Origin of the sequence: Kushneria aurantia DSM 21353, from assembly GCF_000382245.1 — a bacterium.
Classification (GTDB): domain Bacteria; phylum Pseudomonadota; class Gammaproteobacteria; order Pseudomonadales; family Halomonadaceae; genus Kushneria; species Kushneria aurantia.
In genome coordinates this window covers 1-53721 of record NZ_KB907886.1, presented here as the reverse complement: position 1 = coordinate 53721, position 53721 = coordinate 1, and the positions used below count along the sequence as shown (strand labels likewise).

Sequence of the window (53721 nt, the reverse complement as noted above, 5' to 3'; positions counted from 1 at the left end):
TGCGCAGTATTATCGAGCCGCTCTTCGAGCCTGACTTTCACCCCTCAAGTTACGGGTACCGTCCGGGACGCAGTGGTCACCACGCCATCGGTAAGGCGACGTTGTTCATTCGCCGTTACCGGCGAGAATGGGTCGTGGATATGGACTTGTCGAAATGCTTCGACACGTTAAACCACGACCTGATTATCCGCCAGTTCCGTCAACGGATCACGGACGGCAGCGTCTTGTCGCTGTTGCGCCAGTGCCTGGAGAGCGGCGTGATGGTGGGGTACCACCTCGAAGAGACGGCACGGGGCAGCCCTCAGGGCGGCGTGATCAGTCCGCTGATCGCCAACGTCTACCTGGACGCCTTCGACCAGTTCATGAAAGCGCGGGGTCATCGAATCGTCCGCTACGCGGACGACATCCTGATCCTGTGTGGCTCACAGGCTGGAGCGGAGAATGCGTTGAGGGTAGCCCAGGGCTATCTGGAGGGTGAACTGAAGCTGACAGTGAACGCCACCAAAACCCACATCGCGCACAGCGATGAGGGGGTCAAGTTCCTGGGCGTGGTGATCCACACCAGGTACACCCGAGTCCAGGAAAAGAAGGTGGTGAAGCTCAAGCAGACAGTGAAAGCGTTGACGAAGCGCAATCGAAGTGCGGGACTGACGGAGACCGTCCGCGAGCTGAATCCTGTACTGAGAGGCTTCGCCAATTACTTCCGGGTAGCGAACTGCGCACGGGTGCTAAAACAGATGATGAGTTGGATCAGGCGACGACTTCGTTGTCTCCAGCTCAAACAGTGGAAGAAGCCGAGTCGGCTGCATCGAAGGCTTAAACAGCTGGGCTACCGCCCGCCGTTCAAGTTTATCAAGATGCAAAGCTGGCGTAACGCGGCGTCGCCGCTGGCTCATCTGGCGATACCCAACGCCTACCTGCATGACGATCTGAGGTTGCTGGACTTAACCCAGGTCAAAACGGGCATCACTGTCCCCGAGTTCGGGGTAAGTTAATGGCATGAGCCGTATACGTGGCCCGTATGTACGGTTCTGTGAGAGGGATGAGGCGGTAACGCCTCACCCTACTCGATGTTGGCTGTCCGTCTCAGCCCAGGCGATATACGAACTTCTCCATCGAGCGGCGTACCTTTTTGAATCCCGCCCCCTGGTCGCGCTCGGCGTCGCGGTAACCCAGCGCCAGCAGGGCCACGCTACGCAGCCCCTTGTCGTGCAGGCCGAGCACCTCATCCAGCGCATCGGGTTTGAAACCCTCCATCGGTGAGGCGTCCACCTGCTCCGAGGCCGCAGCGGCGATCGCCACGCCCAGCCCGATGTAGGCCTGGCGCGCTGCCCAGGCCAGGTGGGCCTGATGGTCGCCCTTGCCATCCAGCGTGCCCTTGATCATGTCGCGAAAGCCGGCCAGGTCGCTCTCCGTCATGCCGCGGGTCTCCGCCGTGTGGCGAATATGGTGATCGAGCTGCTGGTAGAAATCGCTGTCGTGAACGGCGAATACCAGCAGATCGGAGCCCTCGATCACCTGTGGCTGAGGCGCCGCGGCGTCATGGATGCGCTGGCGAAGCTCGGGGCTGCGCACATGGACCAGTGACCAGGGTTGCAGGCCGAAAGAGGAAGGTGCCAGCCGCGCCGCCTCCAGAATGCGCTCCAGCTTCTCTTCCGGAACGGCCTCGCCGTTGAGGCGTTTGGCGGCGTAGCGCCACTGCAGGGCATCGACAAGTGACATCTTGGGGATCTCTTGAATGGGAACGGGACGCGATACTTGCATCAACCAGCGTATCGAAAAGCATCGGCGGCAGCGCAGCAGCAGAGTGTGGCGCTGACGATGCCCTGACATAGTATCAAAGCTGTCACGGCAGCGCCCTGGCAGCGGGCCGAGAAGAGTGCCCGGCTCTTGTCGATGCTAAAGCCGGTGCGTCATGGCGTCTGACGAAAGCGTTCGATGCGGTCGCGCAGGGCCTGTTCGGGGCCAATCAGTTCGGTCAGTTCCCCTTCGGTCAGGTTGCTTTCGGGGTGGCGCTCGGCGATAGAAGCGTAGCTGTCGCCGTCGCGCAGCGCCTGCTCGACCAGCTGTGACAGCTCCTTGCGATCATCGAGGCCGACGTGATCGAAACTCTGCTGGCTGCGCTGGTGCTGAACCCGATACTCGCGCCGGCAGCGCGCCAGCAGTTCGGGGGTAATGAGACCGACGTCCATGATGGGCTCCTGATAGCAGGGACACCTTTATGCTGAGCGGCGCCTGCGTTTCCCGCCATCACGCTTTGGGCGTATCGACCAAAGTCGCGGGCGTCGTGACGGCATCAGGGTACTGCAACGCCCTGCGGGTGGCCTGACCGGCCCTGAACTGCGCGATCGAGCGGTTCAGATGTTCGGCATTGGCCGGTGACCGCAGCAGATGCACCGTTTCCATCAGGCTATTGTAGTAATCCAGCGACATGACAACGGTGTCCTGTGCATCACGGCGCGTGATCACGGTGGCGTCAGCGTCATCGACCACCGCATCCAGCAGGGCCTTTGCCGCTATTTTTCGCTTGTAGCCCACATCGCCTGCTGATCTGATACTGATATGTGGCAATAGAATTTTCGATGCTCGACAGGGACAGATTCCCCTCTCGATAGAAGGAGACCCCCATGACGACACGGTCCGCGATGGTATCGACAGATGACATGCGCACCCGCTTTTCGCAGGCGATGTCGGCGATGTATCAGCAGGAGGTGCCGCTCTACGGCGAGCTGCTGTCGCTGGTCGCCGAGGTCAATCGCGAGGTACTGGCGGCCAATCCGCAGCTGGCGGCCGAGCTGGCCGACGCCGGCGAACTGGAGCGGCTGTCATTGGAGCGCCACGGTGCGATCCGGGTCGGCACGCCGCGGGAGCTGGCGACGCTGGCGCGGGTGTTCGCGGTGATGGGCATGGCGCCGGTGGGGTACTACGACCTTTCTCAGGCCGGGGTGCCGGTGCACTCTACCGCCTTCCGGCCGGTCGATGAGGCGGCGCTGGCGCGCAACCCCTTTCGCGTCTTTACCTCGCTTTTACGCCTCGAGCTGATCGAGGATGACGGCCTGCGCGAGCGTGCCGCGCAGATTCTGGCGGAGCGCGAGATTTTCACCCCGCGCGCGCTCGAACTGCTTGAACAGCACGAGGCGCAGGGCGGTTTCGATGACGGGGAAGCCGACGATTTCATCGGCGAGATCGTTACGACCTTTCGCTGGCACGCCGATGCCACCGTGCCCCATGCCACCTACCGGGCGCTACACGCCGAGCATCGCCTGATCGCCGATGTGGTCTGCTTTCGCGGCCCGCATATCAATCACCTGACGCCGCGCACCCTGGATATCGACGAAGTGCAAAGGCGCATGCCGCAGCGCGGCATCACCCCCAAGGCGATCATCGAGGGGCCGCCGGCGCGCAACTGCCCGCTGCTGCTGCGCCAGACCAGCTTTCGCGCGCTGGAGGAGAACATCCGCTTCGCCGACGACGCGGCGGGCACCCACACTGCTCGCTTCGGTGAGATCGAACAGCGCGGCGTGGCACTCACCGCCGAAGGGCGGGCGCGCTACGATGACTGTCTGCGCGCCGCCAGACAGCACGACAGCGGCGACAACGACGCCTGGCAGGCGATGCTGGCGCGCGCCTTTGATGCCTTCCCCGACGACGAGACGCGCCTGCGCCGCGAAGGGCTGGCGCGCTTTCGCTATCTGTTTGCGCCGCATGCCACCCCGGAGCAGCGCCGCGCCACCACGCCCGAGACCCTGGAGGCGATGATCGAGACCGGCGTGGTGCGGCCGATGCCGATCACCTATGAGGACTTCCTGCCGGTCAGCGCCGCCGGCATCTTCCGCTCCAACCTGAGCGAGAGCCGCGAGCAGCTGCACCAGGGCGATCCGCAGCGCGATGCCTTCGAAGCGGCGCTGGGCATGCAGGTGCACGATGAGCTGGCGCTCTACGGCGAACTGGAGCAGGCCTCTCTCGAGCGCCTTTTCGCCGCCTCCTGACCCCGGCAGGGGCCGTCGGTGTACTGCCCCGTCGCGATGTGATCCACAGTGCCCTTGCGGTTGGCCTGCTGGCATTTGTCGGTCGCTTTGTTATACATTTGAATAACAAGGCGACAATTTTTGCCATCAGGGACACCGACCATGACTTCCGACAACGTCATCCGCGGCGTTTATCTCAGCGATACGCTCGATCTCGCGGCCCTCTATGACGCCCCGCTGGGCGCTATCGCCGAGGATGTGCGTGTGCTGCGCCCCGAGGAGGTCGACGACCCCCGGGAGATTCGCTTTGCCGTCTGCTGGCAGCCCGGTGAGGAGGCCTTTGCGCCCTATCCCGAACTGGCGCTGGCGATGTCGATCGGCGCGGGCGTGGACGCACTGCTGGCGCATCCCGGTCTGGACGACGGCGTCGAGATCGCACGGGTGCGTGATCCCCATCAGGCCGATCTGATGGCGGGCTTTGCCGCCCATGAAATTCTTCATCACGAACGCGCCTTCGAGACGCTGGCGCGCAGCGCCGGCAATGCACACTGGGCGCCGCTGCCGATGCGCGCCCCGGCCGGGGTGACGGTAGCCATTCTGGGCGCCGGCACCATGGGGCGGGCGATCGCCAGGGGGATGGTAGCGCTGGGTTTCGGGGTGCGGGTGGCCGCCACGCGCTGCCCGCAGCCGCCGCTGGATGGCGTGAGCTACTGCTGGGGAGAGGACGCCCTGCAGCGTGCCGCCGAGGGGGCAGATTATCTTGTCAACGTGCTGCCGCTGACCGCCGCGACCGACAATGTGCTGAATAGCGCGCTGTTTGCGCGGCTCAATCGCGGTGCCTGGTTGGTGCAGATCGGGCGCGGCGAGCATCTGGTCGAGCCTGATCTGCTGGCGGCGCTCGATGAGGGCACGCTGTCCGGTGCCACGCTCGATGTCTTTCGCCAGGAGCCACTGCCCGCCGATCACCCCTTCTGGCGCGATTCGCGGCTGCGCATTACGCCGCATATTGCCAGCGATTCGCTGCCCGAAGTCGTCGCCCGGCAGGTCGTCGAGGCGGCCAGAGCAGTCCGCGACGGCGGCTCCCATCGCCTGGGCATCAGTCGCCAGCGCGGCTATTGAACTTCTCTCTCTATCCGACAGGAGATGCCTGATGACATCGCAGCCTAACGTCCCCGGTAACATGAGCGACGCCGAGCGCCAGGCGCGTATCGAACTGGCCGCCTGCTATCGACTGGCGGCCCACTATCGCATGACCGATCTGATCTATACCCATATCACGGCCCGGGTGCCGGATCAGGCGGGGCACTTTCTGATCAACCCCTACGGCTGGCGCTGGGAGGAGATCACGGCGTCGTCGCTGGTCAAGATCGATGTCGACGGCAACCGGGTCGATGACACCGAACAGCGGGTCAATCCGGCCGGTTTTACCATTCACTCGGCGATCCACCGCGCTCGCCATGACGCCGCCTGGGTCATGCACACCCATACCCGCGCCGGCGTGGCGGTGTCCGCTTTGGAGGAGGGGCTGCTGCCGCTCAACCAGATCGCGCTGCAGTTTTACGATCGCGTCGCCTACCACGACTATGAGGGCATCGCGCTGGATCTCGACGAGCGTGAACGTATCGTGGCGAGCCTCGGCGATAAACCGGTACTGGTACTGCGCAACCATGGCCTGCTCGCCACCGGCGCCAGTGCCGCCGAGATGTTCAACAACATCTTCTATCTCGAGCGCGCCTGCGAGATCCAGGTGGCGACGCTGTCGATGGGGCGGCCGCCGCGCACGCTGGCGGATCCCGTGGCCCATCGGGTGACCGCTCAATATGCACAGACGAGCCACGACGACGGCGACCTGCAGCTGGAGTGGCAGGCACATCTGCGTACTCTGGAGGCGCTCGACCCCGGCTATCGGCAGTAGTCGGGGTCGCCCGCATCGCGACGTGAGACGACCGTCGGCCGGGCACGGTCGCATCGACGCCTCGCCGGCCACCGCCGGCGAGGCGTTATCGTGTCAGCGTTTGTCTCGCGCCCCCGACGGCCCTCACAGCGCCGGACCGGGGCGGATGACACTGCCGTCGTGAAAGCGTGAAAAGCGAAAGCGTGACAGGTCATGACCGGGCGGCTCTCCGGCCACCAGCGCGGCCAGTACGCGTCCCACGCCGGGTCCGAAGCCGAAACCGTGCGCCGACATGCCGGTGCCGATCGTCAGCCCGGGCAGCGCCGCGCAGCGGTCGATGATCGGCACGATATCCGGCATGGCATCGATCATGCCGCCCCAGGCGGCGCGCACGCGCACCGGCCCCAGGCTCGGAAAGCGCTCCGCGAAGGCGCGCGGCAGACGTTTGACCACCCGCGCGTTGGGCGACGGGTCGAGCATGCGAATGACCTCGAAGGGAGAGACGTCATCCGCGGACCAGCGTCTGGGGGTACGCCAGCCGTCGGGAAAGCCGGCCGGTGCCGCCGGTTTGAAGCGCGTGCCCAGCGGGTCGGCGCGCAGCGCGGGCAGATAGTGGCGTAGATGACGCAGCGAGTCCGGGCCGATAAAGAGTTCATGCCAACCGGCGGCGGCCAGGGTGTAGCCGCCGTCCTGGCGGCGCCGGAAGGCAACCCGGTCGTCGGTGGCGGCGCCGTCATGGATCGCCGCCAGCGGCTCGGTGGCGACCACTGTGCCGCGTACCGCCAACTGGGGAATATCGATGTCGTGATGGCGCAGCAGCAGCGAGCTCCAGGCGCCGCCGGCGACCACCACCTCCGGCGCTTCGATCCGTCCTTTTTCGGTGACGACGCCGGTCACCCGGCCGGCGCTGATATCGAGCGCGCGCACGGCGAGCTGCTCGACGATCTGCACGCCCTCCCGCGCGGCCAGTCGCGCCAGCGCTGGCACGGCCTGCCAGGGTTCGGCGCGCATATCCGAAGGGGTCTGCATGGCGCCATAACAGGATCGCGCCATATCGGGAAGCAGCCCGGCGACGGCGTCACGATCGAGCAGCCGGGTATCGAGCCCGTGATCACGGGCGTGGGGCATCCACGCCTCGAATTCCGCCATCTGTCGTTTATTGCGAGCGAGATAGGTCACCCCGCCCGGCGCCAGACCGATATCCTCACCGCTTTCCCGGGCCAGTTGCCGCCACAGGGCCAGCGCCTCGGAGGCGATCGGCAGCTCCTCCGGGTCGCGCCCCTGGCAGCGCAGCCAGCCCCAGTTGCGCGAAGACTGCTCGCCGGCGATTCGCCCCTTCTCCAGCAGTACCACCGACAGGCCGCGGCGGGCCAGAAACAGGGCGGTAGTCACGCCCACGATGCCGCCGCCGATCACCACCGCATCGGCGGCGGCCGGCGGCGGGCCGGGCCAGGCGACAGGTTGATCGGGACTGAATGGAAACACCATCGGCTTGTACTCCCTTGAAAGTCGTCATCCGGAGCCTGAATCAGCGCGAAATACGAGTGACTTCAGTCTTTGCATCTCGCCATCGTTGTTGTACTGTCGTATAACAAGCTACTTTCGTATAACCGCTGAGTGATTGCAACACCCCGGCCGACCGGTTCCCGGCGTGTCGTTTGCCCCGCTGCAAACGGCTAAAAATGAACGCTACCGGCGCGCCGGTAGCGGTTCCAACAACAAACAAGGAATTCACCATGTTCAAGACGCTGTCTCTGCTGCTGCTCGCCATGATCCCTCTGCTGGCAGGCCAGGCACTGGCTGAAGAAAATGCCGAAACCACTTACAGGGTCGGCATCTCGGCCGAGCCCTATCCCCCCTTCTACAGCCGTGACGCCTCGGGTGAGTGGCACGGCTGGGAGATCGACTTTACCCATGAGCTGTGCGCGCGCCTCGACGCCCAGTGCGAGATCGTGCCGCTGGCCTGGGAGGGAATTATCCCGGCGCTCAATATCGGCAAGATCGATATGATCATCGGCTCGATGTCGGCGACCCCGGCGCGGGCCAAACAGATCGCCTTTTCCGACAAGTATTACGACACCCCGACCGGACTGGTGGCGCTCGATTCCACCGACATCGAACCGACGCCGGAGGGCGTCTCGGGCGCCATCATCGGCGTCCAGTCCGGTTCCATCCAGCAGGATTACGCCTACGTCCACTTCGGCGGCACGGCAGGCGCCATCAGGGTGTATCAGACGCTGGACGAGGAATTGCAGGATCTCGTCGCCGGTCGCCTCGACGGCGTGCTGGGCGATACCCTGGCGATGCAGCCGTTCATCCATTCCGACGAGGGCCAGCGCTGCTGTGAGTACCGCGGTAACGTGGCGGCCGATCCTGCCATTCTCGGTGCGGGTGTGGCCGTCGGCCTGCGCCAATCGGATACCGACCTGCTTGCCCGGGTCAACGAGGCGATTGCCGCTATCCGCAGCGATGGCACCTACCAGAAGATTTCAGAGCGCTACTTCGATATCGACATCTACGGCGAGTGAGCTGTCACCTCGAGCCGCCCGTTACGGGCGGCTGTTCATCACTGCCGCCACGGGATGAGCCGTTATCATGACGACCGTTTTCGACTTCTCGCTTCTCGCCTATAACCCGCCCGGCTGGGGCCGGGTACTGCTGGTCGGCTTCATGCGCTCACTGCAGCTGGCGGCGGGGGGCTACTGCCTGGGCATCGTGATCGGTGTGCTCGGCGCCATCGGCAAGCTCTACGGCGGTCGCCTGGTGCGTGATCTGATGGAGATCTACACCCTGGTGATTCGCGCCGTACCCGAGCTGGTGCTGATGCTGCTGTTCTATTACGTCGGCACCGATCTGGCCCGGCAGGGGGCACAGGCGCTGGGCTATCAGGGGTTCGATATCGACGGCCTGGCCGCCGGTATTCTGGTGATCGGGCTGGTGCAGGGCGGTTATGCCACCGAAGTGCTGCGCGGCGCGATCCAGGCGATTCCGCGTGGTCAGATCGAAGCCGCGCAGGCGTTCGGCATGTCGCCCCGCCAGGTGCATCGGCGGGTGACGCTGCCGGCCATGGTGCCGCATGCGCTGCCCGGCATGGCCAATCTGTGGATGATTGCCACCAAGGATACCGCCCTGCTGGCGGTGATCGGTTTTAGTGAGCTGACCCAGGTGACGCGCCAGGCGGCCGGCGCGACCCAGGCCTATCTGCTGTTTTTCCTCAGTGCCGGGGCGCTCTATCTGAGCCTGACGCTGGTGTCCAATTTCATTTTGCGACGCGTGGAGCGGCGTGCCCGGCGCGGCCTCGTGGCGGCGCGATAAAGGAGAGCCCGTGGCTGACATGCAGACGCGCGCGACGCTGGTTGCGCCCTTTTACCGGCACACGACACGTCTGCTGGCGGCGCTCTGCCAGCCCCACCGGCTGGTGTTGGCGGCACTGTTCGTCGCCGGCGTCATCGCCGCCGTGGTGGGGATGAACTGGCGCTGGCTGCCGCGCTATCTGCCGCTGCTCATCCAGGGCCTCGAGATGACGCTGATCATGCTGGTGGCCAGCGTGGTCGTCGGGTTTCTGTTTGCCCTGCCGCTGGCGCTTGCCCAGGCAGGCGGCGCGGCGCTGCTGCGCTGGCCGGCCCATGCATTCTGCACGCTGGTGCGCGGGACGCCACTGCTTTTGCAGATGTGGCTGCTCTACTACGGTCTCGGTGCCGTTTTCGCGCAGTATCCCGAGATCCGCCAGTCGTGGCTGTGGGACTATCTGCGCCAGGCCTGGCCCTACGGCTTCGTCGCTCTGACCATCTCCTTCGCCGCCTACCAGGGCGAGATCATGCGCGGCGCGCTGGCCGGGGTGCCGCGCGGTGAACTGGAGGCCGCGGCTTCCTTTGGCATGTCCTCGCGGCAGATCTTTCGTCGTGTCTGGTTCCCGCGGGCACTGCATCGCGCACTGCCGGCGTTGTCCGGCGAAATCATTTTGCAGCTGAAATCCACCCCGCTGGTGGCCACGATTTCGGTGATGGATCTTTACGCCGTGATCACCCGGGTACGTCAGGCGACCTTTTTGACCTATGAGCCGCTGCTGTTGATGGTGGCGGTCTATCTCTGCCTGAGTGGGATTCTCATCGTTGCGCTGCGCTGGTTGGAGCGTCGCGTGCCGACGGGAAGCTGAAGGCTCACGACAGCCGTCCCAGAAACTGTTGCAGGTGAGGCGACTGCGGGGTTTCGAAAAGTTGCTGCGGTGGCCCCTGCTCTTCGATGACGCCGTCGCGCAGAAAGACGACATGGGTGGCCACATCGCGCGCAAAGGCCATTTCATGGGTGACCAGCAGCATGGTGCGCTGCTCGCCGGCCAGGTCGCGAATCACCGCCAGCACCTCGCCGACCAGCTCGGGGTCGAGCGCCGAGGTGGGCTCATCGAACAGCATCGCCATCGGCTCCACTGCCAGCACGCGGGCGATCGCCGCACGCTGCTGCTGACCGCCGGAAAGAAAGCCGGGCCAGCTGTCCTTTTTATCCGCCAGTCCGACGCGCTCCAGAAGGGTCGTGGCGCGCTCGATGGCGTCACCTCTTTTGACACCATGCACGATCATCGGTGCCTCGATCACGTTCTCCAGCACCGTGCGGTGGGGCCATAGATTGAAGTTCTGAAACACCATGCCGACCCGTGAACGAATGCGCGCCACCTGGCGGGCATCGGCCGGTTTCATGATACCGCTGTGCCCGTGCTTCATGCGGTAGGGTTCGCCCTCGATAGCGATCTCGCCGGCGGAGGGGACCTCCAGCAGATTGATACAGCGCAGCAGGGTCGATTTACCCGATCCCGAGCCGCCGATAATGGCAATGACATCGCCGCGTCGGGCAGTCAGGTTGATGCCCCTGAGCACGTCGTGATCGTCGAAACGTTTGTGCAGGTCGATGATCTCGACCACGGTTTCTCGTCCCAATGTGTCTCTCCCGTTCACTTGTATTGATTGTGTCATCACTCGGGCCTTCCCAATGACCATTGCTTGTATTTATTATACGACGGTATAACAGTGAGAGAATAGTCGCGTGGAACGCAAGAATTTTCAGCGCTGGTCACAGGATGAGCGTCGCCAGAGTCTGCTCGAGGCAACGCTTGCCTGCGTTGCCGAACAGGGGCTCGAAGGCGCCACCGCACGCCAGATCGCGCAGCGGGCCGATGTCACCGCGGGCCTGATTCGCCACTATTTCGGCAGCAAGGAGAAGATGGTGCAGGCCGCCTATGAGCTGCTCATCGGTGAACTGACCCATGCGGCGAAATGCGCTGCCGAGGCCGACGGCGGTGAGCCACAGGCGCAGCTGGCACGCTTCGTGGTGGCCAACGTGACGCCCCCCAACCTGTCGGCCGGCAAGGTATCGCTGTGGGCCACTTTTATCGGTCGGGTGCGTACCGACCCCGGCTATGCCGCTGTTCATCGCGACAGCTATCGCGAGTTTCTGGTCGCCCTGGAGGCACTGATCCATCCCGTGCTGGTGGCCCATGACCGCAAGGCGACGCCCGCCTGTTGCAGCCGTTATGCCATTGCTCTCAACGCCCTGATCGACGGGCTGTGGCTCGAAGGCTCACTCGATCACGGCCTCTACGATGTCGGCACGCTGCCGACGATCGCGCTGGCCGCCGCCGAAGGGATACTCGGGCTCCCTGCCGATTCGCTCGCAGGCGCGATCAGTACCACCGACAACAGGAGTTGAACCATGCGCTATGCGTCGATCACCGAACGTCTTGGCCACCTTGGCGGAGATAAATGGCAACTGCACAATCGCGCCCGCGAGCGCGTCGCCGCCGGCGACGAGATCATCGAGCTGACCATTGGCGAACCCGATATCGCCACCAGCCCCGAGCTGGTTGAGCACTGCGTTACCGCGCTGCGCAAGGGCCGCACGCGCTACTCCAACGGGCGCGGCGAAACGAACCTGGTGAGTGCGCTGGTGGACGCCTATGCGCCACGCCTGCCCGGCATCGGCGCCGACAATGTGCTCTGCTTTCCCGGCACCCAGACCGCGCTGTTTGCCACCATGCTGGCGCTGGTCGAAGAGGGGGACGGCGTACTCACCGGTGACCCCTGTTACGCCACCTATGAGGGCGTGGCGAGTGCGGCCGGCGCGCACCTGCAGCTGGTGCCGCTGCATATGGCGCATGACTTCATCATGCAGCCGGACGATCTGCGCGCGGCGCTGACATCGCGCAGCCGCGTGCTGCTGCTCAATACCCCGCACAATCCCACCGGGGCGGTGCTGGATCGTGCCACCCTCGAAGCGCTGGGGCAGATCTGCATCGAACATGATCTGTGGATCGTCTGCGACGAAGTCTACGAGGCGCTGATTTTCGAGGGAGAGTTCGTCTCGCCGCTGGAGATCGACGCCCTGCGCGAGCGTACCGTGGTGGTCTCCTCGATCTCCAAGAGCCACGCTGCCACCGGCTTTCGCAGCGGCTGGTCGATCGGCCCGGCGGCGTTTTCACGCCGCCTGCTGCCGATCTCCGAGACCATGCTGTTCGGCAACCAGCCGTTTATCGCCGATATGACCGAAGCAGCACTGCGTGAGCCGTTCGATACCGCCGAACGGCTGCGTGAGTCGCTGGGACGCCGGGCGCAACTGGTGTATGACGCCGTGGGCGAGATCGCCGAGCTCTCTGCCAGCCTGCCCCGCGGCGGCATGTTTCTGATGGTGGATGTGTCGAAAACCGGCATGGACGGTGACACCTTCGCCCGTCGTCTGCTGGAAGAATACGATGTCGCGGTCATGCCCGGGGCGGCTTTCGGGCCGAGCGCTTCACAGCTGGTGCGGATGGCGCTGAGCGTCCCCGACGACGTGCTGCTGGAGGCGGTCGCGAGAATGGCGGCGCTGAGCCGCGCGCCCGCCGTAGAGGCCACTCGCGGCTGAGCGACGTCGTGCCCTGAAAGGTTCTGGAGCGTATCCGTGTCTCGAATATCCGAACGTTTTCATTCCGTCGACAGGCTGCTCGGGCGTCGTCCGTTCATGCTGCTCGACGGGGCCCTGGCGACCGAGCTGGAACGGCTGGGCTGCGACCTGAACGATGCGCTGTGGTCGGCACGCATGCTGCGAGACGCACCGGAAAAGATCCATAGGGTGCATCGCAGCTACTTCGAGGCCGGCGCGGACTGTACGATTACAGCCAGCTATCAGGCGACACGTCAGGGCTTTATGCGGCTGGGCCTGTCGGCCGAGCGGGCCGATGAGCTGATCCGCCGCTCGGTGCAGCTGGCCTGCGAGGCGCGCGATGCGTTCGTGGCCGAGCACGGCTGCGAGATCGCGCCGCTGGTCGCGGCCTCGGTGGGGCCCTATGGCGCCTTTCTGGCTGACGGCAGCGAATACCGCGGCGACTACGACATCGGCCGCGCTGCGCTGGCCGATTTTCACCGTCCGCGACTCCGGCTGCTGCTGGAAGCCGAGCCTGACCTTCTGGCGGTGGAAACCCTGCCGTCGCTGGAGGAAGCCCTGGCCATCGCCGGCCTGCTGGAAGAGATGCCCGCCGCCAGCGCCTGGATCACCTTTTCGGCGCGCGACGCGCACTGCATCAGCGATGGCACGCCGATCGCCGAATGTGCCGCTGCGCTGGAGGGCCGGCCGGGCATTGCCGCGATCGGTATCAACTGCACTGCGCCTGAATACGTCGAGGGGTTGGTGACCACCCTGAGGGCTCATACCGACCTGCCCATCGTGGCCTATCCCAATGCGGGTGGGCACTATGATGCCGCGTCCCGCAGCTGGTGCTGCGACATGGCCGGGCCGCAGGCCTTTGTCGCCGATGCCGAGCGCTGGCTGGCGGCCGGCGCCAGCGTGATCGGAGGCTGTTGCCGTACCGGCCCCGAGCATGTTCGCGCGCTCGCCGAGCTTCGCCGTCGCGCCGGCTAGCCCGCCCCACGGCAGAGGCCGGCGCCGGCGTTGGGCTCGATATCGGCCTCCAGCATGAAGGGGTCGATGCCGTCCAGACAGCCGATATTGAAGCTGTAGTGCTCCGGATCGCAGGCGGTGTGGTGGTGGGTATGGATGCCGCAGTGGGCGCAGAAGTAGTGCTCCTCCGCACCGTTGTTGAAGCGATAGCGCTTGAGCGCGTCGTCGTCGCGAATGACCCTGAGCCCGACCAGCGGCACACTGCCTGTCAGCGTCCCCTTGCGACGGCAGATCGAGCAGTTGCAGTGGCCGGGGCGCACGATCCCGCGCGGCAGATCCAGCTCGAGCCAGACCCGCCCGCAGTGGCAGCTGGCGCGGTGGGTGGTCTGAATGGCAACACCGCCGATCTCCCTGATCATGACAATCCCTCTTCACTTCTGTGCCGGTGGCAGTACGGTCAGCGGGGTGGCTTACGCCATGGTGACCTTCAACACCAGTATGCAGCAGATGGCTGTCGATGAGATTACGACCTTGGCGTGATGTCGGCCTGCCGGGTTTTTTTATTTTTCCCTATTTAATCAGTTAGTTAAAGTTTTCGATAATCATGTTGTTATCGAGGCCGACGCATCTCGTATCACTTGCGGTCCGGGCTTATAGCCGGCGCAGCCCCCACATGAACCAGGCGCCGCCCAGCAGCGAGGCGACCAGCCCGGCGGGAATCTCGTCGGGGAACAGCAGCTGCCGGCCGAGCCAGTCGGCGACGATCATCAGCAGCGCGCCGAGCAGGGCAGCGCCCAACAGGTGCCAGCGGGCGCGGGAGAAGCCCAGCAGGCGCGCCATGTGTGGCGCCAGCAGGCCCACGAAGGAGAGCGGACCGACCACCAGGGTGGCGCAGGCGGTGAACAGCGCCACCAGCCCCAGCAGGACAAGCCGCGCGTAGCGGGTGTTGACGCCCAGCGCCCGGGCCGTGGGCGTGCCCAGTGGCAGCAGGTCGAGCCAGCGCGACAGCGGCAGGGTAGCGAGGCCGAACAGCAGGGCCAGGGCGATGATGATGAGCGCGGTGGGCAGGTCGACGTAGTAGGTCGACCCCGACATCCAGGCGATGATCTGCTGCCCGCGAGGGTCGCCGCCGGCAAGGATGAAATGGCGCACCGCATCGAACAGCGCGGTGATGGCGACGCCGCTGAGCAGCAGCCGCTCGGGCAGGAAACCGCTGCGGCCGTTGAGCGCGATCAGCACCCCCAGTGTGGTCAGCGCTCCGAGGGTGCCGATGCCGATCAGGGTCCACTGACCGGCGCCGGGAATCAGCAGGATGGCCAGGATCAGGGCGATCGCCGTGCCGCCGCTGACGCCCAACACCTCGGGGCTGGCCATGGGGTTGCCGGTGACGCGCTGGATCAGCGTGCCGGCGAGCGCCAGCAGCACGCCGGCGGCGGCGGCGGCCAGCAGGCGCGGCGCTCGCCACTGAATCATCGCTGCATCGCCTGCCCCCGGCAGCCACTGCCAGCCTTCGGCGTTCTGGCCGGAGAGCAGGGCGAGGGCGGTTGCGGCCAGCAGGGCTGCACTCAGTATCGCCGGCAGAGCGGGCGTGGCGCGGCGCACAGGGAGCGCGGCGGCAGTGGCCGGTCGGCCAGCGCCGAGGCCGAGACGCGGGATCAGCCACAGCAGCAGCGGGGCGCCCAGCGCGGCGGTGGTGGCGCCGGTCGGAATCAGGGTCGGCAGGGCGCCGGCAAAGCGCTGTAGCAGCAGATCGGTCACGGCCAGCAAGAGCGCGCCGAGCAGGCTCGACCACACCAGTCGCGGCCCCAGCCGTCGCGCCCCGGCCAGTCGTACGATGGCCGGCGCCGCCAGGCCGATGAAGCCGATGATGCCCACCACGCTGACCACGCAGGCGGTTACAAAAACCGCCAGCGCGAGGCTCACCAGCCGCAGGTATTTGAGCGATACGCCCAGGGCGCGGGCGTTGCTGTCCTCCAGTGCCAGAACGCTCAGCGGCTTTAATATGAGAGCAGCCAACAGCGCGCCAATGAGCAGCCGCGGCCACAGAAAGATCACGCCGTCCCAGCCGCTCTGCGCCAGCGAGCCGGCGCTCCAGATCAAAAGGCCGCTCAGCGCCTCCTGATGGAACAGCAGCAGCACCATCGCCAGCGCCCCGCAGTACAGGTTGACCACCAGCCCTGCCAGCACCACCACCATCGGCGCCAGCCCGCGCTGCCAGGCGAGCAGAAACACGACTCCCATGGCCAGTCCCCCGCTGGCCAGCGCCACCCATTCACGCCCCATCACCAGTAGCCCGGGCGCCAGCAGGGTGGCTGCCATCAGCCCCAGATTGGCGCCGCTGGCGACGCCCAGGGTGGTGGGCGCCGCCAGCGGGTTGCGCAGCACCTGCTGCATCAGTACGCCGGCCAGTGCCAACCCGGCGCCCGCCAGCAGCGCAATGAAAAGGCGCGGCCACCAGCTGTAGTGCGTCACCACAACGCCGCTGCCGGCCTCGGCGCTCACCGGCAGCAGTGCCTGCAGGCCGTCCTGCAACGAGACCTGCTGCGTCAGGCCCTGCCCTGCCAACATCAGCATGAGCAGTGACAGCAGCAGGCAGAGCCTGGCCGGCGTCACGGCGCGCGCCATGTCAGGCATCCGGCGTGCTCCCGGGCGCCGGTAGCGACGCCCCGGTGTCCGCCGTCAGGGCATTCGTCAACAGCTCGGCGAAGCGCCTGGCCGAGGCCAGCGCACCGAAACTCCACGCTGGCGGCAGATACAGTACCGGCGTTTGGCGGGTGTCGCGCAGGTGGCGCCACAGGCCGCTGCTGTCCAGCGTCTCGGCGACGCCGGTGGGCAGCGGTTCGATCACCAGGATGCGCGCATCGTCGAAGTCGAGTAGCCGCTCCAGGCCCACCAGCGAGAACCCCCAGGCATTGGTCGGCTCGTGCCAGGCGTTGTCGAGCCCCAGCCGATCGAGCACCGCCTGGTAGAGTCCGCCCTCGCCAAAAACGCGCACGTGGCGGGCGTCCATGAACTGCACCAGCAGCAGCGGCGGTGTGTGCTCGGGCAGGCGTCGGCGTTTCTCCCTCAGCGCCGCCTCGGTGGCGTTGATCAACTGCTCCCCGGCCTGTTCGCGCCCGGCGATGGCCGCCACCCTGCGAGTGGCCTCGCGCAGGTTGTGCCAGGTATCGCCCGGCGCTGCGTAGAGGCTGACGGTGGTTACCGGTGCGATGCGCGACAGCCGCGGCTCGAGCGCGGCAAACAGGGGCGAGATCAGGATGCGATCCGGCTCGAGGCTGGCCAGCAGCTCCAGGTTGGGCTGGGCGCGCAGGCCGAGATCGGCCACCTCGGCGGGAATGGCCGGTTCGCCCACCCACTCGCGGTAGGCGTCGATCTGTGCCACCCCGGCTGGATTGACGCCCAGCGCCAGCAGCGTCTCCGCCAGCGGCCAGTCGAGGGTGGCGATCGCGGGAGTCGCCGCGGCGCGGTTCGACGCTGCCGCCGGGGCGATCATCACCACGGCGAGCAGTAGCGCCAGGACCCCGGTGGACAGGGGGGCGCGCAACGGCATCAGGATCAGGCGCTGTCTGAAAAGTGCCTGCGCACGTCCATACGGCGTTAAAAATTGACTCAGGAGGCCCATTGGCACCCCGTAAACTCCGCGCTTTCGCCCATTTTTGCCTTGTCTGATCTTCGCTTGTCGATTTTCAAACAGAGCCCGAGGCGTTGGCGGCGCGAACGCGGTCTCCGGTTGTGGGGGAATCAATTCACAACGGCGATGGCGTGCTCGCCGCCCGGATGGGGCATCACCTGCATGGGAATACCGTAGATCGCTTCCAGGGTGGTGGCGCACATCATCTCGTCCGGCGAGCCACCGGCCAGCAGTTGGCCCTGGCGCAGTGCCAGCAGCCGGTCGCAGTAGCGCGCCGCCATGTTGACGTCGTGCAGTACCACCACAACGCACAGATTCAGCTCCCGGCAGAGCCGGCGCACCAGCGCCAGCACCTCGACCTGGTGGGCGATATCCAGCGCCGCCAGGGGTTCATCGAGCAGTAGACAGCGGCTGCCCTGGGCGATCAGCATGGCCAGCCAGACACGCTGGCGCTCGCCGCCGGAGAGGGTATCGACCGGCCGCTCGGCGAAGGCCTCGGTGTGCGTCAGCGCCAGGGCGCGGTCGATGTGGCGGCGGTCCTCGCGGCGGGTGCGCCCCAGCAGGCCGTGCCAGGGGTAGCGACCGAAGGCCACCAGCTCGCGGCCGGTGAGGCCGTCGGCGGCGGGCAGATGCTGTGGCAGATAGGCCACCTGGCGGGCAAATTCGCGGCTGCCCCAGGTGTGCAGCGCGCGCCCGTCGAGGCGGATCTCGCCGCGGCTTGCCGGCTGCTGGCGCGCCAGCAGCTTGAGCAGGGTCGATTTACCGGAACCGTTATGGCCGATGAGGCCGTAGACCTGCCCTTCGCCGCAGCTCAGGCTGGTCGGCGCGAGCAGGCACTTGCCCGCCACTTCGAAACTGGCGGCATCAACGTCGAACATGGGGTGGCTTCCCCGCGTAAAGAAAGCGTTAAATCGCGATCCTGATTCAAACCGCAATGGTTATCAAGAGCATCGAAGCCACCGTCGGATACGGGGACCCGTTCAAAAGCGTCTGTTCAGAAACGATAGTCCAGTGTCGCGGTGACGCTGCGCTCGTCGCCGAAGTAGCAGTAAGTGGGGCTGAAACAGGCGCTGACATACGCCTCGTCGAACAGGTTGGCGGCGTTGAGGCGCAGGCTGGCCCCCTCCAGCGCGGTCGAGAGCTCGCCCAGCTCGACACTCACGAAGGCGTCGACAAGGGTGTAATCGTCGGTCTGCAGCCGGTTGTCGGCGCTGGCCTGCAGCTCGCCCATCCAGCGGGCGCCGATGCCGCCACGCACGCCGCCGCGGAAATCCCGCGCCAGCCACAGCGAGGCCATCTGTTCGGGAGTCTTGACCGGCGTATTGCCCGCTTCGATATTCGGCGCCACCAGCGCATTGTCGTGCTGGTATTCGACCTCGCTGTAGCTGTAGCCGGCGATCACATCGAGACGCTCGGTGAGGCCGATGTTGGCCGACAGCTCGAGGCCGCGAGAGCGGATATCGCCGACGCCGACGTAGCGGATCGGCGTGACGCTGCTGCGCTGCTGAACGTTTTGCTGGGTCAGGTCATAAAGGGCGAGGGTGTAGAGGTTCGCGCTGCCCGGCGGCTGATACTTGACCCCGATCTCGTGCTGAAAGCTCTCCACCGGCGCCGGCACGTTGCCGTCGACCCCCGTATCGGTGCTCGGATTGAAGGCTTCGCTATAGCTGTAGTAGGGCGCGATACCGTTTGCGAAGCGGTAGAGCAGTGAGCCCTGGGCCGAGAAGTCGCTGTCGCTGCGGCTGTCGGTGTCGCCGCTCAGGCGGTCGTGATACTCGCGGTCGATATAGTCCTGGCGTCCGCCCAGCGTCAGGTGCCAGCGGCCCAGCTGCATCTGATCCTGCAGGTAGACACCGGCCTGCTGCACTTCGCGACGCTGGCGCGTATTGACCGTGGGTGGGCCGGTCAGCGGGTCGCGACTGTAGTCGGGATTGAAGGGGTCAAGCGGCGTCGCGCCGGCACCGCTGAAGACGACATCGTTTTCTCGCCACTGGTAGTCCACCCCGGCCAGCAGGGTGTGCGCCACGCTGCCGGTGTCGAACTGCCGGGTCAGGTGGTTGTCGGTCGAAAGCGCCTGCAGGTCTTCGTCGGCGCCCGCATAGTAGCGCGCCAGCTCCGGGCCGTTGCCGCTGAAGCCGATCTGATAGACCTGCTGCTGAGTGACGTCCATGTTGATGTAGCGCAGCTTCGAGTTGAAGGTCAGCGCCTCGCTGGCGCGGTGTTCGAGCTGCAGCGCGAAGATACGCTGGTCGCGCTCGAACACGTCGCGCTGCGGTGCGGCATCCGAGAAGGAGGGCTCGACGCTGCGGCCGAAGCGCTCGTCGCTGACGCTCAGGTCATAGGGCACCGCGCCGTGAAAATCGGCCGATGGGTCATGCTGCAGGTAAGCCTGCAGCAGCAGGTCGGTATGCGGCGAGGGGTGCAGCTCGAGCTGTGGCATCACGGCATAGCGCTCGCGCTCGGCAACGTCGAACTGGGTATCGGAGCGGCTGGCGTGGGCGGTGACGCGGTAGTCGGCCCACTCGCCGTCGCCCACCGGGCCGGTCAGGTCGAGCCCGGCGCTGCGGCTGTTGAAGTTGCCGACGCTCAGGCGCAGCAGCCGCTGGCGTTCATCCAGCGGGCGTTTGCTGGTGAAGTCGACCAGCCCGCCCGGCATGGCACGGCCGTAGAGCGCCGACGCCGGGCCCTTGAGCACGTCGATGCGCTCGAGGAAAAAGGGGTCGATCTGAATCGCCGAATAGGAGCCGGGGTCGGTCTGCAGGCGCATGCCGTCGAGAAAGGTGTTGTCGACGTCGCCGCCGTAGAAGCCGCGCAGCGACACCTTGTCCGAGCGGTCCGAGCCGCCCGCCAGCCCGGTGAAGGCGCCGGGCGTGTAGAGCAGGGCGTCGTTCATGCTCTGAACGTTCTGGTCATCGAGCTGCTGGCGGGTGATGACATCGACGCTGCGCGCCGTCTCGATCAGCGGCGTGGCGGTCTTGCCGGCGGCGTTGCTGGCCTCGACACGGTAGCCCTCGGTGGGGCCGGTGATCTCCGCCAGCGAGGCGGCGGTGACCACCAGCGACGGCGTCTCGGCGCGCTGCTCGGCGGCGAGTGCCATTCCGGCATGGCCGGTCAGCAGGACGGCGGCCAGTAGTGATGTGTGGGCGACACGGTGATAGCCGCCAGGAGGATGTCTACAAAAGGGCTGCGTTCGATAATACAGCGTTAAAATTGACCTCAAATGCTCATTTAACCTCAAGTAAACGCCACGTTTTCGGTCAATTTTGCCTTGTCCTGCCTTCACTCGCCTGTTTTGTAAACACCCTCTGGTGTGCAGTGACATATTCCCTGATCCTTGCGCCTGTCGTTATGGAATGAGAATTATTATCTTTTCACGCGGCGTGCGAGTCTGCGCAGTGCGCAGGATGTTTTGCGCCGTGCTCAATCGTGGGCTATCGGGTGGGGCAGGTTCGATTCCGAAGGGGATCAACGCTGGCGCGCAATGGCACCGGGTGAAACGCCAAAGTGGCGGCGAAAGGCGGTGGAGAAGTTGCCGGCATGGCGATAGCCGCAGAAGTGGGCGGTCTGCTGCACGCCGAGGCCCGCGGCAAGGTAGTTGCGGGCCAGCGCAAGACGGAAGTGGCGCAGGTCGTCGAAGACGCTGCGGCCGAAGGCGGCGCGGTATTTGCGCCGCAGGCCGGCGGGGCTCATGGCGGCCAGCTGTGCCAGGTCGTCAAGGCGGTGTTCGCCGGCCGGAGTGCGGCGCAGCGCCTCGCGGACCCGCTCCAGGCGCTGCCGTTCGGCCGAGGGCGGCGCAGTCGCGGGGCTGTCGGCAGTCGTCAGGCCATGGGCCAGCAGCTGTAGAGCGAGCCCTTCCCGCTGTAGCTGCCGTGCCGGGCCGTCAAGCGGCGAGGCCAGTGCCTCCTCCAGCGCGCCGCGCAGTGTGGCGGGCAGGGGCCAGGCCTGCATGCGCGATGCTGGCGCCAGCGTCGCGCCGCCGTTGAGCGCCGCCAGTCGTGGCGCGTCGACACTCAGGGTGAGGGCGCGGATGCGCTGACCGGCCGGTTGGCTGGCCAGCAGCGCGTCGCGCTCGCCGAGGCGGACACTGAGCGCCATGCCGGGGCCCAGTGTGAGGCGTTGCGCCCCCAGCTGCAGTGACGCCTCGCCGGCCAGCATGACGATGATCGACAGCGGGGTGGGGGCGCGCGAGCGGGAGTCGTAGCGCTCCAGCACCTCGATATCAGAGGTGACCAACTGCATGCCGGGCGCCGGGCAGAGCTCCTGAACCCGCCCACGCAGCACCGTGGCGGCGCGCTGGTGCAGCTCGGGGAAGCGGTAGTCGATGCCGTAGTGGCGGCCCAGTGCCTGCAGTTGCCGGGAGGTATGGGGGCGAACGACGCCAGCGGTGTCGGCGGAGGTCGTCATGGCGTTGAATTCTTTGGCACATAAATGATCGATGCCGCTACGTATCTCATGTTCACCCGGCTTTGAACAAGCGTTACCAGCCTGTCATGGCGATGGCTGCTGCACGTCGGCAAAAGGCTGTTAAAATGCGTCCTTCGGCCCCCCCTCGGGGACACAATAGCCACAACGCCGCAGGAAAAAGCGATGACGCCCATCATCGATGTCTGCAATATCCGCAAGTCGTTCGGCGGCCTGACCGTTATCGACGACTGTTCCGTGCGTATCGCCGAGGGTTCGATTACCGGCATGATCGGTCCCAACGGGGCCGGCAAGTCCACCCTGTTCAATATCATCGCCGGCAGCCTTGCGCCCGACAGCGGCGAGGTGCTGCTCGACGGCGAGCCCATCACATCGCTGCCCGCCCACCTGCGCTTTCACAAGGGGCTGTTGCGTACCTTTCAGATCGCCCATGAATTCAGCCACCTGACCGCGCTGGAGAACCTGATGATGGTGCCGCCGGCGCAGGAGGGCGAGCGGCTTTTCAGCAACTGGCTGAGGCCGGGCCGGGTGCGGCGTGAAGAGGCTGAAGTGCGCCGCCGGGCGCAGGAGGTGCTCGACTTTATCGGCCTGACGCGGGTGCGCAACGAGCCGGCCGGCAACCTTTCCGGCGGCCAGAAGAAGCTGCTCGAACTGGGCCGTACCATGATGACCGAGGCGCGCGTAGTGCTGCTCGACGAGATCGCCGCCGGGGTCAACCGCACGCTGCTGGGCGATCTGATCGGCAATATCGAGCGGCTCAACCGCGAAATGGGCTACACCTTCCTCGTTATCGAGCACGATATGGACATGATCGCGCGGCTGTGCGATCCGGTGATCGTGCTGGCCGAGGGGCGGGTGATGCTGGAGGGGCCGATCGAGGAGGTGCAGAGCCACCCCGAGGTGATCGAGGCCTATTTCGGCGCGCAGAGCGCCTGACGCCAGCCAACGACAACACCAGCCAACGACAACAACAGACGCACAACCACACGAGTACGCCATGCCACTACTGGAAGCGAGCGACGTTCACGGCGGCTACGGCGGCATGAACATTCTCAACGGCGTCAACATGACGATCGAGGCCGACGAGATCGGCGTGATCGTCGGCCCCAACGGCGCCGGCAAGTCGACCATGTTGAAGGCCATCTTCGGTCTTTTGACCGTCACCGCCGGCGAGATTCGCCTGCGCGGCGAGCTGATCAACAACCTCTCGCCACATCGGCTGGTGGAGATGGGCATGGGCTTCGTGCCGCAGGAGCGCAATATCTTTCCCGGCCTTACCGTCGAGGAGAACCTCGACATGGGCGCCTTTCTCAAACCCGCCACCGCACCGCGCATGAAGGCGCAGATCTACGACATCTTTCCGCCGCTGCGCGACAAGCGCCGTCAGCCCGCCGGCGAGCTCTCCGGCGGCCAGCGTCAGATGGTCGCCATGGGCCGCGCGATGATGAACGAGCCCGGCATGCTGCTGCTCGATGAGCCCACCGCCGGCCTGTCGCCGCGTTATATGAACGAGATCTTCGAGCGGATCAGGGCGATCAATGCCGCCGGCGTCGGCATCCTGATGGTGGAACAGAATGCCCGTCAGGCGCTGGGCATCGCCCACCGCGGTTTCGTGCTTGCCGCCGGCCAGAACCGCTTTACCGACAGTGGTGAGGCGCTGCTCAACGACCCCCGGGTGGCGCGAAGTTTCCTCGGCGGCTGAGACGCTGCCCATCCAGTACTGCGGAGAGAGTCCGTCGTGAATGAACTGATTTTTTTCTTCAACTATGTGGTGGTCGCCGGCAGTGTGACCGGCAGCATCTACGCCATCGGCGCGATCGGTGTGACGCTGATCTACAGCATTCTGCGCTTCGCCCATTTCGCTCACGCCGACATGATGACGCTGGGCGCTTTCATTGCGCTTTTGCTGACCATGGCGTTTCCCCACGCCGGTGATGTCGTCGGCCTGCCCACTGCCATCGTCATGCTGCCGCTCAGTATGGCGTTGACCTCGCTGGCGGCGGTGGGGATTGATCGCGTCTGCTACCAGCCGCTGCGCGCTCAGGGGGTCAGGCCGATCGTGATGGTGATCGCCTCGCTGGGGGTGGCCCTGATGCTGCAGGGGGCGATCCGCCTGTTCGCCGGCACCGGCGCGCAGAGTCTCTACGTCGAGGCGCGCAAGGCGATCTTTCGTATCGAGCTGCCCGGCGTGGCGCGGCCGATCGTGGTCACCGAGCCGCAGCTGATTCTGTTCGTGCTCACCGTCGTCGCGGTAGTCGGTCTGCAGCTCTTTCTGACCCGCACACGGATGGGCAAGGCGATGCGGGCGATGTCGGACAACCCGGATCTGGCCCGTGCCTGCGGCATCAATACCCGGGTGATCATCACCCTCACCTGGCTGATCGCCGGCTCGCTGGCGGCGATGGCCGGTACGCTGCTGTCGCTGGATGTGGCCTTCAAGCCGGATCTGAGCTTCTTCCTGCTGTTGCCGATCTTTGCCGCTGCCATCGTCGGCGGCGTTGGCAATCCCTGGGGGGCGATCGCCGGCGGCTTTCTGGTCGGCTTTGCCGAGACGCTGGCGGTGTTCAACTGGGCGGTGCTGCTGCGTCCACTACAGGCGATGCTGCCGGCCTGGCTGGAGCTGCCCAATAATCTCGCGCTGGTGGGTACCGAGTACAAGATCGTGGTGCCCTTTTTCATCCTGATCGCGGTGCTGGTCTGGCGCCCGACCGGCCTCTTCAAAGGGAAGGTGATCTGATGAACGATACCTCGTCACGCTCGCCGCGGCTGCCGCTGCGCGAGCTGCTGCTGTTTGCCGCCGTGGCGGTGGTCGTTGTAGGCGTGTTTGCCGTCATGGGCGGCGCCTACGCCACCCGTATGCTGGTCGAGACGGCCTGCTACGCCATTCTCGCGCTGGGGCTGACCGTGCAGTGGGGCTATGGAGGGCAGTTCAATGCCGGGGTGATGGGCTTTGTCGCTCTTGGCGGTTTCGCCGCGACCTTCGTCAGCATTCCGGTCAATACCGCCTTCTGGGCCAGCGATCTGCCGCTGCGGCTGGGAAGCGTGCTGCTGGCGGGGCTGGCGGTGATCGCGCTGGTGGTCGCCGTCAGCCGCCTCGACCGGCTCGGTGTGCCGTCCTGGCTGCGTACCCTGCTGGCGGTGGTGGTGGGTCTGGTCGGCTATCTGGTCGTGATCAGCTGGATGCGCAGCGTGGCCGGCGATATTCAGTCGCGGGTGGATTTCGTCGGCGGGCTCGGGTTGTCACCGCTGCTGGGCTGGATCGTCGGCGGCGCGCTGGCCGGCGGCATGGGCTATTTCATCGGGCGTATCTGCCTGGGGCTACGCAGCGACTATCTGGTCATCGCCACCCTTGGTATCGCCGAGATCATCAAGGCGTTTTTGAAAAACGCCGACTGGCTGACCCGCGGCACCGCGACCATCTCGCCGCTGCCCTGGCCGGTGCCGGAGCCCGGCGATGTGGGCTTTCTGACCGCCCGCGCGCTCTATCTGTCGCTGACGGCGGTGATGATTGCGGTGATCTTTTTTCTGCTCCATCGCGCCTATCACGCCCCCTGGGGGCGCATGATCCGCGCCATCCGCGACAACGAGACCGCCGCCGCGGCGATGGGCAAGTCGATCACCCGCCGGCACATGGAGATCTTTGTGTTCGGCTGCATTCTGATGGGTATCGGCGGCGCTGCCCTGACCAGCTTCACTGGTATCTTCGACCCCCAGGGCTATCAGCCGCTCAACCACACCTTTCTGGTGCTGGTGATGGTGATTCTGGGCGGGCCGGGCAACAACCTCGGCACCCTGTTCGGCGCCGTGCTGGTCTATATCGTCTGGATCATGTCGGGGCCGCTGGCGCTGGCGCTGATGCAGCTGGTGACCGGCCTGGGCGGTGACTGGTTCGGCTGGCAGCCGGGCAATCTGGACAGCCGCGCCCTGCAGGCGCGGGTGTTCGTGATCGGCCTGCTGATCGTGACCGTGCTGCGCTTCGCACCGCGCGGGCTGATTCCCGAGAAGGTGGCGCGCCACGACTAGTTTTCAGGCGAAAGTTCGGGAGTATGTTTCAGAGCCGGAGGCAGGTTTGCGCAAGGGCGCTATGAACCCGTCCATGGGCGCTACTTTCGACATCCCTGTCGAAAGACCCCTGCTTCAATCTGCCTCCCGGCTCTCTCGCGTTAGAGCAAGGTTTTGAGAAATGCCTTTACTCGCCAACCGGCCCTTTGGTGACGAACTGGCCGTTTTCGACCACCATCTCGACCACGAAGCCCGGCACGTCGCCGTTGTCGTCGAAATCCTGACTGCCGGCGGCGCCCTCGTAGTCAACGTCCTGGCCGTCGTCGATCAGCCGTTTGGCCTTCTCCCACTCGCCCGGCAGAATCGTCTCGCCCGGTGCGCTGGCGACCTCGCGCAGAGCCTGTGACAGCCCTTCGCGGTCGGCGCTGCCGTTTTTCTCGATCGCCAGCGCCAGCAGGAAGGCGGCGTCGTAGGACTGGGCGGTAAAGACCGCATTGGGGTCGATATCCGCCGCTTCCGCCAGCTTGTCGAAGGTCTCGGTACCCTGGGTATCCGGCGAGCCGGGACGGGTGGCAATCATGCCCTCGAGTACGTCGGGGCCGACCGCCTCGATCAGGTCGTTGCTGGCCATGCCGTCGGCGCCGGCAAACTGCGTGAAGGCGCCACTTTCATAGGCCTGGCGCAGCAGGGTCTGGCCGGAGCTGTCGGCGTAGGCCAGTACCACCAGGGTCGGCGCGCCGCTGGCGGAGAGCTGACCGATCTCGGAGCGGTAGTCGGCGCGGTTGTCCTCGTGGGCGAGGTTGGCCGCTACCGTGCCGCCGTCGTTTTCGAAGGCTTTGGTGAAGGCGTTGTCGAGCCCCTGGCCGTAGTCGTTGTTGACGTAGGTCACGGCGACGTTGTCGATCCCCTTCGACAGCAGCAGCCTGGCCAGCTGCTGACCCTGGAAGGCGTCCGAGGGTACGGTGCGATACACCAGGTCGTTATCTTCCAGATCGGTCACCGCCGGTGCCGTCGAGGCGGGGGAAACCATCACCACATTGCCGGGAATGGCGGCATTGTTGGCGGAGGCGATAGTGGCGCCGGTACACAGGGCGCCGACGATGGCGGTGACCTGCTCGCTGTTGACCATTCGGTCAGCGGCGTTGGAGGCGGCGGCGGCATCGGAGCAGGTGGTATCCCCGGAGGGCATCACCATCTGCTCGCCGTCGAGCAGTCCGCCCTGGTCGTTGACCTCCTGCATGGCCAACTGGGCGCCGGCGACAATGGAGGGCGTCATGCTCTCGATGGGGCCGGTAAAACCGCCCAGAAAACCGACCTTCACATCCGCCTGCGCCACGCCAGCGCAGGCCGAGGAAGCGGCAATGGCAAGTGCGAGAACTGTCTTCTTCATCGCTGTTTACTCTTTGTTGGTGGCGAATGGTTTGTGAGTGGTCAGGAAACACTTTTTTACTTTGCTGGTGGCGGTGACAAAAGACAAGCACCGGGTGGGTCGATGGCGTGCCTTCAGGCTGCGCAGGCCGCCAGCTGCGTCGCCAGCCACTGCGACACGGCGGCAACATCCTCGCTGGCGGTGCGGTGGCGAGCGAGATAGACCGACAGGCCGTTGTCCAGCGTGGTGTGCTCTTTCACCGGGCACACCAGATCGCCTCGCTCGATCAGCCGCTCGATACCCAGCCGCCAGCCCAGCGCGACGCCCTGGCCCGCCATGGCGGCTTCCAGAATGACCGTATAGCTGTCGAAGTGCCTGCCCTCGGGCACGCTGCCATGCCACTGCCTGTGGTCAAGCCACTGTGGCCAGTCCATCCAGCTATCGCCGCGCTGCTGGCTGAAATGCAACAGCGGCAGGGCCATTAGCTGTTCAAGGGCCAGGCTGTCGGCATCGGCCAGTGACGGGCTGCATACCGGCTGCACAATATCCGCCACCGAGAAGTGCGGTGTCAGCAGACCGCTGGGGCGGTCGCTGCACTGCAGGGCGAGATCGAAGCGTTCACCGGCCCGGGTCAGGGGCAGACTGGAGGCGCTGAGGCGAATCGTGATCTGCGGGTGGCGCCGGTGAAAATCGGCCAGACGCGGTACCAGCCAATACATGGCGATATAGAGTTCGGCAAAGAGCACGACCTCGCGCCGCGTGCCGAGCTGGCGAAGACGCCCGGCCTCGCCGGCGATCTCCTCAAGAGCGGCACTGGCGGTCACGAAGAACTGCTGCCCCGCCTCGGTGAGTTGCACCGCCCGGTGGTGTCGAGTGAAGAGGGCCGTGCCCAGATTCTCTTCCAGCGCGCGAATTCGGCGACTGATGGCGGCCTGGGTGAGGTGCAGCTCTTGTGCCGCCTGCTTGAAGCTGCCCAGCCGGGCGGCAGCCTCGAAGGGCAGCAGGGCGGAGAGCGGCGGCATTTCATGGCGTAGCCGGCTCATGGTGTTGGATTGACCTGAGGTTAATCGAAAGGACAATAAGATCGCATGAAAAAGGGGGCAAGCTCCATCACCCTTTCATTGATGTCAATCGACAAGGCAATAAGCGACATGAATGAAAGCTGGTTCTCAAGGGGTGGAGAGGGCGAGGCGGTCCTCATGATTGTGATCTGCAATCTGGCGCTTGCTACCAGCGATGCGCTGATCAAGCTGTCGGTCGAGCAGATCGGGGTCTGGCAGCTCTATGTGATGCGCGCTGCCTTCGCGCTTCCTCTTTTGGCCTTTTTAATGGCCCGCTGGCGCTGTTCAGCGCGGCCGCAGCGGCGGCGCTGGGTGGCGTTACGCAGCGTACTGATGGCGCTGATGTGGCTGCTGGTGTATACCGCGCTGCCATTGCTGCCGCTGTCGCTGGTGGCTGCCGGGCTCTATACCGCACCCCTGATGGTGGCCGTGCTGGATCGCCGCGAGGCGCTCGACCGGGGCACGCTAATCGCGTTGATCGTCGGTTTTGGCGGCGTACTGGCTGTTCTGCAGCCGGGAACCGAGCATTTTTCAATGGCCATGCTGCTGCCTCTGGGCGGGGCCGTCTGCTATGCACTGGCGGCGTTGATCACCCGCTATCGCTGTCAGTACGAGAGCGCTCTGATGCTGTCGCTGGGACTCAACCTGAGTTTTCCGCTACTGGCGTTGCCGATGCTGGCGCTGCTGGCAGTGGTCGATCTCCCCGCCGACAGGGTGGCCCACCACGCTTTCGTGTTGAGCGGCTGGCAGGAGGCGACGTCCTCGCTGTGGGGCGTGAGTGCCGTGCTGGCGTTTTTGATCGTGACCGCCAGTGTCACCATGGCGCGCGCTTATCAGCTGGGTAGCGCGGTACGCATCGCAACCTGTGACTACAGCTATCTGATTTTTGCCACCCTGTGGGGGCTTGTGCTGTTCGCCGAGTGGCCGGGAGTATTGTCACTGGTCGGGATGGTAATGATTGCAGTGGCCGGCAGCGCCACGTTCAGGGCAGGGCGCCGGAGGTGTTGATCGCGCGCGGGATGGTGTTTCACGTGAAACAGCAGTCTTCGCACCCTGGTCTGTCGTGTCACTATCCTGTGTTTTGAATGGCCCTGTGGTTTTAATGGCATAGCGGAGAAGTCGATGAGGTCGGTGCGACAACAGCAGTATCTCGCCAGTGCCCTGGTAGTGCTGGCGGGTTCGGTATGGGGGCTCTACTGGCTGCCGATACGTGCCATTTCGACGCAGTTCCTGCCCGGCGGCTGGGGCTCGCTGGCCGCCACGCTGATGGCGCTGGTGGTGCTGAGTCCGGCGGCGCTCTACTACCGCGGTGATCTGCGCCGTCTGCCGCTACGGTCACTGCTATGGCTGCTGCTGGGCGGCGCCTCCTTCATGTTCTACTCCATCGGCCTGGTACATGGCCGGGTGGCGACGGTGATTCTGCTGTTCTATCTCACCCCGGTATGGAGCACGCTGATCGCGCGTCTCGCGCTGCGCTGGCCGGTGCCGCCGCTGCGCTATGCGGTCATTGTGGTGGGGCTTTGCGGTCTGGCGCTGGTCTTGAGCGCCGAAGGGGGGCTGCCGCTGCCGCAGGGGGTAGGCGACTGGCTGGGGCTGGCCTCCGGGGTGATATGGGCGCTGGCGACCACCGGTATGCGGCTGTCGCCGATGCCGGGAGCGGCGGTAAGCGCTTTCGTGTTTGCCCTTGGCGGGGCGCTGGCGGCGCTGGTGCTGGCCACTCTGATGACCCCCTGGCCGGGGCTGCCGGCGCTCGCGGCATGGCCGCTGGCGGCGGGACAGCTACTGCTGGCCGGCGGGCTCTGGTGGGGGCTGGCGATGGTCGCGCTGCTGTGGGCCACCGCGCGGCTCGACCCCACCCGAGTGGGCATTCTGTTGATGAGTGAGGTGCTGGTGGGGGTGCTGTCGGCGGCCTGGCTGGCCAATGAGCCCTTCGGTGCGCTCGCGGTCCTCGGAGCGGTACTGGTGATCACGGCAGCGGCGCTGGAGCTGTGGCCGGTGCGCCGGTCGGTAGATGGCTGAGCGCGTTTCGCTCAGCCCGCCACACCCGCCGCCGTTGCCGCGATCTCCACGCCGCCCCGGGCGTGAATCGCCTCCTTGCCGCGCACGGTCAGGTCACTTCGGAAGCTCCCCTGGTCGCGCATGTCGAAGGGGTAGGCGCGAATCTCGTAGTGGGTGCCCCATTCGGTCTGCTCGACAAACACGATGACCGGCCGGTCGTAGTCGAGCCAGGCGCTGGTCAGCGCCACGTCGCGCAGGGCGGCGCGCAGCTGGTAGCTGTCGTGGCGCGGATCGAGGTAGAAGTCGGTAACGCACATCAGGGTGCGGGCGCCGGCGTTGGCGTTGCTGATGTGGCTGTCCCACAGTTTGAGATGTGGCACGGTGATGGTGTCGTCATGCAGTGTCTGCAGCTGAATGGCACGTAGCCCCACCGAGCGAACCTCGCCGTAGTCGTCGCCGATTTTGACCCAGTCACCGGCTCGCCAGGGTTTCTCGAACAGTGCCACCACGCCGGCAATCAGACTGCTGATGTAATCCTTGAAGGCGAAGCCCACCGCCACGCTGGCGGCACCTGCAATGACGAGGAAATTCTGCAGGGTGACGTTAAAGATCAGCGGTGTAATCCACAAAATGGCGACGGCCAGCGCCAGCAGGCGAAACAGCGGCACGGTACCCAGCAGCAGCAGCCGGGTACGCTTGGGGCCGCGCTCGGCAAGCCAGGGCAGTGTGCGGCGTACCAGTGCGATAGCCAGCCAGGTGCCCAGCAGGATCAGTATGACCGAGACCAGGTCGATGTTCTGGAAACTCCGCAGTAGCTGCTCGCCGCTGTCGCTGGCGCCGATTGAGTCGCTCATCGTTTACTATCTCCCTGTGTTGCAGTGCTGTCCCGACCTGATGACAACCCGATCGCGACACTCAGTTGCGATCAAGCGGAAAGCCGGCAGTTGCCAGGCCATTGCGAATGGCGGGATAGGCTGCCGATACGATACGTAGCTGACCGTCGTGCTGTTCTATAAGGCCGGCACCCAACAGAGCATGCAGCATCGGGCGCGGCCCGGGGTCCGGCAGCACGCGCTCCAGCTCGGTGCGCGCCAGCGCGCCGTGAATCAGTAGTGCATGCAGGATCAGCAGCGCGCGTGAATCCCCGCTGCCGGGCAGGGAAAACTCGTCCAGTGCCACCACCCACAGGGTCTGCTCATCTTCGAAGGGCAGCGGTTCGCTGCTGTCGTCGTCTTCCATTTCAATGCGTGAGCGCAGGCTGCTGCGCCACAGATCGCGCGCTACCCAGGGGATGCCACGGCTATGTGCCGCCAGCACCTTGAAATAGTTACTTTCGGGCTGACCCTTTTCATCGGTGGCAAAGATATCCTGGCCGCTTTCACGCAGCCGGAAGCGAGTGCCCGAGAAATCATCATCGGCCACACTATTGGCCAGCCACTGGCATAGGCGCTGCTCGTCGAAAGGCTGGAAGGTGAGCGGTTCGGGCAGCATAAGATGCGCCTCGATGGCACGGCCGAGATAGGCCCAGCCCCAGCTCTGGCAGCCGATCACACAGTGGCGTTCCAGACCGGCGATTTGTTCCAGCAGCCGGCGTACTGCTTCCAGACCGCAGCGATGGCGCATGAACCACTCTTCAAGTCGGGGAATGACCAGCACGCCTTCGCCATGGAGATCGGGGATTTCAACCGCGACTTCTTCAAGCAGCGTCTCACGCTTTGGCGTCGACAACACTTCGTGCCCCTTTCGCCGGGCCCACTCGCCCAATAGTTCATGACGATAGCCCGGTGGCATCACGATCAGCTGCAGCCAGCGCGTCGGTCGTATTTCTTGCGACCACGCATCCAGCGTCATGGCGAGCTCTTTGAACAGCGGTTCGCAGTGCGGTGGCGCCACCCTGTCTCTGTCGTTCAGTGCGTTGATGTCACGCTGAAGGCGGTCCTCGGCGATGATGGGGCGCTCTTCATGGCGTGTCAGCATGCGTTTGGTGCGACGAATCGCCATGCGCAACGCCTCGCGCTCCGGCCAGGGCGGTGGGCTGAATTCACTCAGTGGAATAAAGGGGCGGTACTCGAAGGCGTTAAGATCGGTCATGAGCTTCAGGTCGATGCGCTTTGACGAAAAAGCGCCCGGGGATGGGTGGCGTCTGCCGTCATTATAGCTTTTGGGCGGCCACGAATGCCGGACTTTTCCGAGTGGAATGTTTCACGTGAAACATCTGTCTGCCACCCGGCCCCCGGAGCGATAAGATTCAGTGGCAGGGAGTTTTCTAACTATACTTCGTTGCTATTAATACATTAGCGTACGATGCCGATAACAGGCTCAAGGAGGTTGAGCAGGGCGTCGCCAACAGTGCGTTCATGGTCATATCAGAAAGCTGATGCCGATAGCGACCAGTAGTAGTGCAAAGAGTCGCTTGAGCAATTTCTGGGGCAGCTGATGGGCCAGCCGCACGCCCAGCCGCGCCGAAACCATGCTGGTCAGCGCGATGCCAAGCACGGCCGGCAGGTAGACATAGCCAACGCTCCAGGCGGGCAGGTTGCTCTGGTCGTGGCCGAACCACATGAAGGAAAGAGCGCCCGCTATCGCGATCGGCAGGCCGCAGGCTGCTGAAGTGCCCACCGCCGCGCGCGCGGGCAGGTTGCGCCACAGCAGAAAGGGGACGGTAAGCGAACCGCCGCCGATGCCGAAAATCGACGAGGCCCAGCCGATAATACTGCCGCCGCCGATCAGCCAGCTGCGTCCCGGCGGGCGGTAGGTGTCATCACCGCCCCCCGGACGTAGATCAAAAGCGATCTGAATGGCCATCACGATGGCGAAAAGGCCAATCAGGAACTGCAGCTGCTGGCCGGGAATAAGCGTGGCCGTGAGCGCACCGAGAGCGCTACCGGCCACAATGCCCAGGCTCATCCAGCCGACCAGCGGCCAGCGTGTGGCGCCCTTTTTGTGGTGGCCGTAAATCGAATTGAGTGAAGTGAAAATGATAGTGGCAAGCGAGGTGCCGACCGCCATCTGGGTCACCACGGCCGGGTCGATATTCAGCAGGGTAAAGCTGTGTACCAGTACCGGTACCATGATCAGGCCGCCACCCACGCCGAATAGACCGGCCAGAACACCGGCGACAGCGCCGAGCAGCAGATAGAGCAGAAAAATCATGGGTCTCTTTCGGGCCTCGCGTTGAAAGGGTGAAGTCGTTTCTGAAGTGCCGGCCAGAATAACCTGTTTGGCGGCGACTTAAAGTCGTGAAAAGCCGAGCAGTGCGTGTTGATTGCACTATGCGACGGCCTGTGGGTCTCAATATCGAATATCGATAGAGGTGTCAGGGCCGTTTGGGTAATGCGGCGCGACACGGTTTAACGCCTTCCACTGTCAACCTGTGTAGCGATAAAGAGGCAGCAATGAGTTTGAGACATATGGATAACCCTGTGCGCTGCGACGGTTTCGCACCGCTTGAAGACTACGCCGCTATCGGCGAGGGACGCTCTGTGGCGCTGGTAGCGCTCGACGGCGCCATCGATTGGTGGTGCGCGCCGAGTATGGACAAGGCGCCGCTGTTCGATCGCCTTCTTGAACCTGAAGTAGGCGGTTACTTCGCTCTGACGCCTTGTGCCGAGGAATATCGCGTCGAGCGATGCTATCGCGACAACAGCAACGTGCTGGAGACGGAATTTATTACCGACAGCGGTCGGGTGCGCGTTACCGAGTCGATCAACAGCAATAATGCCGGGCGCCTGCCCTGGTGTGAGCTGGCGCGCCGGGTAGAGGGCCTCGAGGGCGAGGTCGAGATGAGCGTGAGTTTCAGAGCCGGGACCCATACCGAAACGGCCAGCCCCTGGCTGCAGAAGACACCGATCGGCGAGGTTTTCAATATCGGTGATCTGAAGGTCATGCTGCGTTTTTCCGATGACGTTCGGGTCGATACCTGCGGCGATCGCGGTGCCGAAGCGCGACTGACGACGCACAGGGGTAGCCGGTCGATGGTGGCGCTGCTGGCTGCCGAAGGCGAGCCGCTGGCCGTGCCTTCGGTCGCGCGAATCGACCGACACATCGAGATCAGCGATGTTGCCTGGCGCAGCTGGGTGGAAGGGCTTGCCTTCGACGGCCAGTATGTCGAGCACGTTCATCGCTCGGCGCTGGCGCTCAAGTTTCTGCTCTATTCGCCCAGCGGCGCGCTGGCGGCGGCGGCGACGACCTCGCTGCCGGAGCGGATCGGTGGCGACAAGAACTACGACTATCGCTATGCCTGGGTGCGCGACGCCTGCCTGATGATCAAGGCCTTCGTGCATGCCGGCGCTATCGAGGAGTCGCAGGCGGCCTTTTCGTGGCTGGTCCGGACGATTCGCCGTCACGGCCCCGATATGCAGGTGTGTTACACCCTGCAGGGCGACCTGATTCCCGCCGAACAGTATCCGCCCCTGGCCGGCTATCGCGGTTCGCAGCCGGTGCGGGTGGGCAACAATGCTCGCGGTCAGCTTCAACTGGGCATGTTCGGCGACATGCTGGCGACCGCGTCGCTGTTTATCGATGCCGGCCACATTGTGGATATCACTACCGCCAGGCTGCTGTGCGATCTTGCCAACCAGTGTGCCGACCGCTGGCGCTTTCGCGATTCCGGCATCTGGGAGCTGCCCGGCGATGTGCAGCACTATACCCACTCCAAAATGGCCTGCTGGCAAGCGCTCACTCACGCTATTAAGCTGGCCGACCAGGGTTACCTGGAGCCTACCTGGCGCGCGCGCTGGTCGCGCGAGCGCGAGCGAATCGAGACCTGGGTCAACGCGCACTGCTGGTGTGAATCGCGCGGTGCCTATGTCATGCATCCGCAGACTCAGGGGCTCGACGCTGCCCTGTGTTTGATGCACCGCTTCGGCGCCGAGAACAATCGTGAGCGCATGCGCTCAACCTATGACGCCATTCGGGCGGAGCTGGGACGCGACGGCGCGCTGCTTTATCGCTACTCCGGCAGCGAGGAGGAGGAGGGTGCTTTCGTGGCCTGTTCGTTCTGGATGGTGGAGGCGCTGGCGGCGCTGGGTGACAAACAGGTGGCTGAAAACCTGATGGACCGGGCGCTGAAGGCCTGTAACGGCAATCTGGGGCTACTGACCGAGATGGTCGATCCCGGAACCGGTGCGCATCTGGGTAATGTGCCCCAGGGGCTCAGTCATCTTGCGCTGATCTGCGCAGCCAATGCGCTCTCCGGAGGGCTGCTTGAGGACAATTGTTACTAGACTGCGCCTTTTGCTCAGGCGTCTGAGGCTGGCGCGCTCGGAAAGCAAGCGACATATGAGCCTGCCCCGCTGGCGTTTGATGCGCTGGCTGTCGGGCTGTGAACGTGACCTCCCCGAAGAGGTACTGCGACAACTGGTGGATGGGCCGATCAACTGGCTGCCGATCGTGCTGGCCGGTATCGGCTCGGCTCTGCTGGTCACCACGGCTTTAGCGCTGGAGAGCGGCTCGGCAGTGTGGGTGCAGCTGTCGCTGCTGCAGTGTGTTTTTCTTGTCTGGCGCCTCGAATTGCAGCGCCGCCTGCGCCACGATCTGAAAACGAAGCGCGAGGCTCGGGTCGACGGCATCATGCTGCATCAGCTGCTGTGGGCCGCCTCGCTCGGTGTCATGGCAGTCGCCGGGCTGATGGCGGGTGGTGCCGCAGCGACACTGTCCATTGCGGTGATGCTGGTCGTGGCCAGTCTCTGTCCGGCGCTGTGTATCGGCCGTCCACGCCTGTCGCTGACGCTGGTGCTGCTGTGCGACCTGCCGCTCAAGCTGGCGGTGCCCTTTCAGTCGGAACCGCTTTATTGGGTTTTTATCCTGCAGGGCCCTGTCTTCTGGCTATTGATGGACTGGTTTTCTCGCCAGCTCAGCGCCCAGACAGAAGCGTCGCTGCTCAAAAGCTATCGGAGTCGCCTGGAGGCCGACTACGATCACCTGACGCGCCTCTATAGTCGTCAGGGGTTTTATCGGGCGGTGTCGTTGATGCGACGCCGGCTGGCCGGTCGTGTACCGGTGGCGCTGCTTTATGTTGACCTCGACGGTTTCAAGGACGTCAACGACCGGCTGGGCCATGAGGAGGGGGATAATCTGCTGATCCAGGTGGCCGACTGTTTTCGTGATGTGCTGCGTAACGAGGACCTGGTGGCGCGCTGGGGCGGTGATGAATTCCTGCTGCTGCTGCCGGGGGCCGATGAGAAGACGCCGGTGGTCATCGCCGAGCGCCTTTTGAGGGCCATCCGCGAGATGCGCCAGGATGATACCCGGATCGATGCCAGTATCGGCATCAGCCGGCTGGAAGACGCCCGCGATCTAAAACGTGTGGAGCTTGAAAAGCTGATCCGTCGGGCCGACCACGCGCTCTATCGCGCCAAGAACGAAGGCAAGGGGCGTTATCATAGTGCGTTCGAAGCGGAAAGTGATAACGCTTGAGGGTCTACAGATAACTTTAATTTAAAAAATAATCTCGATGCGGTGTTTCCCGCCTGGCTGCTGGGGCTGCGCGGTGACCTCTGGAAGGCGGCGTTTCTGATCGGCGTGCTGCCCAGCGCTACCGCCGTACCCACGCTGGCGCTGAACAGCGGTATCTACTCGGATGAAGCGGCGGCGACCGTACTGGTCAGTACGCTCTTCGCCATCGTCACCATCAGTGCGGGGATCGCGGTCGCGGGGCTGATGTAGCCCCGCTCGGACGCTCAGGACTGCGGCGTGACGCGAATCAGCGCGCCGTCTTCCTGATCGGTCAGCAGCCACAGCGCGCCGTCCGGCCCCTCGTCGACATAGCGGACCCGGCCCAGCGTCTCCAGATAGCGCGCTTCGCCGCTGACCCGGTCATCGTCCAGCGTCAGCCGGACGATGCCGCCGGGGCTCAGCGAGGCGATCAGAATGTCGCCCTGCCAGCCATCGAAGCGCTCACCGGTGTAGAAAACCATATCGCCGGGGGCGATCACCGGGTCCCAGTAGTAGACCGGCTGCGCCATGCCCTCGTGCTGCGTGATGCCCTCACCGACCGGGGCACCCGAGTAGGCCTCCCCATAGGTGATCACCGGCCAGCCATAGTTGAGGCCTGCCTCGGGGCGGTTGAGTTCGTCGCCGCCCTTCGGGCCGTGCTCGATGGTCCACAGCTCGCCGGTGGCAGGATCAAGATCGGCACCCTGGATATTGCGATGTCCCAGCGACCAGATGGACTGGCCGGCGTCGTCGCGATCGGCGAAGGGGTTGCTGTCCGGCGTTGAGCCATCGGCGTTGATGCGGACTACCTTGCCGATGGTGTTGTCGGTCGTCTGCGACAGCTTGCGCGCTTCGTCGTCCGAGCGCTCGCCGAGGGTAATCCACAGCTCGCTGGTTTCGCTCCACACCAGTCGTGAGCCGTAGTGGCGCGTGGAGTCCCAGGCGGGCTGCTGGCGGAAAATGACTTCCACGTCAGTGAGCCGGTCGCCGGCCTCGTTCAGACGACCGCGTGCTACGGCAGTGGCTGTTTCACCGCCTTCGCGCGGCTCGGCATAGCTCAGGTAGACCCGGCGCTCGCTGGCGAAATCGGGGCCGAGTACGACATCCAGCAATCCACCCTGGCGACGGTTATCGACCTCGGGGACGCCTTCGATCGGCGTCGAGATATCGCCGTTGGCCGTCACCCGGCGCAGCCGGCCGGGGCGCTCGGTCACCAGCATGTCGCCATTGGGCAGAAAGGCTAGCCCCCAGGGATGGACGAGGCCGTCGGCGACCGTTTCGGTGGTCAGCTCGATGGTGTCTTCAAGCTGAGGCGCGCGGGTCTGCTGTGGGAAGGCGGGCTCCTGTGACGGCACATTGGGTGGGCCGGTAGGCACCGGCTCGGCGGCGGCCGGCGCGGCGGCCAGCAGGGTGGCGATCAGCGGCGTGGTCAAAAGGGGCGACAGGAAAGGCGTAGCACGCATGGGCAATCTCCCGAGGGGTTGAATCAGGGTGTCCTGTTGGGTTCACCCTCGCATGCAACTGGAAGGAACGCCTGCATCGATAAGGTTTGGCTTAAGCCAGTGGGCGGTCGCAATGCCAGGCTCTGATCCCCAAAGCCTGACAGCCCTCGGATTGTGAACAGCGCAACCTAAAGCGCGCCCTCGGCGATCGCCCGCGCCATGGTGGGGGCCAGCGGCAGGCGCGGCAGCAGGGTCGCCTGGAAGGCGTGGTAGAGATCCGGCTTGCCGCTCCAGAGCTGGTTCGAGGGGCGGTTGTGGTGGTCCAGCTCCTGCCACCAGCTGCCACGCTCGCGGTCGATCATGAAGCGCTCGATGTAGTCCCAGAAACAGCGATACCAGCGCTCATGGGTGCTGTCGCCGGTGCGCGCGTGCAGCGCCGCGGCGGCACTGGCGGCCTCCGCCACCGGCCAGTGCAGCCGCTCGTGTACCAGCGGGTTGTTGTCCCAGTCATGGGTATAGAGCAGTCCGGGCTCGCCGTCGACGCACCAGCCCAGTTCGGTGGCGCGCTGAAACAGTCCGCGGGCATCCTCCAAAAGCCAGCCCGGCGCGCTCTCGCCGTGGCGCAGCAGGCCGGCCTCGAGGTGCACAAGCAGCCGCGCCCACTCGAAGGCGTGCCCCGGCGTCGCGCCGTAGGGGCGAAACTGATCCTTCGGTCTATCGCTGTTGTAGTCGCGCCACTCGTGCCAGTCACTGTCGAAATGCTCGACGATGCGGTAGTCGTTGGCGCGCGCGTGGCGGTGGATGAGCTTCTCGGCGATAGAGAGGGCGCGCTGTCGCCACAGCGGGTTATCGAGCACATCGGCGAGCTGCAGAAAGGCCTCGGTCGAGTGCATGTTGCTATTGCCGCCGCGATAGGCTTCGCCTTCGGACCAGTCGCGGGAGAAGCCTTCGCGCATCCCGCCTTCGTCCTCCGACCAGAAGCGCGCTTCGATCACCTTGAGCACGTCATCGAGCAGCCCTTTGGCATCAGCGTTGCCGGATTGCCACGCGCTGGCAGCGGCGAGCGCCACGAAGGCGTGGATATAGGCCTGCTTGGATGGCGCCTCGCCCTCGCGGGGCAGTTCGCTGTACCAGCCGTCATATTCGCTGTCCTGCAGCGCACCCTGCAGGGCCGCCACGCCGTGAGCGACCAGTGGTGCTGCGCCGGGCACGCCGCGCAGGGTCGCCAGCGCATAGCAGTGGGTCATGCGGGCGGTGATCATGGTATCGGGACGGGCGTCGTCGGGCAGTCGACCGTCGTCGTCCAGCGCCGCAAAGCCGCACTCCGGATGGCGCGAGGCGCGGTAGAAGGCCAGCAGGCGCTGCCCCTCGGCTTCGAGCCAGTCACGGTGCGAGCCACGTTGCAGCCAACTGCCGCCGGGCGGCGTGGCGCCTGCAGTGATCTCCATCATGGTGACAATCTCCGTTGCAAGGACGATGAGCCGGACAGGTCGCAGGCAGGGGCCTGCGACCCGCCGAGGCGGTGTTGGCTGTTGAAGGGCGTCAGCCGTTGACGATCACGCCGCCGTTGAGATGCAGCGTCTGGCCGCTCATGAAAGAGGCATCCAGCGAGGCCAGAAAGACGTAGCAGGGGCCCAGCTCGCAGGGCTGGCCGGCACGCCCCATCGGCGTCTCGGAGCCGAAATCCTCCAGCATCTGGGGGTCATGGGCGCCCAGCGTGGCCGGCTGTAGCGGTGTCCATACCGGCCCCGGCGCGACCGCGTTGACGCGAATGCCACGTCCCACCAGCTGGTTGGAGAGCGAGCGGGTAAAGCTGACAATGGCGCCCTTGGTGGCGGTGTAGTCGACCAGAAAGTCGGGGCCGATGTAGGCGTTGACCGAGGTCGTGTTGATGATGGCATCGTCTTCACCCAGATGCGGCAGCGCGGCCTTTGTCAGGTAAAACATGCCGTGCATGTTGGTGGCAAAGGTCTGCTCCCACTGTTCGTTGCTCAGTTCGGTGAGGTCATTGCTGACCTGCTGGGTGCCGGCGTTGTTGACCAGAATATTGAGGCCGCCGAAGTGGTCGACGACGCGCTGGACCGATTCAGCGCAAAAGGTGGCGTCGCGAATGTCGCCGGCGATCAGCAGGCAGCGGCGCCCTTCGGCCTCCACCAGTCGTTGGGTCTCCCGGGCGTCATCGTCTTCGCTCAGATACATCACCGCCACGTCGGCACCCTCACGGGCGAAGTGGATCGCTACCGAGCGGCCGATACCGCTGTCGGCACCGGTAATCAGCGCGATCCTGTCGGTGAGTTTGCCGCTGCCGCGGTAGTCCGGGCGGATATGCATCGCTTGCGGCTGCATCGGGCCCTCTCGGCCGGGCAGTTGCTGTTGCTGGGCGTGAATGTCGGTTTTGCTGACCATGGGGCAACTCCTTTGCGGGTTCAGTAAGCAGCGTGGTGTAAAAGACGCTGGATGGATTATGAGGCGATGATTTCGGTCTGTTCGCCGACCAGAATCAGGGTGTTGTCGTGATCGAGAAAGGTCTTCTCGTCTGGAAAGACCTGCTGTTGATAGGTGGCCGAGCCCAACACGGTTCGCATCCCTTCGGCACTGTCGAACCAGAGCTCGGCGGTGCCGTCGTAGTCTGCCTGCGGTACCGGAAAGTCGCCCTCCGACGGATGGGTCTGGATATAGCGCAGCACATGCTGCGCGGCTTCCGGAATGGAGCGAAACAGCGGGCCGTGGGTCTCGATATGGTGGCGCACGAACTCGGCGTGGCTGATATCGGGATGGCGTTTGAGCAGCATGGTCATCTTGATCATGGCGAAATACCTCAGGGGTGTGGGGTCCAGCGCAGGGTTTTGGCCTCGTCGGCGTTGCCGGGCGTGTTCGAATAGTCGATGCCGTCCGGGTAGCTCAGCAGTTCGACCAGCATGCCCCAGGGGGCACGCCCGTAGACGCCGGCGTTATGGGGCCCGTCCTCGACCCCGGCCAGCGGGTGCGTCGGCGACAGCAGCTCGCCGCCGGCGGCCTCGAAACGTCGCGTGGCAGACTGAATGTCATCGACGTAGAGGCCGAAGTGAGTCAGGCCGATATCCTGCAGTCGCGGTGGCGCCTGCTGCTCGCCATCTTCCATCTGGAAGATTTCGAGACAGGGGCCGTTGCCGATGCGCATCAGGCGCATGTGCACGATGCGGGTGCCGGCGCTCAGGCCGAGCTCCTTCTCCGGGCCTTCGCCCGCCATATCCTCGCCGTCGCGCGGCAAGACGTCGTAAACGCGACGGGCGCCGAAGGCGTCGGCAAAAAACAGCGACGCGGCCTCGACATCCGGCACGGTCAGGCCGATGTGATCAATGGCGCGAATTTCGGCAGGTGAATCGTCCGGCTCGCCGAGTGGCGCAAGCTCGGTCACGCTGGAGCCGCCGCCTTCGGCAAGCGACTCGAGCGCCGCATTGAACTGCTGCGTATGCGGCATGGCCAGATGGCGCTGGAAGGCGTCGTCGTCGCGGTACTCCTCGATGATGACAAAACCCGAGGCGTCGCTGGCCTCGTGGGTTTCGAAGCGGATATTGCCGGCCTCCCGGCGTACCCGGCGGGCCAGCGCTTCAACGTGATGCCTGACCTGCGACGTTTGACCCTCGACAGGCGTAATGCGAGCCATCATGGAACGTGTCATGCTGAACTCCCTTGTGAATTGCCGCGTGTGAAGTCATCAGGGCATTGCGTTATTCAGATAATCGCAAGGATAAATTTAGTATCAGGGAATTTATTTTCAAATATTTTTCTGATATTCAATATTGATGAATATTAGCCAGAATAATCCTGCCATGATCCAGTCGATCGAGCGTGCTCTCAACATTCTGGAATGTATCGCCAACGCCGGTGGTGCCCTGCGCCTGCAGCAGATCGCCGAAGCCGCCGAGCTCAGGACGACGACCGCCCACAACATTCTCAAGACGCTGGGCGCGCTCGGCTATGTGCGGCGTCGGCCGCACGACACCCGCTACTATCTGGGTGATCGTATCCTCAACATAGCGCGTATCGCCGGTGACGACAGCGGCCTGCGCCGGCGCCTGCGTCCCCATCTCGAAGCGATGGCCGCGCACAGCGGTGAAACGGTGTTTCTGGCCGTGCCCTCCGGCGATGAGGTGTTTTTCCTCGATGCCATCGAAAGCCCTGAAGCGCTGCGCACCGCCAGCCAGCAGGGGGAGCGCACGCCGATGGAGGGGTCGGCCATCGGCCTTTTGTTTCTCGCTTTCATGCCAATGCTCAGACAACGCATGCTGGCGCTGCACACCGATCGCATCGGTTCCGCCATCACCGAGGAGATCGAAAGTATCACTGCTCGCGGCTACGCCCTCGATGAACAGAATTACCAGCAGGGGTTGAGCTGTGTGGCCGTGCCCTGGATAGAGGATGGCGAGCTGCGTGCCGGTTTCGGCCTCAGCGGGCCGAGTGTGCGCCTGCCCAAATCGCACCTGGAGACGCTGGCGGCCATGATGCAGGGCTGCTGTGAGGGGTAGAGGGAGTGTGCCGGGGAGCGTGTGCGCCCGATAAAACAGTGTGCCGGAGAGCACGAGGCGATGATGACCGCGCTGGAGCGCCGCGATGCCACGGCGCTGATCGGGGCCATCGGCACGCATCTGGGCAATGCCTGGCAGAGGATGCAGGATATGGTGTAGTCGGTCATTTCACTGCCACCGCTTGCAGCGTATGATTTTGCTCCCCCCTTTTCATTGGCGCCGAGTTTGGTGATGTCCGTGGAACTTTTCTGGGCCTTTCTGGCCGCTTCTCTGCTGATCAGCATTACGCCCGGCGCGGGCGCGATCAACACCATGTCCAACGGCCTGCGCTACGGCCTGCGGCGTACGCTGCCGGCGATCCTCGGTCTTCAACTGGGGCTGGGCATTCAGATTCTGGTGGTGGGCGTGGGGCTGGGCACGCTGCTGGCCTCCTCGGAGCTGGCCTTTGCGCTGATCAAGTGGGCCGGGGTGGCCTATCTGATCTATCTGGGCGTGGCCAAGTGGCGCGAGCGGGCGGTGGCGCTGGAGGCCGGCGGAGCGCCGCCGGCCGCCGAGCCGGCGCTTGTCCGCTTTGGCAAAAGCGTGCTGGTCAACGTCACCAACCCCAAGGCGACGATCTTTCTGATCGCGCTGCTGCCGCAGTTTCTCGACCCGACGCTGCCACGGGCGCAGCAGTTCACCGTGATGGGCGTGACCATGATCAGCGTCGATGTACTGGTGATGTGCGGCTTCGCCGGGCTGGCCACGCTGATCGCCCGCTGGCTGCGCTCACCGCGCCAGCAGCGCCTGCTCAACCGGCTGTTCGGCGGGCTCTTTGTGCTGGTGGCCGGGCTGCTGGCCAGCTATCGGACCTGATTCAGCCGGCTTGAACCGCCTGCCCGCGCTGGGCCGCCAGCGCCCGGGCAATGCGCGGTGCCATCATTGCGGCGATGGCGCCGAATACCGGCACTGCCACCGAGTTGCCGAACTGGCGGTAGGCCTGGGTGTCGGAAACCGGAATCACGAAGTCCGACCTGCCCGGGGCGTCGAAGCCCATCAGCCGGGCGCATTCACGCGGCGTGAGCCGCCGCGGGCGGTGGGCGAGGTTGTGCGCGCTGTCGAAATCAAGCGCCGGGTCGAAGCCGCGGTCGACCAGAATCTCCGAGCCATCCTTGTGGTAGCGCGCCGACAGGGTGCGGGCGGTGTCGTTGGCGCCGGTAAGGCCGAAACCGAAGCCGTTACCCTTTTCGCGATGCTTGCGAGCGTAGTCGAACAGATAGCGCCACAGCTTCGGTGAGAGAGTGTATTTCTCCGCCACCTCGGGCTCCAGCAGCTCGCCGAAGCTCGGCCGCGCGGTGGGATAGTGCTGCGCCAAATCGCACAGCGAAAACCCCTCGTGAACGTTCAGATCGCGCCGAAAGCCCACCAGCACGATGCGCTCGCGGTGCTGCGGCAGGAAATGGCGGGCGTCGACCACCCTGGGGTCGCGCGCCTTCGGCGCCGCGACGTCGGCCACCGCATAGCCCAGCTCGTCGAGGGCCTCGGTGATCACCCGGAAGGTCTTGCCGCCGTCGTGGCTCTTGAGGTTCTTGACGTTCTCGAGCAGAAAGCAGGCCGGTCGCTTGGCGGCCAGAATGCGCGCCACGTCAAAAAAGAGCGTGCCCTGGGCGTCGCACTCGAAGCCGTGCTTGCGCCCCAGGGCATTTTTCTTCGATACCCCGGCCAGCGAGAAGGGCTGGCAGGGAAAGCCCGCCAGCAGCACCTCGTGATCGGGGATCTCGCCGTCGATATGGCGATAGGCGCTCTCCTCGTCGACGTCGGGGCGGCGGCTGAGGGTGATGTCGCGAATATCCGCGTTGAAGCGGTGGCGGCCGACGTCGCAGGGGTAGTTGGCGCGATAGGTGCGCACGGCCCAGCGATCCCACTCCGAAGTGAATACGCACTCACCGCCAATGGCGTCGAAGCCGCGGCGCAGGCCGCCGATGCCGGCAAACAGATCGATAAAGCGAAAGGCCGGGGGCGTGGTGGAAGACGGTGGCACTGCGCTCATGGGTTTCCGAAGTCGATGAACAGGGGGCCTACATTAAGGCATTTCACCGCTCCGGCCCAGGACCAGGTCTGTCTGTACGCGGTAGATAGTGCACCTGCAGACAGCCGTGGTGGGGCGAGCGCTCGACCACCGCAGCGACACCGTAGACCTCGTGAATGCGCTGCGGTGTCAGCACTGACGCCGGCTCCCCGGCGGCTACGACGCGACCTGCTTTCATCAGTACCAGCTGATCGCAGAACATGGCCGCGAGATTCAGATCGTGCAGCGCCATCACGCAGGTGGTCTCCAGCCGACGAATGAGCGCGAGGATATCCAGCTGGTGCTGAATATCGAGGTGGTTGGTGGGCTCGTCGAGCAGCAGTTCGCCGGGTTGCTGGGCCAGCGCGCGGGCGATATGCACCCGCTGGCGCTCGCCGCCGGAGAGGGTGTGCCACTGCTGATGGCGCCGCTCGCTCATCGCCACCCGGGCCAGCGCCTGCTCTACCGCGGCGCTGTCCTCGCCGCGCCAGCCGGCCAGCAGCGAACGCCAGGGCGTGCGCCCCAGCCGCACCACGTCGAGCACGGTAATGTCGGCATCGGTGGTGGCGCTCTGCTCCACCAGTGCCAGCCGCCGGGCGAGATCGCGCCTTTTGAGCCGCGTGAGCGGCACTTCGTCGAAAGTGATCACCCCCGCCGAGGCGCGCCGCAGGCCACACAAAAGGCGTAACAGCGATGACTTGCCGGCCCCGTTGGGGCCCAGCAGCCCCACCGTCTGGCCCGGCTGCAGCGCCAGACTGACCCGGTCGACGATCAGCCGGCCGGCGGTCGACCAGCTCACCTCATGCGCCTCTATCGGCATTTTGAAGGGCTCCAAAACGTGGTGAGCGCTTACATTGGCGGTCGCGCGCGGTAAAGAATAATGGCAAATACCGGCGCGCCCACCAGCGCCGTGACCACGCCGATCGGCAGGCTCTGACCCGGTACCACCAGCCGCGAGACGAGATCCGCCAGCACCATGAAGATGGCACCGGTCAGCAGCGCGGTGGGCAGTAGCCGCACATGGGTGGGGCCTACCACCAGCCGCGCGGCGTGGGGAATCACCAGGCCGACGAAGCCGATGGCGCCCACCATGCTGACCATCGCCGCGGTCAGCAGCGCGGTGACGGTGAACAGCAGCAGTCGCACGCCGCGCACCGGAATGCCCAGTGCGGCGGCGGCGTCCTGACCGAAGGTGAAGGCGTCCAGCGCCCGGGCGCAGGCCAGACAGGTCACGAAGGCGACCGCTACCACCGCCAGCGCCAGCTGTACCTCCGGCCAGCGCACCCCGCCAAGATTGCCCAGCAGCCAGAACATGATACCGCGCACCTGCTCGGCGCTTGCCGAGGTGCTGACGATCCAGGCGGTGAGGGCGTTGAACAGCTGTGAACTGGCCACTCCCGCCAGGATGATCCGGTTGGGCCGGCTGGCGGCGCCGCTGGAGAGGGCCACCACTGCCGCGAAGGCGCCCAGCGAACCGACGAAGGCGCCCAGTGAAAGGCTGACCGCGCCGCCACCCAGGCCCAGTACCATCACCGCTACCGCGCCGGTCGAAGCCCCCGCCGAGATGCCCAGTACATAGGGTTCGGCCAGCGGATTGCGCAGCAGTGCCTGCAGGATGGCGCCACACAGCGCCAGCCCCGCACCACAGCAGGCGGCCACCAGCGCACGGCTCAGGCGGTAGTCGCGTACGATGCTCTCGTGAATGCGATCGAGCGGCACGTCACTGATCCCAAGAGCGTTGCCGATCGCCGCCAGGGTGGTGGTGAAGGGGATGCGGATCTCACCGATCGATACCGCCAGCGCGATCGCTGCCGCCAGCAGCAGCAGCCCGGTGCCGTAGAGCAGTACGGGCAGCAGCAGGGTGCGCCTCGCGGCGCGGGGGGCGCGGGTATCGGGCGTGCGCAGCGGGGTCATCGCTCCTCGCGCAGCGACAGCGCCAGCATCGCAAGACTGACCGCCGAGCACAGCGCCATCGCCAGCAGTATCGGCAGCACCGCATGAGGCAGCTGTGCCGAGAGGGCGCTGGCGATACCGGCAATACCGAACTGGGAGGCGCCCAGCAGTGCCGCGGCGGTGCCGCTGTTGACGCCGAAGTATTCGATGAAAGCGGCCTGATTGTTGGGCGCAATCGCCCCTCCCATGCCGATGGTCAGCATCATCGCCGGCAGGAAGAGCCACAGCCCGCCGTCGAACAGGGTAATGACGATCAGCGCCACAATGCCCAACGCCTGCACCATGGTGGCCGTGCGCAGAATGGGCCGCGAGCCGAAGCGCTCCAGTTGGGTACGGTTGATGAAGTTGGCCAGCAGCATGATGATCACGTTGGCGCCGAACAGCAGCCCGAAGCTGTGCGCCGAAGCACCGTAGTGGCTCTGATAGATGAAGGAGGCGTGGGTGATGAAGATCATCAGCACTGAAAACGACGCCGCCTGCCAGAACAGAAAGGGCAGCGCCCGGTAGGTGGTGAGCACCGCGGCGTAGCGTTTGAAAAGGCTCATGCGTGGCCCCGGCGCGGCTGCTGTGGCGCCTTCGCCGCGCCGCGCCGGGCGAAAGATGATCAACTCCAGCACTGTCATCACTACCAGCGCGTAGAGCGCCAGAAACAAAAAGATGAAGGTCCAGCCGCCGATCGCCAGCAGCGCACCGCCGATGCTGGGGGAGACGGCGGGAGCGGCCATCATGATCAGCCCGATCAGACTGAAAAGGCGTGCCGCCTCGACGCCCTGCACCCGGTCGCGCACCAGCGCCGGTACCGCCACCAGCGCCCAGCCCGCGCCGAACGCCTGCAGGGCGCGAAAGGCGAGCAGCGTCTCCAGTCGCTCGCTCTGCCAGATCAGCAGACTGGCGATGACAAAGAGGGCCAGCCCCACGAACACTACCTTCTGCCGCCCCAGCTGATCGGAAAGCGGCCCGCCCACCAGCTGACCCAGCGACATGATGAAGATATAGACCGACACGCTCAGCGATATGTCATCGAGCCCCACGCCGAGATCGGCGGCCATGGCCGGAAAGGCGGGCAGATAGGCATCCAGCGAGAAGGGGCCGATGGCGGCTGTCATCGCAAGGGCGATCGCGATCGGCAGTTGGGAGCGGCTCTGGAGACTCATGCGCAGTGACAACCGGTGCAGTATGAAGGGGCGCCATTATGACAGCTGCGGCTGATGATCAAACCATGGCGCCCGGACCTAACCTTCGAGTTTCGACAGCGCCAGCGTAATACGCTCGCAGGCCTCGCCGAGCAGCTCGGTATCGGCGGCAAAGGAGATGCGAAAGAAGGGCGACAGGCCGAAGGCGCTACCCGGCACCACGGCGACGTGCGCGGCCTCCAGCAGATAGCCGGCGACATCCGCGTCGCTCTCCAGCGTTTCGCCCTGAGGGGTGCGCCGACCGATGACGCCGTCGCAGCCGATAAACAGATAAAAGGCGCCTTCCGGCAGGCGACAGGACAGGCCGTCGATGGCGTTGATCGCTTTGGCGCAGAGATCACGGCGCTGACGAAAGACCGCGTTACGCTCCTCCAGGAAGTCGTGAGGGCCGCTCAGTGCCTCCACCGCGGCGGCCTGCGAGATGGCGCTGGGATTGGTGGTGATCTGGCCCTGCAGGGTCGCCATGGCGCGGATCAGATCGCGCGGGCCACCGCCGTAGCCGATACGCCAGCCGGTCATGGCGTAGCCCTTGGAGACGCCGTTGACGGTCAGGGTGCGTTCCACAAGCTCGGGCACCACCGCAGCCAGCGAGTGAAACTGCCAGTCGTCGAAGGTGATCGGCGCGTAGATATCGTCGCACAGCACGAACACCTGCTCGTGGCGCTTCAACACTTCGCCCAGCGCGATCAGTTCGTCGCGGCTGTAGCCGGCGCCGCTGGGGTTGCCGGGCGAATTGAGTACCAGCAGCCGGGTACGTTCGGTGATGGCCGCTTCGAGCTGTTCGGGGGTGAGGCGAAAGCCCTGCGACTCGGGGCAGGGCAGACAGACCGGTTCACCGCCGGCCAGGCGCACCATGTCCGGGTAGGAGACCCAGTAGGGGGCGGGGATGATCACCTCGTCAGCGGGGTCGATCAGCGCCAGCATGGCGTTGAAGATCACCTGCTTGCCGCCGGTGCCTACCGAAATCTGGTCGCTGGCGTAGTGCAGGCCGTGGGCCTGCTCGAAGCGTGCGACGATGGCCCGCTTGAGCTCGGGCGTGCCGTCGACGTCGGTGTAGCGGGTCTGCCCCTCGTCGATGGCGCGCTTGCCGGCGCGGGCGATATGGTCGGGAGTGTCGAAATCGGGCTCGCCCTGCGACAGGGCGATAACGTCTATCCCTTCACGACGCATCTCGGCGGCGCGCCGCGTGATGGCAATCGAAGCGGAGGGCTGAATCTGCGCCAGCCGGCGGGCGAGTCGGGTCATGGGGGCTCCATTCGAGCGAACCTGAGAGAGGCCCCCAGGATAGCGCGTTCAGCGCCGGGATGCACCGTCACCCTCTGCAGCCAGTTCCCGCAGCACGCGCATCATGGCGGCCACGCCGGGTGGCAGCTGCTGGCGGCGCAGGCTGATCAAGCCATAGGGCTGCACGCTCAGCCGTCCACCGGTATTGATCACTGCAAAGCGTGCCGGGTCGCATAACAGCGTGGCGACGCGACGGGTCAGTACGGTCACGAAACTGCCGGTTTCGACCAGCGCCAGGGCGACCGCCGGGTCGGCGCTGTCAACGGTCGAGGCCGGCATGCCCAGGCCCCGATGGCGTACCAGCTCCTCGATGCGCTGGCGCATCAGGGTGCCCTGCGGCTGGATCACCCAGGGCCAGTCGGTCAGCGCCTCCAGACCGGGCGGCGTATCGCCATAGAGCGGATGATCGCGATGGATGACAAAGGAGATCGCCTCCTCCTCGATCTCCTCGAACACGAAGTGCTCGCCGGAGAAGCCGGCCGGAATGCGGGCGATAACGAAATCGTAATGCCCCTCCAGCAGCGCGCTGACCAGTGCCCGGCTGACATCCACCTGCACCGTGACCTGCAACCCCGGTCGCTCCGCCTGGATGCGCTCCAGCGCACGGGTCAGCAGCGACACCGCCGGTTCCATGACCGTGCCCACCCGCACCAGCCCGGCGTGGCCGGAGCGCACGGCGTTGAACTCCTCGCCGGCCATCTGCAGCTCGTCGAGCACCGCGTGAGCGCGCCGGATCATCAGCTCGCCCAGCGCATTGGGGCGTAGCCCGCGACCCTGACGATGAAAGAGGTTGGCGCCCAGTCGCGTCTCCAGTTCGCCCAGCAGCCGCGAGGCGGCCGGCTGGCTGATGCCCAGCCGTTCGGCGGCGCGGTGCAGGCTATGGTGCTCGTCCAGCTCGGCAAACAGCTGCAGGTGACGCAACTTTAGTCGTGACCGGATAAACCAGTCCTGGGTTAGATCGCCCATGAGGCAAGTGCTCCGCTCAATGAATACCCGAATTGTTATTAATCAATATGGTTATCGATAGTGGTATGGCTTCTTATATCGAGCATAACGTTATGGGCATGATGGCCAACAGCCCGCAGTAGCGCCCCTGGACCAATGGTGTATAGCGCCGACTCAGGGTTGTCCGGCCTTGTGCTGTTGGGCCATCGAATTGGCTCGTTTTTGGCTGTAGCCGTGCGCGCAACGCTGGCGCCGTCACGGCTTTCGGAGATCACACCATGGAAGAAGCCGCTCAGGCGTCGCTGTCGACGCCCATTTTGCTGACTATTTCGGCGATAGCGATCGCCGCGTTGCTGCTGCTGATTATCAAAATCAGGCTGCACCCCTTCTTTGCACTGGTGATCGTCAGTCTCTTCACCGCGCTGGCAACGCCCATTCCGGTGTCCGAACTGCTCTCCACGCTGCTCGACGCCTTTGGCTCCACGCTGGGTAGCGTGGCGCTGTTGATCGGCTTCGGTGCGGTGCTGGGCCGCGTCGTGGCGGTCACCGGTGGGGCACGCGTGCTCTCCGACACGCTGATCGAGCGGTTCGGCCGCGAGCGCGCCACCTTCGGGCTGGCGGTGGCCTGTCTGCTGTTCGGTTTTCCGATTTTTCTCGACGCCGCTTTCGTGGTCATGCTGCCGATCATCTACTCGCTGGCGCGGGAGCTGCGGATGTCGCTGCTGACGCTGGGTATGGCCGCCAGCGGTGCCTTTTTGATGATGCATGCGCTGGTGCCGCCGCACCCCGGTCCGGTGGCGGCGGCGGTATTTCTCGAAGCTGATGTCGGCCTGGTGCTATTGCTGGCGCTGGTCGTGGGGCTGCCCACCTGGTATGTGGCGGGGTATCACCTGGCCATGCTGGTCTCGAAGCGTCAGCCCTTCCATGACGTGCCGGATCTGATGGGCAACGACAGCGCCGACGAGCGCGACAGCCTGCCGGCGTTTGGCACCGTGATGCTGGTATTGCTGCTGCCGCTGGTGCTGATCTTCATCCACACCGGGCTGTCGACCCTGATCGAAACCGGCGTACTGCCGGAGGGCAACCTGCTGCTGCAGCTTTTGATGCTGATCGGCCAGACGCCGATCGCGATGCTGATCAGCACCTGCGTGGCGATCTATCTGCTGCTGCTGCGCGGTGCCGGCAGCGAGGCGATGGACAATATCAACGACGTGATCGACAAGGCGCTGGCGCCGGTCTGCAGCATCATTCTGATTACCGGTGCCGGCGGGATGTTCGGCGGCGTGCTGATCGCTAGTGGCATTGGCGATGCGCTGGCCGCCAGCCTCGACGCGCTGGGCATGCCGCTGCTGGTGGCGGGCTACGTGATTGCCGCGGCGCTGCGCATCGCCCAGGGCTCGGCCACCGTGGCGGGCACCACCGCCGCCAGCCTGATGGCCCCGGCAGTGATCGGTGCCGATATCGACGCCATTCAGAATGCGGCGATCGTGGTCGCCATCGGCGCCGGGGCCATCGGCTACTCCCACGTCAACGACTCGGGCTTCTGGCTGGTGGGGCGCTTTCTGAACGTGGAGACCAGTACCATGCTCAAGACGTGGACGATCATCTCCACCGGCATCTCGCTGATGGCCTTCGCGCTGTGCTGGCTGGTGTATTCGGTGGTTTAGAGCAAGCCCAAGCTCAAGCCCGGTCAGCGCCATGGCCGCAATGAAAACCCCGCCACATGGGCGGGGTCGAAGGTCGCGGCGAAGCGGGATCGATCAGACGCTGACGCGCTCGCGTTCGGTATCGAGGCTTTCACCGGCGTTGACGGCACTGTGGTCATCAATCGCCGCGTCCCCGTTGATGGGAATGCGACGGGCGCGCTGCTGTTCGGGCACCACGCGCTGCAGATCGACCATCAGCAGGCCGTTTTCCAGCCGTGCGCCGCGGATCTCGATGTTTTCGTCGAGGCGAAACGACAGGCGGAAGGGACGCCGTGCGATGCCACGGTGCAGCCAGGTGATCGACGTCTCGGCATCGGCGCTCTCTTCGCGCGTGCCGGTAATGGTCAGTAGCCGATTTTCGACGTTGACGTCGAGCTCCTGCTCGCTGAAACCGGCGGCGGCTACTGCGATGCGGTAGTCGTTGTCGCCGTGCTTCTCGACGTTGTAGGGCGGATAGCCGGGAGCATCGCTGTGCAGCGACTGCTCGAACAGATCGTTCAGACGGTCGAAGCCGATGCTGCGGCGAAAGAGCGGTGACAGGGTCATGGTGTTCATACAACCTCCTGATAGACAGCAAAGTCAGTAATTACTCGCAAACCTGAAAATCAGCGAATGCGGCCATTCAGGGCAGCTCGGTGAGCCCGTCCATTGACATTATGTTAAATAGTGGCGGTGCGCCGGCTTTCAAGAGGGGAGGGGAATATTTTTTGTATTGGCCCTCCATGACGAACACCCTTTGGACGCCAACAGACTCATGGCCTTCCGAGCAGGCCGCCGAGCCAACTCATGACAGCCTGTGCAGCGGCATCCGGGCGGCGTGACGAGGTGACAATACGATAACTGCCTTCTCCCGGTGTGGCGGTGCCAAAGGGAGCGACCAGCTGTCCGCTGAGCAGCGCGTCGTTGACCAGCGGCGTGCGACCGATGGTGATGCCTATACCTCTGAGCGCAGCGTTCATCACCATTTCGGTGGTATCCAGACGCATCTCCCGTTGGGTGGCAGGGAGATCGCGTTCGGCCGCCGTCGCCCAGCGCTGCCAGTCGTCGCTGTGCGCGCCGTTCAGCAGGCGGCGCTTCGCAAGTGCCTGTTCGGCGCCTTCGCGGGCCAGCTCGGGCGTGCAGACCGGAAAGGCGTATTCGGGAAAGGAAAGCGGGTCGTCTGACGTCGCCGGACAACGCTCGTAGCGCAGCGCCAGGTCGATGCCCATGGCATCGAGGTTCAGTGGGCGAGCCGTGGTAACCAGCTGCAGCATCAGGCCCGGGTTGTCGTTTTCGAGCTTCGCCACGTAAGGAATCAACCCTAGCGAGGCGACCACCGGCCCCACGGTCAGGGTGACGCCAGTGTCCGCCGGGGTACCGAAAAGGCGCTCGGTCAGGCCGGCGATCTCGGCCAGTGGTGCCGCCAGCTGGTCGGCGTAGCGCTGCCCGGTCGCCGTCAATTTGATACCGCGGCCGTGACGCTCTACCAGTGGCGTACCCAGATGATCCTCCAGCTTGCGCAGCTGGTGACTGACAGCGGAGTCGGTCACGTTGAGCCGCCGTGCCGCTGCCCGTACTCCGCCGCTACGGGCAACGGCCAGGAAGGTCTCGAGAGCGGCGAAAGGCGGTAGTGCAGATCTCATGATAAATCCGGAATGTTGAGCGAATTCGAACAGCATAGCTCGAAATCGTCACACGACAGTATACCCTGTGGGGCTCTAGCAGCCTGTCGGACTTTCCACGCCGGGCATGAGATAATACCGACATCCATCTGATCCCGGATCCGCCATGAGCCACTTCCGCCCTGTCGATCGCCACACGCCCTATCTGCTTCCGCCATCCGTTGATGAGTGGTTGCCTCAGGATCATCTGGCGCGCTTCATCGTCGAGGTCGTCGACGGCCTCGATCTGCGCGCGATGGTGAGCGCCTATGGCGGGCGCGGCAGCGCAGCCTATCACCCGTCACTGCTGTTGTCGCTGTTGATCTACGGCTATGCCAACGGCGTGTTCTCCAGCCGCGG

Annotated in this window: 53 protein-coding genes; 24 read left to right on the top strand and 29 right to left on the bottom strand. The window is 65.0% G+C overall.

Features of this window, described 5'->3' with window-relative positions:
- Window positions 1-995: reverse transcriptase domain-containing protein (locus H146_RS0114920; RefSeq protein WP_019952693.1), on the top strand; the 995-nt coding region annotated here is incomplete at its 5' end.
- Between the two features lie 91 nt (window positions 996-1086).
- Here the strand turns inward: H146_RS0114920 and H146_RS0114915 are convergent.
- The 3 genes from H146_RS0114915 to H146_RS19535 form a co-directional block, all read right to left on the bottom strand.
- Window positions 1087-1722 (bottom strand): nitroreductase family protein, encoded by a 636-nt coding sequence (locus H146_RS0114915; protein WP_019952692.1) that lies wholly within the window; start codon window positions 1720-1722, stop codon window positions 1087-1089.
- 191 nt (window positions 1723-1913) lie between these two features.
- Window positions 1914-2192: a hypothetical protein gene (locus H146_RS0114910; RefSeq protein WP_019952691.1), complete on the bottom strand. Its 279-nt coding sequence runs from the start codon at window positions 2190-2192 to the stop codon at window positions 1914-1916.
- 58 nt (window positions 2193-2250) lie between these two features.
- Entirely contained in the window at window positions 2251-2538 is a 288-nt protein-coding gene (locus tag H146_RS19535) for a type II toxin-antitoxin system Phd/YefM family antitoxin (protein WP_019952690.1), read from the bottom strand.
- A gap of 89 nt (window positions 2539-2627) precedes the next feature.
- Between H146_RS19535 and hglS the strand changes: the two genes are divergently transcribed.
- From hglS to H146_RS0114890, 3 genes are all read left to right on the top strand, one after another.
- Entirely contained in the window at window positions 2628-3989 is a 1362-nt protein-coding gene (gene hglS, locus H146_RS0114900) for a 2-oxoadipate dioxygenase/decarboxylase HglS (RefSeq protein ID WP_033195768.1), read from the top strand.
- 141 nt (window positions 3990-4130) lie between these two features.
- On the top strand, window positions 4131-5087 hold the full coding sequence (locus H146_RS0114895) for an NAD(P)-dependent oxidoreductase (RefSeq protein ID WP_019952688.1): 957 nt from the start codon (window positions 4131-4133) through the stop codon (window positions 5085-5087).
- 31 nt (window positions 5088-5118) lie between these two features.
- Window positions 5119-5883, top strand: coding sequence for a class II aldolase/adducin family protein (locus H146_RS0114890; protein WP_019952687.1), 765 nt, complete (start codon window positions 5119-5121; stop codon window positions 5881-5883).
- 123 nt (window positions 5884-6006) lie between these two features.
- Here H146_RS0114890 and H146_RS0114885 read toward each other — a convergent pair whose 3' ends face one another.
- Window positions 6007-7350, bottom strand: coding sequence for an NAD(P)/FAD-dependent oxidoreductase (locus tag H146_RS0114885; RefSeq protein ID WP_019952686.1), 1344 nt, complete (start codon window positions 7348-7350; stop codon window positions 6007-6009).
- A 248-nt stretch (window positions 7351-7598) separates the two neighbouring features.
- Here H146_RS0114885 and H146_RS0114880 point away from each other — a divergent pair, with 248 nt between their 5' ends.
- The 3 genes from H146_RS0114880 (at window position 7599) to H146_RS0114870 (ending at window position 10018) form a co-directional block, all read left to right on the top strand.
- On the top strand, window positions 7599-8390 hold the full coding sequence (locus tag H146_RS0114880) for a transporter substrate-binding domain-containing protein (protein ID WP_019952685.1): 792 nt from the start codon (window positions 7599-7601) through the stop codon (window positions 8388-8390).
- A 67-nt stretch (window positions 8391-8457) separates the two neighbouring features.
- Window positions 8458-9177: an ABC transporter permease gene (locus tag H146_RS0114875; RefSeq protein ID WP_019952684.1), complete on the top strand. Its 720-nt coding sequence runs from the start codon at window positions 8458-8460 to the stop codon at window positions 9175-9177.
- 19 nt (window positions 9178-9196) lie between these two features.
- Window positions 9197-10018: an ABC transporter permease gene (locus tag H146_RS0114870; RefSeq protein WP_019952683.1), complete on the top strand. Its 822-nt coding sequence runs from the start codon at window positions 9197-9199 to the stop codon at window positions 10016-10018.
- Window positions 10019-10022: 4 nt separating this feature from the next.
- Here the strand turns inward: H146_RS0114870 and H146_RS0114865 are convergent, their stop codons facing one another.
- Window positions 10023-10829, bottom strand: coding sequence for an ABC transporter ATP-binding protein (locus tag H146_RS0114865; RefSeq protein WP_051091030.1), 807 nt, complete (start codon window positions 10827-10829; stop codon window positions 10023-10025).
- 70 nt (window positions 10830-10899) lie between these two features.
- Here H146_RS0114865 and H146_RS0114860 point away from each other — a divergent pair, with 70 nt between their 5' ends.
- The 3 genes from H146_RS0114860 to mmuM are packed head-to-tail and all read left to right on the top strand — an operon-like array spanning window position 10900 to window position 13746.
- Window positions 10900-11562, top strand: a complete 663-nt coding sequence (locus H146_RS0114860; protein WP_019952681.1) for a TetR family transcriptional regulator C-terminal domain-containing protein — start codon at window positions 10900-10902, stop codon at window positions 11560-11562.
- Window positions 11563-11565: 3 nt separating this feature from the next.
- Complete coding sequence (locus H146_RS0114855) at window positions 11566-12753, top strand: pyridoxal phosphate-dependent aminotransferase (RefSeq protein ID WP_019952680.1); 1188 nt, start codon at window positions 11566-11568, stop codon at window positions 12751-12753.
- Window positions 12754-12789: 36 nt separating this feature from the next.
- A complete protein-coding gene (gene mmuM, locus H146_RS0114850; RefSeq protein WP_245558755.1) occupies window positions 12790-13746 on the top strand; it encodes a homocysteine S-methyltransferase in 957 nt (318 codons plus the stop codon).
- On the opposite strand, the gene H146_RS0114845 is transcribed toward mmuM, so the two are convergent.
- Window positions 13743-14144 (bottom strand): GFA family protein, encoded by a 402-nt coding sequence (locus H146_RS0114845; protein ID WP_019952678.1) that lies wholly within the window; start codon window positions 14142-14144, stop codon window positions 13743-13745. The genes mmuM and H146_RS0114845 overlap by 4 nt on opposite strands.
- Here H146_RS0114845 and H146_RS22355 point away from each other — a divergent pair.
- Complete coding sequence (locus H146_RS22355; protein ID WP_019952677.1) at window positions 14143-14265, top strand: hypothetical protein; 123 nt, start codon at window positions 14143-14145, stop codon at window positions 14263-14265. The two genes, H146_RS0114845 and H146_RS22355, sit on opposite strands and share 2 nt — an antisense overlap.
- A gap of 111 nt (window positions 14266-14376) precedes the next feature.
- Here the strand turns inward: H146_RS22355 and fhuB are convergent, their stop codons facing one another.
- From fhuB to H146_RS0114815, 5 genes are all read right to left on the bottom strand, one after another.
- Window positions 14377-16359: a Fe(3+)-hydroxamate ABC transporter permease FhuB gene (fhuB, locus tag H146_RS0114835; RefSeq protein WP_019952676.1), complete on the bottom strand. Its 1983-nt coding sequence runs from the start codon at window positions 16357-16359 to the stop codon at window positions 14377-14379.
- Window positions 16352-17275: an ABC transporter substrate-binding protein gene (locus H146_RS0114830; RefSeq protein WP_156826843.1), complete on the bottom strand. Its 924-nt coding sequence runs from the start codon at window positions 17273-17275 to the stop codon at window positions 16352-16354. The genes fhuB and H146_RS0114830 overlap by 8 nt, the downstream gene beginning before the upstream one ends.
- 191 nt (window positions 17276-17466) lie before the next feature.
- A complete protein-coding gene (locus tag H146_RS0114825; RefSeq protein WP_019952674.1) occupies window positions 17467-18234 on the bottom strand; it encodes an ATP-binding cassette domain-containing protein in 768 nt (255 codons plus the stop codon).
- Between the two features lie 116 nt (window positions 18235-18350).
- Entirely contained in the window at window positions 18351-20453 is a 2103-nt protein-coding gene (locus H146_RS0114820) for a TonB-dependent siderophore receptor (RefSeq protein ID WP_019952673.1), read from the bottom strand.
- Between the two features lie 368 nt (window positions 20454-20821).
- Window positions 20822-21760 (bottom strand): helix-turn-helix transcriptional regulator, encoded by a 939-nt coding sequence (locus tag H146_RS0114815; RefSeq protein WP_019952672.1) that lies wholly within the window; start codon window positions 21758-21760, stop codon window positions 20822-20824.
- Window positions 21761-21943: 183 nt separating this feature from the next.
- Between H146_RS0114815 and H146_RS0114810 the strand changes: the two genes are divergently transcribed.
- The 4 genes from H146_RS0114810 (at window position 21944) to H146_RS0114795 (ending at window position 25801) form a co-directional block, all read left to right on the top strand.
- The gene (locus H146_RS0114810) at window positions 21944-22714 is read left to right on the top strand and encodes an ABC transporter ATP-binding protein (protein ID WP_019952671.1); all 771 of its coding nucleotides are present in this window, start codon (window positions 21944-21946) and stop codon (window positions 22712-22714) included.
- 61 nt (window positions 22715-22775) lie between these two features.
- Window positions 22776-23480 carry an ABC transporter ATP-binding protein gene (locus H146_RS0114805; protein ID WP_019952670.1) on the top strand — a complete coding sequence of 235 codons (705 nt, stop codon included), beginning with the start codon at window positions 22776-22778 and terminating at the stop codon, window positions 23478-23480.
- A 36-nt stretch (window positions 23481-23516) separates the two neighbouring features.
- Window positions 23517-24515 (top strand): branched-chain amino acid ABC transporter permease, encoded by a 999-nt coding sequence (locus H146_RS0114800; protein WP_019952669.1) that lies wholly within the window; start codon window positions 23517-23519, stop codon window positions 24513-24515.
- Window positions 24515-25801: a branched-chain amino acid ABC transporter permease gene (locus H146_RS0114795; protein ID WP_019952668.1), complete on the top strand. Its 1287-nt coding sequence runs from the start codon at window positions 24515-24517 to the stop codon at window positions 25799-25801. The genes H146_RS0114800 and H146_RS0114795 overlap by 1 nt, the downstream gene beginning before the upstream one ends.
- 166 nt (window positions 25802-25967) lie before the next feature.
- Here the strand turns inward: H146_RS0114795 and H146_RS0114790 are convergent, their stop codons facing one another.
- The gene (locus tag H146_RS0114790) at window positions 25968-27170 is read right to left on the bottom strand and encodes an ABC transporter substrate-binding protein (protein ID WP_019952667.1); all 1203 of its coding nucleotides are present in this window, start codon (window positions 27168-27170) and stop codon (window positions 25968-25970) included.
- A 113-nt stretch (window positions 27171-27283) separates the two neighbouring features.
- Entirely contained in the window at window positions 27284-28192 is a 909-nt protein-coding gene (locus H146_RS0114785; protein ID WP_026352018.1) for a LysR substrate-binding domain-containing protein, read from the bottom strand.
- A 108-nt stretch (window positions 28193-28300) separates the two neighbouring features.
- On the opposite strand from H146_RS0114785, the gene H146_RS19530 reads away from it, so the two are divergent.
- Entirely contained in the window at window positions 28301-29218 is a 918-nt protein-coding gene (locus H146_RS19530; RefSeq protein ID WP_156826842.1) for a DMT family transporter, read from the top strand.
- A gap of 114 nt (window positions 29219-29332) precedes the next feature.
- Complete coding sequence (locus tag H146_RS0114775; protein WP_019952664.1) at window positions 29333-30229, top strand: DMT family transporter; 897 nt, start codon at window positions 29333-29335, stop codon at window positions 30227-30229.
- 11 nt (window positions 30230-30240) lie between these two features.
- Here the strand turns inward: H146_RS0114775 and H146_RS0114770 are convergent, their stop codons facing one another.
- From H146_RS0114770 to H146_RS0114760, 3 genes are all read right to left on the bottom strand, one after another.
- Window positions 30241-31062, bottom strand: coding sequence for a mechanosensitive ion channel family protein (locus tag H146_RS0114770; protein ID WP_019952663.1), 822 nt, complete (start codon window positions 31060-31062; stop codon window positions 30241-30243).
- A 61-nt stretch (window positions 31063-31123) separates the two neighbouring features.
- Complete coding sequence (locus tag H146_RS0114765; protein WP_019952662.1) at window positions 31124-32299, bottom strand: hypothetical protein; 1176 nt, start codon at window positions 32297-32299, stop codon at window positions 31124-31126.
- Between the two features lie 270 nt (window positions 32300-32569).
- The gene (locus H146_RS0114760; protein WP_019952661.1) at window positions 32570-33361 is read right to left on the bottom strand and encodes a sulfite exporter TauE/SafE family protein; all 792 of its coding nucleotides are present in this window, start codon (window positions 33359-33361) and stop codon (window positions 32570-32572) included.
- A gap of 242 nt (window positions 33362-33603) precedes the next feature.
- Here H146_RS0114760 and H146_RS0114755 point away from each other — a divergent pair, with 242 nt between their 5' ends.
- From H146_RS0114755 to H146_RS0114745, 3 genes are read left to right on the top strand one after another with little or no spacing between them, the layout of a single operon-like run.
- Window positions 33604-35433: a glycoside hydrolase family 15 protein gene (locus H146_RS0114755; RefSeq protein WP_033195767.1), complete on the top strand. Its 1830-nt coding sequence runs from the start codon at window positions 33604-33606 to the stop codon at window positions 35431-35433.
- A 55-nt stretch (window positions 35434-35488) separates the two neighbouring features.
- Window positions 35489-36625, top strand: coding sequence for a GGDEF domain-containing protein (locus tag H146_RS0114750; RefSeq protein ID WP_019952659.1), 1137 nt, complete (start codon window positions 35489-35491; stop codon window positions 36623-36625).
- A gap of 42 nt (window positions 36626-36667) precedes the next feature.
- Entirely contained in the window at window positions 36668-36874 is a 207-nt protein-coding gene (locus tag H146_RS0114745; protein ID WP_019952658.1) for an AEC family transporter, read from the top strand.
- Between the two features lie 14 nt (window positions 36875-36888).
- Here the strand turns inward: H146_RS0114745 and H146_RS0114740 are convergent, their stop codons facing one another.
- The 5 genes from H146_RS0114740 to H146_RS19520 form a co-directional block, all read right to left on the bottom strand.
- The gene (locus H146_RS0114740; RefSeq protein WP_019952657.1) at window positions 36889-38106 is read right to left on the bottom strand and encodes a PQQ-dependent sugar dehydrogenase; all 1218 of its coding nucleotides are present in this window, start codon (window positions 38104-38106) and stop codon (window positions 36889-36891) included.
- A 167-nt stretch (window positions 38107-38273) separates the two neighbouring features.
- On the bottom strand, window positions 38274-39536 hold the full coding sequence (locus tag H146_RS0114735; RefSeq protein ID WP_019952656.1) for a D-mannose isomerase: 1263 nt from the start codon (window positions 39534-39536) through the stop codon (window positions 38274-38276).
- A gap of 91 nt (window positions 39537-39627) precedes the next feature.
- Window positions 39628-40491, bottom strand: coding sequence for an SDR family oxidoreductase (locus H146_RS0114730; RefSeq protein ID WP_019952655.1), 864 nt, complete (start codon window positions 40489-40491; stop codon window positions 39628-39630).
- Window positions 40492-40547: 56 nt separating this feature from the next.
- Complete coding sequence (locus tag H146_RS19525) at window positions 40548-40892, bottom strand: EthD domain-containing protein (protein ID WP_019952654.1); 345 nt, start codon at window positions 40890-40892, stop codon at window positions 40548-40550.
- Window positions 40893-40903: 11 nt separating this feature from the next.
- The gene (locus tag H146_RS19520; protein WP_019952653.1) at window positions 40904-41746 is read right to left on the bottom strand and encodes an antibiotic biosynthesis monooxygenase; all 843 of its coding nucleotides are present in this window, start codon (window positions 41744-41746) and stop codon (window positions 40904-40906) included.
- Between the two features lie 151 nt (window positions 41747-41897).
- Here H146_RS19520 and H146_RS0114715 point away from each other — a divergent pair, with 151 nt between their 5' ends.
- Entirely contained in the window at window positions 41898-42593 is a 696-nt protein-coding gene (locus H146_RS0114715) for an IclR family transcriptional regulator (RefSeq protein WP_019952652.1), read from the top strand.
- A gap of 231 nt (window positions 42594-42824) precedes the next feature.
- Complete coding sequence (gene rhtB / locus H146_RS0114705; RefSeq protein WP_019952650.1) at window positions 42825-43448, top strand: homoserine/homoserine lactone efflux protein; 624 nt, start codon at window positions 42825-42827, stop codon at window positions 43446-43448.
- Window position 43449: 1 nt separating this feature from the next.
- Here the strand turns inward: rhtB and dcm are convergent, their stop codons facing one another.
- From dcm to H146_RS0114675, 6 genes are all read right to left on the bottom strand, one after another.
- Window positions 43450-44622 (bottom strand): DNA (cytosine-5-)-methyltransferase, encoded by a 1173-nt coding sequence (gene dcm / locus H146_RS0114700; RefSeq protein WP_019952649.1) that lies wholly within the window; start codon window positions 44620-44622, stop codon window positions 43450-43452.
- A 43-nt stretch (window positions 44623-44665) separates the two neighbouring features.
- Window positions 44666-45460 (bottom strand): ABC transporter ATP-binding protein, encoded by a 795-nt coding sequence (locus H146_RS0114695; protein ID WP_019952648.1) that lies wholly within the window; start codon window positions 45458-45460, stop codon window positions 44666-44668.
- 29 nt (window positions 45461-45489) lie between these two features.
- A complete protein-coding gene (locus H146_RS0114690) occupies window positions 45490-46554 on the bottom strand; it encodes a FecCD family ABC transporter permease (RefSeq protein WP_019952647.1) in 1065 nt (354 codons plus the stop codon).
- Window positions 46551-47747 carry a multidrug effflux MFS transporter gene (locus H146_RS0114685; protein WP_019952646.1) on the bottom strand — a complete coding sequence of 399 codons (1197 nt, stop codon included), beginning with the start codon at window positions 47745-47747 and terminating at the stop codon, window positions 46551-46553. Before H146_RS0114685 ends, H146_RS0114690 begins: the two co-directional genes overlap by 4 nt.
- Window positions 47748-47825: 78 nt before the next feature.
- Window positions 47826-49031, bottom strand: a complete 1206-nt coding sequence (locus H146_RS0114680) for a pyridoxal phosphate-dependent aminotransferase (RefSeq protein ID WP_019952645.1) — start codon at window positions 49029-49031, stop codon at window positions 47826-47828.
- A 48-nt stretch (window positions 49032-49079) separates the two neighbouring features.
- Complete coding sequence (locus H146_RS0114675; protein WP_026352014.1) at window positions 49080-50036, bottom strand: LysR family transcriptional regulator; 957 nt, start codon at window positions 50034-50036, stop codon at window positions 49080-49082.
- A 257-nt stretch (window positions 50037-50293) separates the two neighbouring features.
- Between H146_RS0114675 and H146_RS0114670 the strand changes: the two genes are divergently transcribed.
- Entirely contained in the window at window positions 50294-51682 is a 1389-nt protein-coding gene (locus H146_RS0114670; protein ID WP_019952643.1) for a GntP family permease, read from the top strand.
- A gap of 93 nt (window positions 51683-51775) precedes the next feature.
- On the opposite strand, the gene H146_RS0114665 is transcribed toward H146_RS0114670, so the two are convergent.
- Together H146_RS0114665 and H146_RS0114660 are read right to left on the bottom strand one after the other, a co-directional pair.
- Complete coding sequence (locus H146_RS0114665) at window positions 51776-52276, bottom strand: Hsp20 family protein (protein WP_019952642.1); 501 nt, start codon at window positions 52274-52276, stop codon at window positions 51776-51778.
- 197 nt (window positions 52277-52473) lie between these two features.
- Complete coding sequence (locus tag H146_RS0114660) at window positions 52474-53343, bottom strand: LysR family transcriptional regulator (RefSeq protein ID WP_169433489.1); 870 nt, start codon at window positions 53341-53343, stop codon at window positions 52474-52476.
- A 145-nt stretch (window positions 53344-53488) separates the two neighbouring features.
- Between H146_RS0114660 and H146_RS19515 the strand changes: the two genes are divergently transcribed.
- A partial coding sequence (locus H146_RS19515) for a transposase (protein ID WP_019952640.1) occupies window positions 53489-53721 on the top strand: 233 nt, incomplete at its 3' end.

Bases quoted from the DNA above. Each gene is read 5' to 3' on its own strand.
- H146_RS19525 (WP_019952654.1), bottom strand. From the start codon at position 40,892: ATGATCAAGATGACCATGCTGCTCAAACGCCATCCCGATATCAGCCAC.
- H146_RS0114785 (WP_026352018.1), bottom strand. From the start codon at position 28,192: ATGAGCCGGCTACGCCATGAAATGCCGCCGCTCTCCGCCCTGCTGCCC.
- H146_RS0114755 (WP_033195767.1), top strand. From the start codon at position 33,604: ATGAGTTTGAGACATATGGATAACCCTGTGCGCTGCGACGGTTTCGCA.
- H146_RS0114765 (WP_019952662.1), bottom strand. From the start codon at position 32,299: ATGACCGATCTTAACGCCTTCGAGTACCGCCCCTTTATTCCACTGAGT.
- H146_RS0114845 (WP_019952678.1), bottom strand. From the start codon at position 14,144: ATGATCAGGGAGATCGGCGGTGTTGCCATTCAGACCACCCACCGCGCC.
- H146_RS0114690 (WP_019952647.1), bottom strand. From the start codon at position 46,554: ATGACCCCGCTGCGCACGCCCGATACCCGCGCCCCCCGCGCCGCGAGG.
- H146_RS0114910 (WP_019952691.1), bottom strand. From the start codon at position 2,192: ATGGACGTCGGTCTCATTACCCCCGAACTGCTGGCGCGCTGCCGGCGC.
- H146_RS0114680 (WP_019952645.1), bottom strand. From the start codon at position 49,031: ATGACCCGACTCGCCCGCCGGCTGGCGCAGATTCAGCCCTCCGCTTCG.
- H146_RS0114775 (WP_019952664.1), top strand. From the start codon at position 29,333: ATGAGGTCGGTGCGACAACAGCAGTATCTCGCCAGTGCCCTGGTAGTG.
- H146_RS0114730 (WP_019952655.1), bottom strand. From the start codon at position 40,491: ATGGTCAGCAAAACCGACATTCACGCCCAGCAACAGCAACTGCCCGGC.
- rhtB (WP_019952650.1), top strand. From the start codon at position 42,825: ATGTCCGTGGAACTTTTCTGGGCCTTTCTGGCCGCTTCTCTGCTGATC.
- hglS (WP_033195768.1), top strand. From the start codon at position 2,628: ATGACGACACGGTCCGCGATGGTATCGACAGATGACATGCGCACCCGC.
- H146_RS0114770 (WP_019952663.1), bottom strand. From the start codon at position 31,062: ATGAGCGACTCAATCGGCGCCAGCGACAGCGGCGAGCAGCTACTGCGG.
- H146_RS0114665 (WP_019952642.1), bottom strand. From the start codon at position 52,276: ATGAACACCATGACCCTGTCACCGCTCTTTCGCCGCAGCATCGGCTTC.
- H146_RS0114790 (WP_019952667.1), bottom strand. From the start codon at position 27,170: ATGAAGAAGACAGTTCTCGCACTTGCCATTGCCGCTTCCTCGGCCTGC.
- H146_RS0114670 (WP_019952643.1), top strand. From the start codon at position 50,294: ATGGAAGAAGCCGCTCAGGCGTCGCTGTCGACGCCCATTTTGCTGACT.
- H146_RS0114750 (WP_019952659.1), top strand. From the start codon at position 35,489: ATGAGCCTGCCCCGCTGGCGTTTGATGCGCTGGCTGTCGGGCTGTGAA.
- H146_RS0114695 (WP_019952648.1), bottom strand. From the start codon at position 45,460: ATGCCGATAGAGGCGCATGAGGTGAGCTGGTCGACCGCCGGCCGGCTG.
- H146_RS0114735 (WP_019952656.1), bottom strand. From the start codon at position 39,536: ATGATGGAGATCACTGCAGGCGCCACGCCGCCCGGCGGCAGTTGGCTG.
- H146_RS0114740 (WP_019952657.1), bottom strand. From the start codon at position 38,106: ATGCGTGCTACGCCTTTCCTGTCGCCCCTTTTGACCACGCCGCTGATC.
- H146_RS0114865 (WP_051091030.1), bottom strand. From the start codon at position 10,829: ATGACACAATCAATACAAGTGAACGGGAGAGACACATTGGGACGAGAA.
- H146_RS0114895 (WP_019952688.1), top strand. From the start codon at position 4,131: ATGACTTCCGACAACGTCATCCGCGGCGTTTATCTCAGCGATACGCTC.
- H146_RS0114830 (WP_156826843.1), bottom strand. From the start codon at position 17,275: ATGCCGTTGCGCGCCCCCCTGTCCACCGGGGTCCTGGCGCTACTGCTC.
- H146_RS0114825 (WP_019952674.1), bottom strand. From the start codon at position 18,234: ATGTTCGACGTTGATGCCGCCAGTTTCGAAGTGGCGGGCAAGTGCCTG.
- H146_RS0114915 (WP_019952692.1), bottom strand. From the start codon at position 1,722: ATGTCACTTGTCGATGCCCTGCAGTGGCGCTACGCCGCCAAACGCCTC.
- H146_RS0114880 (WP_019952685.1), top strand. From the start codon at position 7,599: ATGTTCAAGACGCTGTCTCTGCTGCTGCTCGCCATGATCCCTCTGCTG.
- H146_RS19520 (WP_019952653.1), bottom strand. From the start codon at position 41,746: ATGACACGTTCCATGATGGCTCGCATTACGCCTGTCGAGGGTCAAACG.
- H146_RS0114820 (WP_019952673.1), bottom strand. From the start codon at position 20,453: ATGGCACTCGCCGCCGAGCAGCGCGCCGAGACGCCGTCGCTGGTGGTC.
- H146_RS0114805 (WP_019952670.1), top strand. From the start codon at position 22,776: ATGCCACTACTGGAAGCGAGCGACGTTCACGGCGGCTACGGCGGCATG.
- H146_RS0114660 (WP_169433489.1), bottom strand. From the start codon at position 53,343: ATGAGATCTGCACTACCGCCTTTCGCCGCTCTCGAGACCTTCCTGGCC.
- H146_RS0114715 (WP_019952652.1), top strand. From the start codon at position 41,898: ATGATCCAGTCGATCGAGCGTGCTCTCAACATTCTGGAATGTATCGCC.
- H146_RS0114760 (WP_019952661.1), bottom strand. From the start codon at position 33,361: ATGATTTTTCTGCTCTATCTGCTGCTCGGCGCTGTCGCCGGTGTTCTG.
- H146_RS0114675 (WP_026352014.1), bottom strand. From the start codon at position 50,036: ATGGGCGATCTAACCCAGGACTGGTTTATCCGGTCACGACTAAAGTTG.
- H146_RS0114890 (WP_019952687.1), top strand. From the start codon at position 5,119: ATGACATCGCAGCCTAACGTCCCCGGTAACATGAGCGACGCCGAGCGC.
- dcm (WP_019952649.1), bottom strand. From the start codon at position 44,622: ATGAGCGCAGTGCCACCGTCTTCCACCACGCCCCCGGCCTTTCGCTTT.
- H146_RS0114685 (WP_019952646.1), bottom strand. From the start codon at position 47,747: ATGAGTCTCCAGAGCCGCTCCCAACTGCCGATCGCGATCGCCCTTGCG.
- H146_RS0114815 (WP_019952672.1), bottom strand. From the start codon at position 21,760: ATGACGACCTCCGCCGACACCGCTGGCGTCGTTCGCCCCCATACCTCC.
- H146_RS22355 (WP_019952677.1), top strand. From the start codon at position 14,143: ATGACAATCCCTCTTCACTTCTGTGCCGGTGGCAGTACGGTCAGCGGG.
- H146_RS0114795 (WP_019952668.1), top strand. From the start codon at position 24,515: ATGAACGATACCTCGTCACGCTCGCCGCGGCTGCCGCTGCGCGAGCTG.
- H146_RS0114855 (WP_019952680.1), top strand. From the start codon at position 11,566: ATGCGCTATGCGTCGATCACCGAACGTCTTGGCCACCTTGGCGGAGAT.
- H146_RS0114885 (WP_019952686.1), bottom strand. From the start codon at position 7,350: ATGGTGTTTCCATTCAGTCCCGATCAACCTGTCGCCTGGCCCGGCCCG.
- H146_RS0114875 (WP_019952684.1), top strand. From the start codon at position 8,458: ATGACGACCGTTTTCGACTTCTCGCTTCTCGCCTATAACCCGCCCGGC.
- fhuB (WP_019952676.1), bottom strand. From the start codon at position 16,359: ATGCCTGACATGGCGCGCGCCGTGACGCCGGCCAGGCTCTGCCTGCTG.
- H146_RS19530 (WP_156826842.1), top strand. From the start codon at position 28,301: ATGAATGAAAGCTGGTTCTCAAGGGGTGGAGAGGGCGAGGCGGTCCTC.
- H146_RS0114870 (WP_019952683.1), top strand. From the start codon at position 9,197: ATGCAGACGCGCGCGACGCTGGTTGCGCCCTTTTACCGGCACACGACA.
- H146_RS0114810 (WP_019952671.1), top strand. From the start codon at position 21,944: ATGACGCCCATCATCGATGTCTGCAATATCCGCAAGTCGTTCGGCGGC.